The organism is Cryobacterium arcticum (assembly GCF_003185895.1).
In the GTDB taxonomy this organism is placed as follows: domain Bacteria; phylum Actinomycetota; class Actinomycetes; order Actinomycetales; family Microbacteriaceae; genus Cryobacterium; species Cryobacterium arcticum.
The window spans coordinates 1,470,913-1,526,727 of the sequence record NZ_QHLY01000012.1 but is presented as its reverse complement, the minus strand read 5'-3'; the positions used below and the strand labels follow the sequence as shown (position 1 = coordinate 1,526,727).

56 protein-coding genes (2 of these 56 cut by a window edge) are annotated in these 55,815 nt (G+C 68.6%); 26 read left to right on the top strand and 30 right to left on the bottom strand.

Translation table 11 applies throughout. The features are described 5' to 3' along the window. A protein-coding gene (tkt, locus tag CTB96_RS16870) for a transketolase (protein ID WP_110127956.1) crosses the window boundary here: on the bottom strand, positions 1-1,911 show its 5' portion. 171 nt of this gene lie to the left of the window's left edge; only the first 1,911 of its 2,082 coding nucleotides appear in the window; the start codon lies at positions 1,909-1,911; its stop codon lies beyond the left edge, outside the window. A 94-nt stretch (positions 1,912-2,005) separates the two neighbouring features. Between tkt and CTB96_RS16865 the strand changes: the two genes are divergently transcribed. From CTB96_RS16865 to CTB96_RS16840, 6 genes are all read left to right on the top strand, one after another. After that, a complete protein-coding gene (locus CTB96_RS16865; protein WP_110127955.1) occupies positions 2,006-3,190 on the top strand; it encodes an ROK family transcriptional regulator in 1,185 nt (394 codons plus the stop codon). Between the two features lie 251 nt (positions 3,191-3,441). Then, the gene (locus CTB96_RS20860; protein WP_110127954.1) at positions 3,442-3,903 is read left to right on the top strand and encodes a PTS sugar transporter subunit IIA; all 462 of its coding nucleotides are present in this window, start codon (positions 3,442-3,444) and stop codon (positions 3,901-3,903) included. Between the two features lie 57 nt (positions 3,904-3,960). Beyond that, complete coding sequence (locus CTB96_RS20855) at positions 3,961-4,233, top strand: PTS sugar transporter subunit IIB (RefSeq protein ID WP_066597021.1); 273 nt, start codon at positions 3,961-3,963, stop codon at positions 4,231-4,233. A gap of 44 nt (positions 4,234-4,277) precedes the next feature. Next, positions 4,278-5,804 (top strand): PTS ascorbate transporter subunit IIC, encoded by a 1,527-nt coding sequence (gene ulaA / locus CTB96_RS16850; protein WP_110127953.1) that lies wholly within the window; start codon positions 4,278-4,280, stop codon positions 5,802-5,804. 279 nt (positions 5,805-6,083) lie between these two features. After that, the gene (locus CTB96_RS16845; protein ID WP_110127952.1) at positions 6,084-6,650 is read left to right on the top strand and encodes an SOUL family heme-binding protein; all 567 of its coding nucleotides are present in this window, start codon (positions 6,084-6,086) and stop codon (positions 6,648-6,650) included. Between the two features lie 202 nt (positions 6,651-6,852). After that, entirely contained in the window at positions 6,853-7,920 is a 1,068-nt protein-coding gene (locus CTB96_RS16840) for a PDDEXK nuclease domain-containing protein (protein WP_110127951.1), read from the top strand. Between the two features lie 57 nt (positions 7,921-7,977). Here the strand turns inward: CTB96_RS16840 and CTB96_RS16835 are convergent, their stop codons facing one another. The 7 genes from CTB96_RS16835 to CTB96_RS16805 all read right to left on the bottom strand — a co-directional run bounded on the left by CTB96_RS16835 (position 7,978) and on the right by CTB96_RS16805 (position 13,209). Beyond that, a complete protein-coding gene (locus CTB96_RS16835; RefSeq protein WP_181397315.1) occupies positions 7,978-8,409 on the bottom strand; it encodes an OST-HTH/LOTUS domain-containing protein in 432 nt (143 codons plus the stop codon). Between the two features lie 100 nt (positions 8,410-8,509). Further along, positions 8,510-9,418, bottom strand: a complete 909-nt coding sequence (locus tag CTB96_RS16830; RefSeq protein ID WP_248283421.1) for a nuclease-related domain-containing protein — start codon at positions 9,416-9,418, stop codon at positions 8,510-8,512. After that, entirely contained in the window at positions 9,415-9,723 is a 309-nt protein-coding gene (locus CTB96_RS16825; protein WP_181397314.1) for a 3'-5' exonuclease, read from the bottom strand. Before CTB96_RS16825 ends, CTB96_RS16830 begins: the two co-directional genes overlap by 4 nt. A 278-nt stretch (positions 9,724-10,001) precedes the next feature. Continuing rightward, the gene (locus tag CTB96_RS16820; protein WP_110127947.1) at positions 10,002-10,565 is read right to left on the bottom strand and encodes a TetR/AcrR family transcriptional regulator; all 564 of its coding nucleotides are present in this window, start codon (positions 10,563-10,565) and stop codon (positions 10,002-10,004) included. 136 nt (positions 10,566-10,701) lie between these two features. Beyond that, complete coding sequence (locus CTB96_RS16815) at positions 10,702-11,517, bottom strand: alpha/beta hydrolase (RefSeq protein WP_219993277.1); 816 nt, start codon at positions 11,515-11,517, stop codon at positions 10,702-10,704. A 122-nt stretch (positions 11,518-11,639) separates the two neighbouring features. Then, entirely contained in the window at positions 11,640-12,443 is an 804-nt protein-coding gene (locus tag CTB96_RS16810; protein WP_110127946.1) for an SDR family oxidoreductase, read from the bottom strand. Between the two features lie 163 nt (positions 12,444-12,606). Further along, entirely contained in the window at positions 12,607-13,209 is a 603-nt protein-coding gene (locus CTB96_RS16805) for a hypothetical protein (RefSeq protein ID WP_146215841.1), read from the bottom strand. Between the two features lie 238 nt (positions 13,210-13,447). Between CTB96_RS16805 and CTB96_RS16800 the strand changes: the two genes are divergently transcribed. The 7 genes from CTB96_RS16800 (at position 13,448) to CTB96_RS16770 (ending at position 21,962) form a co-directional block, all read left to right on the top strand. Next, positions 13,448-16,195 (top strand): helix-turn-helix transcriptional regulator, encoded by a 2,748-nt coding sequence (locus CTB96_RS16800; protein WP_110127944.1) that lies wholly within the window; start codon positions 13,448-13,450, stop codon positions 16,193-16,195. Positions 16,196-16,305: 110 nt separating this feature from the next. Further along, positions 16,306-17,130 carry an alpha/beta fold hydrolase gene (locus CTB96_RS16795; protein ID WP_110127943.1) on the top strand — a complete coding sequence of 275 codons (825 nt, stop codon included), beginning with the start codon at positions 16,306-16,308 and terminating at the stop codon, positions 17,128-17,130. Positions 17,131-17,173: 43 nt separating this feature from the next. Then, positions 17,174-18,019 carry an alpha/beta hydrolase gene (locus CTB96_RS16790; RefSeq protein WP_110127942.1) on the top strand — a complete coding sequence of 282 codons (846 nt, stop codon included), beginning with the start codon at positions 17,174-17,176 and terminating at the stop codon, positions 18,017-18,019. Between the two features lie 460 nt (positions 18,020-18,479). Beyond that, positions 18,480-18,926, top strand: coding sequence for a DUF3253 domain-containing protein (locus CTB96_RS16785; protein WP_427846495.1), 447 nt, complete (start codon positions 18,480-18,482; stop codon positions 18,924-18,926). Between the two features lie 62 nt (positions 18,927-18,988). Beyond that, positions 18,989-19,555, top strand: coding sequence for a hypothetical protein (locus tag CTB96_RS16780; protein WP_248283420.1), 567 nt, complete (start codon positions 18,989-18,991; stop codon positions 19,553-19,555). A 102-nt stretch (positions 19,556-19,657) separates the two neighbouring features. Beyond that, positions 19,658-21,118, top strand: a complete 1,461-nt coding sequence (locus CTB96_RS20850; RefSeq protein WP_110127940.1) for an ADP-ribosylglycohydrolase family protein — start codon at positions 19,658-19,660, stop codon at positions 21,116-21,118. 88 nt (positions 21,119-21,206) lie between these two features. Then, positions 21,207-21,962, top strand: a complete 756-nt coding sequence (locus CTB96_RS16770; protein WP_248283419.1) for an alpha/beta fold hydrolase — start codon at positions 21,207-21,209, stop codon at positions 21,960-21,962. A gap of 27 nt (positions 21,963-21,989) precedes the next feature. Here the strand turns inward: CTB96_RS16770 and CTB96_RS16765 are convergent, their stop codons facing one another. Next, the gene (locus CTB96_RS16765) at positions 21,990-22,256 is read right to left on the bottom strand and encodes a type II toxin-antitoxin system RelE family toxin (RefSeq protein WP_110127939.1); all 267 of its coding nucleotides are present in this window, start codon (positions 22,254-22,256) and stop codon (positions 21,990-21,992) included. Continuing rightward, positions 22,253-22,501, bottom strand: a complete 249-nt coding sequence (locus CTB96_RS16760) for a type II toxin-antitoxin system Phd/YefM family antitoxin (protein WP_110127938.1) — start codon at positions 22,499-22,501, stop codon at positions 22,253-22,255. Before CTB96_RS16760 ends, CTB96_RS16765 begins: the two co-directional genes overlap by 4 nt. Before the next feature lie 341 nt (positions 22,502-22,842). Between CTB96_RS16760 and CTB96_RS16755 the strand changes: the two genes are divergently transcribed. Further along, positions 22,843-23,091 carry a hypothetical protein gene (locus CTB96_RS16755; protein ID WP_110127937.1) on the top strand — a complete coding sequence of 83 codons (249 nt, stop codon included), beginning with the start codon at positions 22,843-22,845 and terminating at the stop codon, positions 23,089-23,091. Positions 23,092-23,128: 37 nt separating this feature from the next. Here CTB96_RS16755 and CTB96_RS16750 read toward each other — a convergent pair whose 3' ends face one another. Next, the gene (locus CTB96_RS16750) at positions 23,129-23,590 is read right to left on the bottom strand and encodes a DUF1294 domain-containing protein (protein ID WP_248283418.1); all 462 of its coding nucleotides are present in this window, start codon (positions 23,588-23,590) and stop codon (positions 23,129-23,131) included. 184 nt (positions 23,591-23,774) lie between these two features. Here CTB96_RS16750 and CTB96_RS16745 point away from each other — a divergent pair, with 184 nt between their 5' ends. Together CTB96_RS16745 and CTB96_RS16740 are read left to right on the top strand one after the other, a co-directional pair. Continuing rightward, a complete protein-coding gene (locus CTB96_RS16745) occupies positions 23,775-24,860 on the top strand; it encodes a TM2 domain-containing protein (RefSeq protein WP_219993276.1) in 1,086 nt (361 codons plus the stop codon). A gap of 164 nt (positions 24,861-25,024) precedes the next feature. Beyond that, a complete protein-coding gene (locus tag CTB96_RS16740) occupies positions 25,025-25,627 on the top strand; it encodes a hypothetical protein (RefSeq protein WP_110127934.1) in 603 nt (200 codons plus the stop codon). 177 nt (positions 25,628-25,804) lie between these two features. Here CTB96_RS16740 and CTB96_RS16735 read toward each other — a convergent pair whose 3' ends face one another. The 3 genes from CTB96_RS16735 to CTB96_RS16725 form a co-directional block, all read right to left on the bottom strand. Then, the gene (locus CTB96_RS16735) at positions 25,805-25,993 is read right to left on the bottom strand and encodes a hypothetical protein (protein ID WP_110127933.1); all 189 of its coding nucleotides are present in this window, start codon (positions 25,991-25,993) and stop codon (positions 25,805-25,807) included. Positions 25,994-26,044: 51 nt separating this feature from the next. Beyond that, the gene (locus tag CTB96_RS16730) at positions 26,045-26,329 is read right to left on the bottom strand and encodes a hypothetical protein (RefSeq protein ID WP_110127932.1); all 285 of its coding nucleotides are present in this window, start codon (positions 26,327-26,329) and stop codon (positions 26,045-26,047) included. A gap of 210 nt (positions 26,330-26,539) precedes the next feature. Continuing rightward, positions 26,540-28,654, bottom strand: coding sequence for a glycoside hydrolase family 36 protein (locus CTB96_RS16725; protein ID WP_110127931.1), 2,115 nt, complete (start codon positions 28,652-28,654; stop codon positions 26,540-26,542). Positions 28,655-29,019: 365 nt separating this feature from the next. Here CTB96_RS16725 and CTB96_RS16720 point away from each other — a divergent pair, with 365 nt between their 5' ends. The 4 genes from CTB96_RS16720 (at position 29,020) to CTB96_RS16705 (ending at position 33,179) form a co-directional block, all read left to right on the top strand. Then, positions 29,020-30,288 carry an ABC transporter substrate-binding protein gene (locus tag CTB96_RS16720; RefSeq protein WP_110127930.1) on the top strand — a complete coding sequence of 423 codons (1,269 nt, stop codon included), beginning with the start codon at positions 29,020-29,022 and terminating at the stop codon, positions 30,286-30,288. A gap of 91 nt (positions 30,289-30,379) precedes the next feature. Beyond that, a complete protein-coding gene (locus CTB96_RS16715) occupies positions 30,380-31,243 on the top strand; it encodes a carbohydrate ABC transporter permease (protein WP_219993275.1) in 864 nt (287 codons plus the stop codon). An 8-nt stretch (positions 31,244-31,251) separates the two neighbouring features. Next, a complete protein-coding gene (locus tag CTB96_RS16710; protein WP_110127928.1) occupies positions 31,252-32,094 on the top strand; it encodes a carbohydrate ABC transporter permease in 843 nt (280 codons plus the stop codon). A gap of 56 nt (positions 32,095-32,150) precedes the next feature. Next, complete coding sequence (locus CTB96_RS16705) at positions 32,151-33,179, top strand: LacI family DNA-binding transcriptional regulator (RefSeq protein ID WP_110127927.1); 1,029 nt, start codon at positions 32,151-32,153, stop codon at positions 33,177-33,179. Positions 33,180-33,281: 102 nt separating this feature from the next. Here the strand turns inward: CTB96_RS16705 and CTB96_RS16700 are convergent, their stop codons facing one another. The 7 genes from CTB96_RS16700 to CTB96_RS16670 form a co-directional block, all read right to left on the bottom strand. Next, complete coding sequence (locus CTB96_RS16700; protein WP_110127926.1) at positions 33,282-33,509, bottom strand: hypothetical protein; 228 nt, start codon at positions 33,507-33,509, stop codon at positions 33,282-33,284. 124 nt (positions 33,510-33,633) lie between these two features. Beyond that, on the bottom strand, positions 33,634-35,040 hold the full coding sequence (locus CTB96_RS16695) for an MFS transporter (protein WP_110127925.1): 1,407 nt from the start codon (positions 35,038-35,040) through the stop codon (positions 33,634-33,636). 322 nt (positions 35,041-35,362) lie between these two features. Beyond that, positions 35,363-35,806, bottom strand: a complete 444-nt coding sequence (locus tag CTB96_RS16690) for a VOC family protein (protein WP_110127924.1) — start codon at positions 35,804-35,806, stop codon at positions 35,363-35,365. A gap of 119 nt (positions 35,807-35,925) precedes the next feature. Beyond that, positions 35,926-37,998: a glycogen debranching N-terminal domain-containing protein gene (locus CTB96_RS16685; protein WP_110127923.1), complete on the bottom strand. Its 2,073-nt coding sequence runs from the start codon at positions 37,996-37,998 to the stop codon at positions 35,926-35,928. Positions 37,999-38,074: 76 nt separating this feature from the next. Beyond that, entirely contained in the window at positions 38,075-38,983 is a 909-nt protein-coding gene (locus tag CTB96_RS16680; protein ID WP_110127922.1) for a carbohydrate ABC transporter permease, read from the bottom strand. Continuing rightward, positions 38,980-40,074, bottom strand: coding sequence for a carbohydrate ABC transporter permease (locus tag CTB96_RS16675; protein WP_110127921.1), 1,095 nt, complete (start codon positions 40,072-40,074; stop codon positions 38,980-38,982). The genes CTB96_RS16680 and CTB96_RS16675 overlap by 4 nt, the downstream gene beginning before the upstream one ends. A gap of 5 nt (positions 40,075-40,079) precedes the next feature. Next, positions 40,080-41,339: a sugar ABC transporter substrate-binding protein gene (locus CTB96_RS16670; protein WP_110127920.1), complete on the bottom strand. Its 1,260-nt coding sequence runs from the start codon at positions 41,337-41,339 to the stop codon at positions 40,080-40,082. A 192-nt stretch (positions 41,340-41,531) separates the two neighbouring features. Here CTB96_RS16670 and CTB96_RS16665 point away from each other — a divergent pair, with 192 nt between their 5' ends. Continuing rightward, positions 41,532-42,581, top strand: coding sequence for a LacI family DNA-binding transcriptional regulator (locus CTB96_RS16665; protein WP_110127919.1), 1,050 nt, complete (start codon positions 41,532-41,534; stop codon positions 42,579-42,581). Between the two features lie 127 nt (positions 42,582-42,708). Here CTB96_RS16665 and CTB96_RS20845 read toward each other — a convergent pair whose 3' ends face one another. Further along, positions 42,709-43,587 carry an OsmC family protein gene (locus CTB96_RS20845; protein WP_248283417.1) on the bottom strand — a complete coding sequence of 293 codons (879 nt, stop codon included), beginning with the start codon at positions 43,585-43,587 and terminating at the stop codon, positions 42,709-42,711. A 63-nt stretch (positions 43,588-43,650) separates the two neighbouring features. Here CTB96_RS20845 and CTB96_RS16650 point away from each other — a divergent pair, with 63 nt between their 5' ends. Next, positions 43,651-44,337, top strand: a complete 687-nt coding sequence (locus CTB96_RS16650) for an ArsR/SmtB family transcription factor (RefSeq protein ID WP_219993274.1) — start codon at positions 43,651-43,653, stop codon at positions 44,335-44,337. Between the two features lie 57 nt (positions 44,338-44,394). Here CTB96_RS16650 and CTB96_RS16645 read toward each other — a convergent pair whose 3' ends face one another. The 7 genes from CTB96_RS16645 to CTB96_RS16615 all read right to left on the bottom strand — a co-directional run bounded on the left by CTB96_RS16645 (position 44,395) and on the right by CTB96_RS16615 (position 52,809). After that, a complete protein-coding gene (locus CTB96_RS16645) occupies positions 44,395-44,796 on the bottom strand; it encodes a hypothetical protein (protein WP_110127916.1) in 402 nt (133 codons plus the stop codon). Between the two features lie 452 nt (positions 44,797-45,248). Then, on the bottom strand, positions 45,249-47,138 hold the full coding sequence (locus CTB96_RS16640) for an ABC transporter ATP-binding protein (protein ID WP_110127915.1): 1,890 nt from the start codon (positions 47,136-47,138) through the stop codon (positions 45,249-45,251). Further along, complete coding sequence (locus CTB96_RS20840; protein WP_110127914.1) at positions 47,135-48,772, bottom strand: ABC transporter transmembrane domain-containing protein; 1,638 nt, start codon at positions 48,770-48,772, stop codon at positions 47,135-47,137. Before CTB96_RS20840 ends, CTB96_RS16640 begins: the two co-directional genes overlap by 4 nt. Further along, entirely contained in the window at positions 48,769-49,578 is an 810-nt protein-coding gene (locus CTB96_RS16630) for an ABC transporter ATP-binding protein (protein WP_110127913.1), read from the bottom strand. Before CTB96_RS16630 ends, CTB96_RS20840 begins: the two co-directional genes overlap by 4 nt. Next, positions 49,575-50,633, bottom strand: coding sequence for a FecCD family ABC transporter permease (locus CTB96_RS16625; RefSeq protein WP_248283416.1), 1,059 nt, complete (start codon positions 50,631-50,633; stop codon positions 49,575-49,577). The genes CTB96_RS16630 and CTB96_RS16625 overlap by 4 nt, the downstream gene beginning before the upstream one ends. Continuing rightward, entirely contained in the window at positions 50,630-51,727 is a 1,098-nt protein-coding gene (locus CTB96_RS16620; protein ID WP_427846509.1) for an iron chelate uptake ABC transporter family permease subunit, read from the bottom strand. Before CTB96_RS16620 ends, CTB96_RS16625 begins: the two co-directional genes overlap by 4 nt. Positions 51,728-51,741: 14 nt before the next feature. Further along, the gene (locus CTB96_RS16615; RefSeq protein ID WP_110127912.1) at positions 51,742-52,809 is read right to left on the bottom strand and encodes an ABC transporter substrate-binding protein; all 1,068 of its coding nucleotides are present in this window, start codon (positions 52,807-52,809) and stop codon (positions 51,742-51,744) included. A 113-nt stretch (positions 52,810-52,922) separates the two neighbouring features. On the opposite strand from CTB96_RS16615, the gene CTB96_RS16610 reads away from it, so the two are divergent. After that, entirely contained in the window at positions 52,923-53,741 is an 819-nt protein-coding gene (locus CTB96_RS16610) for an AraC family transcriptional regulator (RefSeq protein ID WP_110127911.1), read from the top strand. Between the two features lie 134 nt (positions 53,742-53,875). On the opposite strand, the gene CTB96_RS16605 is transcribed toward CTB96_RS16610, so the two are convergent. Next, positions 53,876-54,088, bottom strand: a complete 213-nt coding sequence (locus tag CTB96_RS16605; protein WP_110127910.1) for a hypothetical protein — start codon at positions 54,086-54,088, stop codon at positions 53,876-53,878. A gap of 229 nt (positions 54,089-54,317) precedes the next feature. Here CTB96_RS16605 and CTB96_RS16600 point away from each other — a divergent pair, with 229 nt between their 5' ends. The 3 genes in view from CTB96_RS16600 to CTB96_RS16590 are tightly spaced (at most 33 nt apart) and all read left to right on the top strand, a layout consistent with a single transcriptional unit that may run on beyond the window. Further along, positions 54,318-54,707, top strand: a complete 390-nt coding sequence (locus CTB96_RS16600; protein ID WP_110127909.1) for a VOC family protein — start codon at positions 54,318-54,320, stop codon at positions 54,705-54,707. A 30-nt stretch (positions 54,708-54,737) separates the two neighbouring features. Continuing rightward, positions 54,738-55,028, top strand: coding sequence for a DUF1905 domain-containing protein (locus CTB96_RS16595; RefSeq protein ID WP_110127908.1), 291 nt, complete (start codon positions 54,738-54,740; stop codon positions 55,026-55,028). Between the two features lie 33 nt (positions 55,029-55,061). Continuing rightward, positions 55,062-55,815: the 5' portion of an SDR family NAD(P)-dependent oxidoreductase gene (locus tag CTB96_RS16590; RefSeq protein WP_110127907.1), read on the top strand. It continues 86 nt past the right edge of the window; the window shows 754 of its 840 coding nt (coding positions 1-754); the start codon lies at positions 55,062-55,064; the stop codon falls past the right edge of the window.

Sequence of the window (55,815 nt, the reverse complement as noted above, 5' to 3'; positions counted from 1 at the left end):
GTCCAGGCCCACCCAGTGGTACCAGGCGTCACCGCGACCGGCCTCGACGGCCACCCGGGCGCGGAGGGCGGCGGGCAGCACGGACTCGCGGTAGTCGGCGGTTTGCTCGGCGAACCACTCGACGCAGGGCATCGAGACCACGCGGGCGTTGATGCCCTGCCCTGCGAGCCGGGTGGCGGCGTCGATGGCGAGGTGCACCTCGCTGCCGGTGGCGAGGATTGCCAGGTCGCTGCCGTCGCCGTGCTGCCAGCGCACGTAGCCGCCGGCGGTCACCCCGGCGACCGTGGTGTCGGTGCTTTCCAGCACGGGCAGGTCCTGCCGGCTGAGGATGAGCGCGACCGGGCGGTCGGGGGAGGCGAGGATGCGGCGCCAGGCGGCGACGACTTCCACGGAGTCGGCGGGGCGCACGACGTCCAGGCCGGGGACGGTGCGGAGCGATGCGATCTGCTCGACCGGCTGGTGGGTGGGGCCGTCTTCGCCGACGGCGACGGAGTCGTGGGTGTACACGTAGACCGCGCCGAGGCCCATCAGCGCGCCGAGGCGGATGCTCGGGCGCATGTAGTCGCTGAACACCAGGTAGGTGGAGGCGAACGGGCGCCACGGGCCCTGCAGGGCGATGCCGTTGAGGATGGCGGCCATGGCGTGTTCGCGGATGCCGAAGCGGATGAACTCGCCGGCCGGGTTGGCGGCGGAGAAGCGGGCGCCGTCGACCTCCACGGTGGTGGAGCCGGCCAGGTCGGCCGAGCCGCCCCAGAGGGGAGCCGAGCCCTGCAGAGCGCGGAGCACGGCGCCGTTGGTCTTGCGGGTGGCGATGAGGTCGCCGGGACCGCCGAGCTTCACGGTGTCGAGGGCGGCGGTGTCGACCTCGCCGCCGCGGAAGGCCCGCCAGCGGGTGGCGGCCCCGGGCTCCCGGGTGGCCCAGGCGGCGAGGTCGGCCTCCCAGTCGGTGTGCATCCGTTCGCCGTGGGCCAGGGCGCCGCGGGTGTGCTCGAGGGTCTCGGGGGAGACGAGGTCGGGCAGGGGTGCGTCGGGGGCGAAGCCCAGCGTGGTCTTCACCAGGGCGAGCTCGTCGGCGCCGAAGCCGCCGGAGTGTGCGGCGGAGGTGCCACCGAACTTGGCCGAGGGGGCGCCGATCACAGTGCGGAGGGCCACCAGGGTGGGCCGGCCGGTGCGTTCGGCGGCCTCGCGCAGGGTGGCCTCGAGGGCGTCGAGGTCGGTGGGGGTGTCGATCTCGAGCACCCGCCATCCGTAAGCCCGGTACCGGGCGCGCACGTCTTCGCTGAAGGTCTCGTCGGTGCCGGAGTCGATGGTGATGCCGTTGTCGTCCCAGATCAGCACGAGGTTGTCGAGGCCGAGGGTGCCGGCCAGGCTGCTCGCCTCACCGGAGACACCTTCCTGCAGGCAGCCGTCGCCGGCGAGCACCCAGGTGGTGTGGTCGAGCAGGGCGGAGCCGGGGGTGAACACGGCGCTCTCGTGCCGGGCGGCCATGGCCATGCCCACCGCGGAGGCGACGCCCTGGCCGAGTGGGCCGGTGCTCATCTCCACGCCCACGGTGTGGTGCACCTCGGGGTGCCCGGGCGTCTTGGAGCCCAGGGTGCGGCTCTTGGCGAGGTCGTCGAGCGTGAGGCCGTAGCCGGTGAGGAATAGCTGGGTGTAGAGCAAAAGGCTAGCGTGACCGGCCGAAAGAACGAAGCGGTCGCGGGCGGGCCAGTCGGGGTGGGCGGGGGAGTGCCGCAGCACTCGGGAGAACAACACGTGGGACACTGGTGCCAATGCCATGGCGGTGCCGCCGTGCCCATGTCCCTTGGCCTGCACCACGTGTGCGGCGAGGGCCTGGGCGCTTGCGACGGCGCGGGCGTCGAGTGCGGCGGACGTCGTCTGTGACGGGAACTTCTTCGTTTCGGTAGCCATGCGAGATACTTTGGTATACAAATGTACTTAAGTCAAACAGTTGGTTCGGCACCACCCGCAGGCCGGGCGGATGCGTTCGAAGGATGGGAATCCCATGGCACACGCTCTGTCCACCGGCTCGGGTGTGGTGCTTGACCTCATCCGCTCCGGCCGTGCCACCACCCGCACCGACCTCATCGAGCAGCTCGGCTGGTCGCGCATCACCCTGGCCCGCCGGCTCGACGAACTGCTCCACGCCTCCATCGTGATGAGCGTGGGGCAGCTCGACTCCCGCGGCGGCCGCCCGCCCGAAGAATTCGCCGTGAATCCGGATGCCGGCCTTCTGCTGGCCGTGGACATCGGCGGTTCGCACACCCGTCTGGCCATCACCGACCTGGTCTCCACCATCCTCAGCGAAGACGAGGCCGACATCGGCCTGAGCGAGGGGCCCGCCGAGATCTTCGAGTGGGCCGGCCAGGTGTTCGACCACATGCTCGACCGGCTCGGCAAGACCCGCGCAGACGTGGTGGGCATCGGCGTGGGTGTGCCCGGCCCGGTCGACTTCGTCACCGGGCGGCTGGCCAGCCCGCAGGTGGACACCCAGTGGAACGACGTGCTCGTGAAGGACTACTTCGCCGGCCGCTACGACCACGCCGTCTTCGCCGTGGACCGGGACGTGAACATCATGGCGCTCGCCGAGGCCCGCCGCGGCTGGACCGAGTACCGCGACGTCGTGGTGCTCAAGGCCGGCATCGGCGTGGGCCTGGCGTTCGTGCTCGACGGCTCGATCTACCACGGCTCCCGTGGCGGCGCTGGCGAGCTCAGTGCCGTGCGCGCCGGCGGGGAGCGCACCGTGCGGCTGGAGTCGATCGCCAGCGGCGCGGTCATCCGCAGCGAACTACTCACGCTGGGCCGCCGGGTGCGCACCAGCAGCGACATCGTGGGCCTGGCCAACGACGGCGACGCCGCCGTGCTGCGCCTGCTCGCCGAGACCGGCACCGAGATCGGCCAGAGCCTGGCCCACGTGGTGGGGCTGCTCAACCCGCAGGCCGTCGTGGTCGGCGGCAACTTGGCCCAGGCCGGCGAACCGTTCCTCGGCGCCATCCGCGAGGCGATCTTCGCCGGCGCCCGCGACTTCGCCCTGCAGGGCCTCGTGGTGGAGAAGTCCCGGCTCGGCCACATCGCCGGCGTCACCGGAGCCTCGCTCATCGCGCAGGACGCCCTCTTCGAGGCCGACCGCATCAGCCGGCTCACCCGCGGCGGCGGCCTCGGCGTCTCGCTGCACACGCAGCCGGCCTGAGCCGAATCGGCGCGGTCTGCCACGACCGACACGGCCTTGCCTGATCCTGCGCGGCTGGCTACCGGCTCAGCTCGGCTTTGCCCAACGGCGGCACTCCCGGCCGACCGGTTTGGTGCGCCCGCGGTCGGCGACCCGGCGACCCCTCCGAATTTACTTTGGTGCACTTGTAGACAAAAGGTCGCTTAGGCTTATACAGTCAAGCCAGTCGCCCTCGCGGGCCGACTGCACCGAAACAACAAAGGAGTTCATTCGTGGCACTGAACCTGGCCGAAGCCCTCTCGTCGATCGAGACCCGAGCGGAGGCCGCCGACTGGCGGGCCGCCATCCGTCTCGCGGGCGCGGGACTCGTGGCCGGTGGAGCCACCACGGATGCCTACACCGACGAGATGATCGACGCCGTCGAGAAGCACGGCCCCTACATCGTCATCGCCCCGGGCGTCGCCCTCGCGCACTCTCGCCCGTCGCCCGCGGTTCTCACCGGTGGACTCAGCTGGGTTAGCCTGGCCACCCCGGTGGAGTTCGGCAACAAGGCCAACGACCCCGTCACCCTCGTGATCGGCCTGGCCGCCAAGGACCACGACGCACACCTGCAGGTGATGCGGGCCCTGGCCGGCGTGCTCTCCGACGGCCCCGCGATGAAGCGCCTGGCCGTGGCCGACACCGCCGACGAGGTGCGCGCCGTGCTCGGCGACCTCGCTGCCGCTGCCGCGTAACGCGGCCCCTACACATCCGTTTTCTCACACTCGTCTCACCCAATCGAAAGGCACCCCATGAAGATCGTCGCCGTCTGTGGAATGGGCATTGGAACCTCAGTGCTGCTCAAAATGAACGCCGAGAAGGTTCTCGCCAAGCTCGGCATCGACGCGGATGTTGAAGCCGCCGACATGGGCGTGGCCCGCGGCGCCGCGCAGACCGCCGAGATCGTGCTCACCAGCGAGGAGCTCGCCGAAGAACTCGGCGACGTGCCCGCCGAAGTCATCATCATCAACAACTTCTTCGATCTCGAGGAGATCACCGAGAAGCTCACCGCCGCAGTCGAGTAACCCCGTCATCTCTCTTTCAACCACAGAATAAGGAGCACCACACAATGGAGTGGCTCGTCGTCATCCTGAATTTCATTGGGCAACAGATTCTCAATGTGCCCGCGTATCTGATCGGCATCATCACCGCTATCGGGCTGATGGCGCTCAAGCGCAACTCCGGGCAGGTGATCGGTGGTGCCCTCAAGGCGGCCCTCGGCTTCCTGATTCTCGGTGCCGGTGCCAACGTGGTGGTGGGCTCGCTCGACCCGCTGGGCCGGTTGATTCTCGCGGTGACCGGCGCCCAGGGCGTCATCCCCACCAACGAGGTCATCACCGCCATCGCGCAGGAGCAGTTCGGCGCGCAGAGCGCCTACGTGCTCACCCTGGGCTTCCTGGTGATGCTGGCGCTGGCGCGGTTCACTCCTCTTAAGTACGTGTTCCTCACTGGGCACCACATGGTCTTCATGGCCACCATGCTCACCGTGGTGCTCTCCGTCGGCTTCGGCGACGGCGCCAGCTGGCTCGTGGTCGTGATCGGCGCGCTGCTGCTCGGCGTGATCATGGTCGTGATGCCCGCATTCGTGCACCCGTGGACCAAGAAGATCACCGGCAACGACACCATCGCCATCGGTCACTTCGGCACCCTCGGCTACATCGCCGCCGGTGCGGCCGGCCAGGTCGTGGGCCGTAACAGCAAGTCCACCGAAGACATCAAGTTTCCGCAGGGGCTCAAGTTCCTGCGCGACTCGATGGTCGCCACCTCGCTGTCGATGGTGCTCATCTACATGGTCTTCGCCGTGTGGGGCCTCATCGCCCTGCCGCTGCAGGATGCGCTCGACATCTTCGGCTCCGCCGACGCCGGCGCGTTCATCATGGCCGCGTTCGCGCAGGCACTGCAGTTCGGTGTGGGCGTCGCGGTCATCCTCTACGGCGTGCGCACCGTGCTCGGCGAGCTCGTTCCCGCATTCCAGGGCATCGCCGAGAAGGTCGTCCCCGGAGCCCGCCCGGCGCTCGACATCCCCATCGTGTTCCCGTTCGGCGCCAACGCCGTGCTGATCGGGTTCCTGAGCTCCTTCGCCGGCGGCCTCATCGCCCTCGGTGTGCTCGCGGTGTGGCTGAACCCGGTGTTCGGCCTCGCACTGATCCTGCCCGGCATGGTGCCGCACTTCTTCACCGGTGGTGGAGCCGGTGTCTACGGCAACGCGACCGGCGGACGCCTGGGCGCGATGATCGGTGGTTTCGTCAACGGCGTGATCATCACCATCCTGCCGGCCGTGCTGCTGCTGGTGCTCGGCGACTTCGGCTTCGCCAACAGCACCTTCGGTGACGCGGACTTCGGCTGGTTCGGCACCCTCGTGGGTGTCAGCGTCGGCGTGGGCGGCGGACTCGCGGTCATCCTCGCGATCCTCATCGCCGTGGTGCTCGTTAGCGTCGCGATCGTCTACCAGATTCGCGTCGTGGACAAGGGCTGGGTGCCCGGAGCCAAGCGTGACGTCTGGATCGCCGCGGAGAAGGCGGCCGAGAAGGCCGTGCTCGATGCCGAGAAGGCAGAGCGTAAGGCCGCGAAGGAAGCGGCGGCTGAGGGCGTCTAGTTCGATCGGTTGTTCGTCTCGCCAGAAGGCGGCTCCGCGGTGCGGGGTCGCCCTCTGGCGTTGTGCGGGGCGCGCCCTTGCGCGGGCGGGGTGTTTCGGGTGCGAACCTGCTTCGGTCTACGCGTTACGCGGGCAAGGCGCCGTTTCGCGGGTGGCGCGCCACCCGCGAAACGGCGCGGCGCCCGCGGATCGGCCTGGTGTGTCCGGCGCGAAGCGGCGTCTTGATTCTCGCTGCGCTAGAACCCGACCTGGTCCAACGGGGCGGAGTACCGTTGGGGGATGACCGAGCAGCAGCCCTACGAGGTGGTGTCGAGCTACGACGACTTTGAGGTGCGCCGGTACCCGGAGCATGTGCTGGCGGAGGTTGTCGTCGACGGGGAGTTCGAGGACGCCGGTAACCGTGCCTTCCGATCCCTGTTCGCCTACATCAGCGGTGACAACGTATCCCGAACCAAGGTATCGATGACGGCGCCGGTGGTTCAGGATGGCCCGTCGACGAAGATCGAGATGACGGCCCCTGTCGTGCAGCAAACCGGCTCCGCCGCCGAGAACACGCATCGGGTAGGGTTCGTGCTGCCGGCGGGGCTCACCGAAGACACCGCGCCGCGGCCGACCAACTCCGAGGTTCACCTGCGCACGGTTGCCGAAAGCACAGTGGCGGCCATCCGCTATCGAGGGCGCTGGACCGAGGAGAGCTACACCAAGCACCTCGAGGAGCTACGCGCGGCAATGGCGGCGGAGGGGCTGACGGAGACGGGCGGCCCCCGGTTCGCCCGGTACGACCCGCCGCTCAAGCCCCCGTTCCTGCGGCATAACGAGGTGCTGCTCGACGTTCGGGCCGTCTAGATTCGAGCGCTCGTCGGCCAGATCTGGCACAGGCGCTAATCGGAATCGAAGCCCGGCCCGTTCCAGAGACGTTGGGCTTACATTCACGCAGACGACATCTGTGCGGCGACGCAGCCGACCCAGATTTTTACCCGCCATCAATGTCGGTGGTCCCGGCATCCTGAAGCCCTCGTGCCTGTCGAATCGACGAAAGGCTCCTCACATGCGTGAAGATAAATCCGCTCACTTTCCGGCTGCGCCCGCCCGGTCTGCACTGCCGCGGTGGTATCCGGACTTGCTCGCATCCGTCACTCAGCGGGTCGTTGACGGCAGAGCTCGGGCGATTACTGCTGCTAATCAGCATCTTGTGGCCACCTACTGGGCCATTGGTCGTGACATTCTTGAGCGCCAGGAGCAGGAAGGCTGGGGGTCGCGCGTCATCGACCGGCTTTCCGTGGACCTGCGAGAGGAGTTCCCAGGGGCGACGGGGTTCTCGCCGCGCAATCTGAAATACATGCGAGCTTTCGCTGAGGCCTGGCCGAGGAATGCAATTGTGCAAGCGCCGCTTGCACAATTGCCGTGGTACCACCACGTCGCCCTACTTGAGAAGCTTGGCGCTGCTGAATCGCGGCTCTGGTATGCCGCAGTGGCCGTCGACGCAGGGTGGTCCCGCAATGTTCTTGTGCACCAAATCGCCACTCGGCTATTTGAACGCTCTGGTGCTGCAGTGACAAACTTCGCGGCGACACTACCACCGGCGGAGTCTGACCTTGCACAGCAGATGACCAAGGATCCCTACATCTTTGACTTCGTAGCGATGACCGGCCGCAGAGACGAGAGGGAATTGGAGACGCAGCTGATTGCCCATGTGCAGAAGTTCCTGCTCGAGCTCGGTCAGGGGTTTGCCTTCGTGGGGCAGCAAGTGCGGTTGGAAGTCGGTGGCGACGAGTTCTTTGCCGATCTGTTGTTCTACCACCTGAAGCTGCGCTGTTACGTTGTGATTGAGTTGAAGGCCGCGCCGTTCGATCCGGGTTTCGTCGGTCAGTTGGGAATGTACATGGCTGCGGTGGACGAGCTCCTAGCGCAGCCGGACGACCAGCCGGCCATCGGGCTGCTGCTGTGCAAGACGAAGAACAACGTGGTTGCAGAGTATGCACTGCGGAGCTCCTCGGCGCCGATCGGGGTGGCGGAGTGGACGAGTACCATCTCCGACTCGCTTCCGAAGGAGTTCGCCTCCAGCCTGCCCTCGATCGAGGTGTTGGAAGCGGAGCTTGGCGGAGACGCCGGGTAGCGCGACCAAGACTCAGAGCCGTGGGTGTACAGAAGGCGTGCAGTCGCTCCGGAGCGTTCAGTTCCGTAGGCGCAACAGGATCGGGCTGGACGGGCTCTTCTGGTCAATCTCGATCGCCGCGTGGCGGGACTTGAGGAAATCCGAGAACTGACGGAATCCCAAGGTGCGTTCCTGGAAGGACGGGTCCATCCGCTTCATCTGCTGCTTGAGGGTGGAGGCATGCTGCCAGTCCTGGTCATTCTTGGCTAGCAGGTCCATCGCCCTCACGAGCAGCGCGGTCGCGGCCTTGCGAGCGGCCGGGCTGGACGCGTCTTGCGCTGGGGTTGCGACGTGTGGCGTCGCGACGGCGTGCACTGACGGCGTCGGCACCGGCGCGTCCGTTGACTCGGTCGGCGACTCGGCGAGTTGTGCCGCGCTCACCACACCCGGCAGGGAGTCATAGTCGGCGAACTCGTGGCAGGCCGCGGCCAGCGCGGACTGCTCGGCCATCCGGTGCTCCTCTTTACTGGGGGTATCGCGTCCATCCCGTCGGAACGTGGACAGGAGATTGAATCGTGAAGGGCCGCTTTCGCTAGAGCTCTGCACCCGACTAAGCGGGTGGGAACGAAGCCGCAAGCAGGCCATGAACGAGTCGCGCGGTCTGTTCGGTCAGCGTTCCGGGCTTCAGGAGGTTCTCGACGGCCTTCTTCGGCCACACGACGCGCACACCGTCGATGACGAAGGCACCACCGATGAGGGGCCAGTCGGCGCCAACGAAACACAGCATTCCGTGTACGGGAATCTCTTCCCAGCCCGCATCTCTGAGCGCGGACCTCAGGAGGCTGACCTGGTTCTGCACTCCGGCGACCTGCTTGGTGCGGTCCCGCGATCCGACCACAAGTTTCTCTGTTCGGGGACTGAAGAGTCCACCTTCAACTCTCCGGTTCGGACGACCTTGATACTTCTTGGCGTCAATAACGAAGACCCCCGCTGCAGTCACGGCGATGTGATCGATGTTCGCTTTGGAACCCGGGATGCGACGGTCGTGCAGAACGTGGACTCCACGTTCGCTGAGTGTGTCGAGGCGTTGGCCGAGGACTTCCTCTCCGCGCGCTCCGATGGCCCAGGCTTGAGTGCTTTGTGGATCATCGGACAGTGCGAGTATCAGGTTCCCCAGGTGCGGGTGTTTGTCACGGATGCCCGCGGCGCGCTTCTCTTTGCGCCGTTGGTGTTCTCGCCTGGCGGAGGCGCCGGCGGTTCCCGTGAAGACCTCGAGGTGTTCTGTTTCTTGTTCCAGCTCCACGACGGTGAGCGTCTCGGGAGACGCAACTGCCACCGGGCTGGCGGCCACCGAGGCGGTCGGGGTCGAGTGGGGCGGGCATTCCACGCAGGTAACGGTCTTCGACTCTCGCTGGTACACCGCCACGGTTCCGGCGGGTATTGCGGACCCACAGGCTCGGCATCGCCCTGCGTAGCGCAGCCGCATTCTGTTCGGCGGCGGCATCGCTTCGTCGCTCACGCCGTTGCCCCTTGCGCCGCGAACCACCCGACCAACACCCCGTCGCGGGCCCGGGTCACACCCACGAACAATTCGCGCCGGTCGCGCTCGTCGCGTTCGATCTGGGAATCGGTCCACGCCGCTCCGGTGATGGCCGGGGACATCAGGCGCTCCGAGATCCAGGGGAGCAATACCTGCTTGAACTCCAGCCCCTTGGCCCGTTTGATGGTGCCGACCTTCACGGCATCCGTGGAGGAGCCGTCGTAATCGGTGAGTTCTCTCACCGGGATGCCCGCGGTGCACGGCACCATCGCTGCGTCACGCACTTGCCACGTGGCCTCGGTCCAGGCTGATCCCCCTGCAGACATGCGCCCCCGATATTCTGCAGTGCCACCCCGTGGCCTGCACCCAGTGCCGGCAAATCGCAGGCCCGGCTGGCTTTCCACTATGCCGCAACGTCCGAAGCTGGAGGCCGATTGGGGCTGGTTGGGCCGTTTTGGGGGTACGGAGCGGCTGCGCGCGATTTGCGACGTCGCTCTTGGCGAGAGCGGTTCGACCTCGTGGACGGGTGGGCGACCCGCGCGTTCCAACAAAAGACTTTGGGCTATGGCTCGCAAAGGTCCCGGAGCGCGCGCTCGCGGAGCATCTCGATGAGGCTCGGTTCCGGTGTGGCCAGGTAGTCCGACACGTGTAGTGCCGCCGTGACGTGGAGCATCGCTGCCGAGTTGACGGAGGCCCAAGCCAGTTGAACCGCCTCTGCAGGAGGGAGCCGGAGCCTGCCGGCGGTCTCGAGTGCGGCGATCTGTTCCGCCACGATGGCGAAGGCCTGTCGGGCGGCGAGGATCTCGACACCTTGAAACAGGCGGGCCATCATCGCGGCGTAGATCAGCGGACGGTCGGCGGCAAAGCGCACATAGTCATCCCATCCATCGCGAAGCGCCGCCTCCGGATCCGTGGCGACGGGGGCGGCCAGCTTGGCGTGGAGGAATTGCCGGAAGGCCTCTTCCACGGCCGCGCTGAGCAGGCCGTCCGCATTGCCGAAGTGGTGGTACAGGGTGGGGGCCGTCACGTTCGCGATGGCGCAGACGGCCCGGGTGGAGAACTGCGCCGCGCCTTCTCGTTCGAGAACTGTGAGAGCCGCCTTGATCAGGGTCTCACGCGTCGACATGACCCGACCTTATCTCAGGGGCGCCGTGACGGCGCACCTGTGGCACGGCGCCCCTGAGATCGGAGATCAACCGAGTGTCCGTTGGGCGGCGACGATTATGACCCGAGCCCGGCGCAAACCGCGCGTCATGGATGCCTCACCGGCTTCGCTTCGACGAGCGCGTGTGCGAGGGCATCGCGCTGCGCCTCCCAGAAGCGGCGTGACACCGGCTTCTTCTTGAACAGCACGTCGAACCGTGGAAGGCGCCCTCGACGACGACCAGGTCGACGGATGTGCCGGCTTGGCGAAGACGCTCGGCATAGTCGACGTCTTCGGCGTGGAACAGGTCGAGGGTGCCCACGCCGATCCAGGCCGGAGGAAGTCCCGACAGGTCGGTGCGGCGAGCTGGCGCCGCGTAGTCGGAGACAGCGACTGCACCAGGCTCCTCGCCGAGGTAGGCGCTCCAGGCGTATCGATTGCTCTTCGGGCGCCAGAAGCGGGCGTGGGTTGTGTCCAGATCCGTGCGCAGAACGGTGCGGTCGTCGAGCATGGGGTAGACCAGGAGCTGGAACGCGGGGTGGATGCGCCCGCGGTCATGAGCTAGGAGCGCGGTGGCGGCGGCCAGCCCGCCACCCGCGCTCGCCCCACCGAGGGCAATCCGTTGCGGATCGACGGCCAGGTCGGGGGCGTTGGCGACGAGCCACTCCACCACGGCATAGCAATCCTCCACCGCGGCCGGCGCCGGCGACTGTGGTGCCAGACGGTACTTGACCGAGACGACGGCGATTCCGAGTTCCCGCGCGAAGGCCACATTCGAGTCCTCCTCCGACAGATGGTTTCCCAGAATCATGCCCCCGCCATGCATCCACACCAGCACGGGGATCTCTCCCGTCGCCGACGCCGGCCGGTACATCCGAACGTCTACGGCGGGTGCGCCCTCAGGCCCGGGAACCGTCAGGTCGGAAATGATCATGTTGGGTGGCGGTGCGGGAGAGCGCACCGGCATGCGGTTCGCGAGTCGCGCCATCCGCGGCCCGATGTCGAGGGGCGGAAGGAAGCGGGCCATTTTCAGGTCGCTGTGAAAAACGGCCACGATCAACCGAACATCACTGTCGACGCGAATGCCTGCGTGGTCTCTTCGCCGAAGCCGACCATCATCGCCACGTATTCCTTCGCAGTGGCGTCGGTGAGGTAGCGCACACGCGTGGTTCCGTCGGTGGCGGCGCCGAAGACTACGGCAGCGGTCCCTTCGGCTGTGGAGAACAGCTCGGCGGTGGCCGGGTCGCCGAAGGCAGCGAAGACCTGTCCCAGGTGCGCCGCGTAGGCGTCGCTCTGCACAACGGTGCCGGCACCCATGAGGTTGGTGGCGACGATGCCGGGCACGATCGTCTTGACGCGGATGTTGAACTCGTTGAGTTCGAGGTTCACCCCGAAGCTCCAGCGCTCGAGTCCGGCCTTGGCCGCGGAGTAGACGGACATGAACGGTGCCGGAAGCATTGCCGTGAGCGACGTGGTGTTGATGATCGTGCCGCCGCGTCGCTCCCGGAAGTGCGGCAGGAACGCCTGGCTGACGCGGATCGGGCCGAGGAGATTCGTGGCGAGTTGGCCGTCGAGCTGTTCGTCGGTGTATTCCTCCACCGGCCCGAAGAGCACGGCGCCGGCGTTGTTGAAGAGCACGTCGACGTCGAAGCGAGACAGCACGTCGGCCACCACCGTGCGGATCTGCCGAGGGTCGGTCACGTCGAGCGTCACCGTCTCGACGTTGTGCAATGCGGCAAGTTCGCTGTCGGTGCCGATGCTGCGCGAGGCGGCAACGACCTGCCAGCCCTTCTCCGCGAAGAGTAGTGCGGTTGCCCTGCCCATGCCGGAGGAGGCGCCGGTAATGAAGATCGTGCTCATCGAGTTCCCTTTTCTGTCGGTGGATCACGGCCGAAGCCTTCTATAGCGGTGCTATACGGATTACTATAGCAGCGCTATACCAGGAGGGAAGAGAAGATTTGATTTTGGGGCGCACGAATGACGCCGGCTTGCGGTGTCGGCGAGGCCGGGGAGCCTGATCAGCTCAGGGAGTGGACGGGGAGGTCGGTGCGTTGTCGGGTGCCGGGACTGGGTGAACCTCTGTGCGCTGCAGCGTTGTGCTGTCCAGTACCGGAAGCGCGACGAGAGCGTCGCGCACGCCGGGCTTGGTCTTCCCGCACACATCCACCGGATAGCGCGCGTTGATCGCTTGGCCGGCCTCGTCGACGAGCCAGAGCGGGGGCACAATTTCCAGGTCGGCCGTGCACGCGGCGATCGCGTCGTCATCGTCGTCGGGCTCGGCCAGGGCGGAGAGCAGGTCGGTGAGATCACCGCCGAACGTCACGGCGGTGATACTGAACCCCTGGGCGTCGCGGCTGTCGACGATCACATCGCAGCGCACGGCCGTGGTGGGGGTGAAGCCCTCCGGCACCCAGCCTGCTTTCGGCGCGTACGGATGCTCGGGGTCGGGCGTGCTTGTCGAGTCGGGCGGGAACGCCCAAAAGGTCAGGTTCGGCGCCAGGCAGTCGTAGCCGTCGACGATCTTCGCGATATCCCTCGCGAGCATGCCGCTGCCGGGGCCGCCGCATCCGCTGAGCAGAAGGCCCGCTGCTGCCGCGCCGATCAGCACCCGAGAAGCACTTCTCACTCTCGGTGGGGATCCCAGGGGCCGCATGGGTCCACCCTGCCCGGCATCGCCGTTCGTGTCGACAGTGGGGCGGATTCGTTACCCGAACGGAAGACTCGCCGGGGTGGGCGTTTCGCAGGACTCACGGCCAACGGCGGCGCCGCCGGCGAACCAGGGGTCGGAGACCCTCGACAAGGTGCGGCGCGTCGGGCACACTTGAGCTTTCCCGCGACTTCCAGGGCTCTAGCGGAAGGACCTCATGGAGCATCGCGACTACCGGCCAGCGGTGTCTCTGCTGGGCCGATCTGCTGAGCTCGAGCTCCTGCAGAAGTTGATCCTGGGCGCGCGGAACGGTGAAAGCTCCGCCCTGGTCATTCGAGGCGAACCAGGGGTCGGTAAGACCGCTCTCCTTCGCTGTGCGACCGAATCGCTCAGAGGAACGACGCTGGTGCGGGTGGATGGCTTCGAAGCCGAAGCGGAACTCGCCTACGCGGGGCTGCAACGGCTGTGCGCGCCGCTGACACCATTTCTGGATGCCGTGCCCAGCCGGCAACGTGACGCCGTGCAGGTGGCGATTGGCGTTGCCGACGGGCTCGCTCCCGAGCGATATCTCGTGGGCCTGGGCGTGCTGTCCCTCCTCGCCGCCGCCGGCCAGACGCAACCACTCCTGTGTGTGATCGACGACGCTCATCAACTCGACCGGGAGTCGTTGGAGGTGCTGGCGTTCGTCGCTCGCAGGCTGCAGGCGGAATCCGTGGTGCTCCTCTTCGCAGCGCGGGATGGCGACGAACTCGAGATGATCACTGCCGGCGTGCCGACCCTTCGGCTCGGCGGGCTCGACTCCCTCTCGGCGGCGCAGCTGATGAAGGACTCAGCTGCCGGCGCCTTCGATCCATATCTCGCCGCCCGCATCGCCGAGCAGACGGGCGGAAACCCGCTGGCGATGATCGACCTGGCCCAAGATTTCACGCTTCAACAGCTGACGGATGCGTCGGTGTCGGACGAACCGTTCCCCATCGGCCGCCGGCTCGAGTTGCACTACCGCCAGCAACTGCGCACGCACCCTGACGACGTTCAGGCATGGCTGTTGCTTGCCGCGGCTGAACGCACGGGGTCGACCGAGCTGATCGACCAAGCGGCGGAGCGACTCGGCCTGGGTGGCCAGAGTTCCGCTCTCGCTGAGCGGAGCGGTCTGGTGTCGTTCGCTCGCGACACCGTGTCGTTTCGGCACCCGCTAGTGCGGTCTGCCGTCTACAACGCCTTCCCGCTCGCTGAACGCCGCCGGATGCACGGGGCGTTGGCCGCGGCATCCGCTGAGCGAGGCCTGCTCGACGATGAGGCCCGCCACGCCGCGGCGGCCGCCTCAGACACCGACGACGATGTGGCCGACCTGCTCGAGGCTGCCGCCGACCGAGCAGGTCTGCGCGGCGCCCTGTCATCACGCGCCAGGTCCCTCGCTCGCGCCGCGGACTTGACCTCTGACACCGGCAGGAGAAGCCGTCGTCTTCTTGCTGCCGCGGAATCGGCAGCGGGAGCCGGTGCCGCGCAATTCGCACTCTCCCTGCTCGACAAGCTGCACGCCGACGGGATGGACGCGGTCGCGCGCGGGCGCTCGATCACCCTGCGGGCCATGCTTGCCGTGTTCTTGGCCGATCCGGCCGGCGTTATTCGTGGCCCCAGGGACCTGCTTGCTGCCGCCGATGCCTTTCACGGTGTGGCCCCGGAGCTCGAACAGCGCACGCTCATCCGCGCTTTCGAGTTGGCGCTCACCACCGAATGGATGATGCACGACGTCACCTTGGACCAGCTCGGTGTGAGGCTGCGAGAGGGGGCCACGGTGCAGGATGGCCCGCTGGCCGTTGCGTTGCGTGCGCTGAGCGCCCACGTGCTGCTCCCGTATCACGAGGCGGTACCGCTCATGCGTGAGGCTCTGATGCTGCTCCAGCAGGCAGACGACTCAGAACTGCTCGACCTGGGGGTTTTCGGTGTGGCACTGGCGACGGGGTTGTGGGACGAACGGGCCTGCGTGGAATTACTGGAGCGCAGTGCTCGCGCTGCTCGTGACGCCGGTTCCCTCCGGGGCCTGGATACCACCCTGTGGGTGCTCAGCATCAGCGAACTCGTGCGGGGCGACCCGATCGCATCCGGTCTGTATATCGAACAGGTGCGAGAACTGCGCCGCGCGATCGGCTACGCCGCGGAGCAGGTGGTCAATGCTTCCTATCTCGCGTGGAGCGGGGCCCCGCGTGCCGAGGTCGAGGCGGCAGCACAGACGACCCTCGGTACCGGGTTCGGCGGTGCGCACACGATCGCCCAAACCGGGCTGAGTGTGCGCGACATCGCCGAGGGACACTACGTCGCTGCCTTCGACCGGCTGGGGCCCATGGTAAACCGGCCGTTCCTGCAGGTGACCTATCAGCAGCTGCCCGACTACGTGGAAGCCGCGGCACGCAGCGGGCACCTGGATATCGCGTCGGCCGCCGCCCGACAACTGCGCGGCCATGCCGACATCAGCGGCACGCCGTGGATCCGTGGTCTGGCGGACCGCTGCGCGGCCCTGCTGGCCCCGGATGCCGACGCCGAGCCGCTCTACGTCGCGGCAATCGGGTGGCTCGAACAGAGCACTGCGATCGGCGACCTGGCCCGCGCGCACCTGCTGTACGGCGAGTGGCTCCGACGGATGAAGCGACGACGGGATGCGCGGGAACAGCTGCGCGCGGCGGTGGCGATCTTCGAGCGCGTCGGCGCGCCACCGTTCGCCGCGCGGGCCCGATCGGAACTCGCCGCGACCGGAGAACACTCGCAGCGCACCGAGGTCGTCGGAGTCGCCTCGTTGACCCCGCGCGAATCCACCATCGCCAGCATGGCGGCCGCTGGGCGCACCAATCAGGAGATCAGCTCCACCCTGTTCATCAGCACCAACACGGTCGACTACCACCTGCGGAAGGTGTTCAGAAAGCTCGGCGCCAGTTCGCGGCGCCAGCTCGCGGAGATTCTCACCCCGTAAGGTCCTCACCCCGTAAAAAAGAAGGCGACTACGTGCACCACGTGGTTCGCGTCGGGGCCCAACGCGATTCGATTGGTGAATCACTCACCACTCGAGCGGGGAGGCGTCAGATGCCATTCATCACTGCCGAAGACGGCGCGCAGATCTTCTATAAGGACTGGGGAACCGACGCCGCGCCGGTGATCCTGAGTCACGGTTGGCCGCTGAATGCTGACGCGTGGGACGCCACCGCCCGATTCCTCGCGGAGCATGGCCATCGGGTCATCGCTCATGACCGCCGCGGGCACGGACGATCCAGCCAAACCTGGCACGGAAACACGATGGACAGTTATGCCGACGACCTCGCGTGCCTGATCGAATTCCTCGATCTGACCGGGATCACCCTCGTCGGACACTCCACCGGGGGCGGCGAGATCGTGCGCTACATCGGACGCCACGGCACCCAGCGCGTGGCCAAGCTCGTGCTCGTTTCCGCCGTGCCGCCACTGATGCTGCACACCGCGGACAATCCGGAGGGTCTGCCCAAAGGCGTGTTCGACGCGATCCGCGCCGGCGAGGCATCCGACCGTTCGCAGCTGTACCGAGACCTCGCTGACGGGCCGTTTTTCGGCAACAACCGCACCGGCGACGTCTCCACGGGCATCCGTGACGCGTTCTGGCTCCAGTCCATGGCCTGCGGGCACCGCGCGGCTTACGAGTGCGTCGCCGCGTTCTCGGCCACCGACTTCCGCGCCGACCTGGCCCGCGTGGATGTGCCGACCCTCATCATCCACGGCGACGACGACCAGATCGTGCCCTTCGACGTCGGCGGGAAGCGCTCCGCCGACCTGATCACGGGCGCCAGATTGACGGTCTACCCGGGGGGAGCCCACGGTCTGCCCGACACCGACCGCGAGCGCCTGCATGCCGATCTTCTCGCCTTCATCGATTCCTGACCGATTCCGCCACGCACAACCACCACTGAGAAGGAGAACCATCATGGACCAGTCCAACACCGATGCCCCCGACACCATCGTGCTCATTCACGGCCTCTGGGTCACGCCCCGCAGCTGGGCGGACTGGAAGGCTCGTTATGAAGCGAAGGGCTTCACCGTTCTCACCCCGGCCTACCCCGGGTTCGAGATCGAAGTCGAGGCACTGCGCGAGAACCCCGACATCATCGCGAACCTCACCGTTCCCGAGACGGCCGACTACCTCGCCTCGGTCATCGAGGCGCTCCCGAAGCCGCCGATCATCATGGGCCACTCCTTCGGCGGCTGCCTCACCCAGATGATGCTCGCTCGCGGACTCGGCGCCGCAGGAGCCGCCATCAATTCCGCGCCCACCGAGGGGGTGCGCGTCACCCCGCTCTCGCAGGCGCGCTCGCTGTTCCCCGCGCTCAAGAACCCCGCGAACTACCACAAGGCCGTCGGCTTCACCCGAGACGAGTTCCACTACGCCTTCACCAACACGCTCACTCGCGAGGAATCCGATGCGGCCTGGGAGCGGTACGCGATCGCGGCGCCGGGCAACTGGGTGTGGGCCTACGGCCTCCTCGCCAACTTCACCCCCGGCCACCAGGAGACCTGGGTGGATTACACGGCCGATCGGGCGCCGCTGCTGTTCATCGGCGGCGCCGAAGACCACATCATGCCGCCGGCCGTGAACAAGTCGAATGCGAAGCACTGGAGCAAGTCTCCCGCGCTGGTGGAATATCACGAGTTTGCCGGCCGCGGCCACTGGACCTGCGCCGAACCCGGCTGGGAGGCCGTCGCCGACTACGCCCTCGAGTGGGCTCTCGCCCACGCTTCCACGGACCATATCCGCACGGGTCAGACGGCGTAGCTCACTCGTCTTCTGCTTCTGCTTCTGCTTCCGCCTTCGCGAGTGCATCACGGGCGATCGTCGGCAGCAGAAGTTCGAACGGGGTGTCTGCCCTCGACCAGTCCGGCGAGCCCGAGGTGGGAGACCACGCCGGCGAGCCCGGCAGCTGTCGCCCGAGAGCTGGTTTCTGGGCCTGCCAACAACGAGACTGGTGGCATGGATCCATACACGGTAGTCGCGTTCCTCATCGGGTTCGGCCTGATCGTTGCGCTTTCGGTTACGGTCATCGTGCTCCTGCGAGTGCGGGCACGCCGTCGCGCTGACTCGCACGACGATCTCAGGCGAGCCGGTGCGTCGGAGGATACTAGCCCGGAAGCCGCAGCTCGGCGGGCGCAGGGCTCAACGTCGTGGATGCGCCCGGGCGGCGGCGTTTAGCCTCACCTGGCGATGACTTCTTCAAGCATCCGTTTTGGCTCGGCGGATGCCCCACCCGAAGTCCGGTATATCCCGCAAGATAGAAGGCATGGCCCACCGTCAACGCGCCCCCTCTGACGCCCCCGGCGACCGGGCGGACAAGACCTGTGCCTCGTGTGGCCGGCGCATCGAGTGGCGAGCCAAATGGGCCAACACCTGGGATGCGGTGAAGTACTGCTCTGCCGCCTGCCGCGCGCACGGAGTCAACGAGACAGACCGTCGGCTGGAAGAGACCATCGTGACGCTGCTCGAGGCTCGGGCGCAGGATGCCACGATCTGCCCGTCCGACGCGGCGCGGGCGATCGGCGGCGAGGAGTGGCGCGACCTCATGGAGCCGGCGCGGCGGGCGGCTCGGCGCATGGTCGCCCGCGGCGAGCTGCAGATCACGCAGGGCGGGTCGGTGGTGGATCCCTCGACCGCCAAGGGTCCGATCCGGTTACGGCGGCCGCGGTAGCCCTGAGGTTCGGGTGGCATGCGCCCTATCGGAGTCGACCGGGCCCCGGCTAGCTTGCAGGTGTGCGCGAGACCCCGGATGCGGCGGTGGCGGATGACCGTCGGCGACGCGACGTGCCCGCCGGGGTGATCATGGTGGGCATGGCCGCTATCGCCTGGTGGCCGGCGTTCACGCTCGGCGCCTGGGGCGAGATCTTCTTCGATGACATCCTCGCGTTGTGGGCCGCATCCGCTGCCGCCCTGGTCTTCGTGCTGGTTGAGCATCGCCCCCTGCGCGGGAGGCTCGGCCGGGCGGTGCTGTTGCTGCTGCCCTCGGTCTGGCTTCTGCTCAGTTTCGTCGCCCATGACAGCGTGACCGACCTCGGGATCGCCTTGCTGGACCTGGCGGCGTTTGCGGCCGTGCTTCTCGGCATCCCGTTCACCCTGTGGGTGCTGGTGCGCATCGTGTGGCCTCACTTTGCCGGGGGCACGCCGCGCCGGTCGAAGTGGCTCATTGCCGTGGTTGTGCTGGCCATTGTGATCGCGTCGTGGGTGTTGGGCGCGAACCAGGCGAGGTTTCTCACCTGCGAGGACTTCTCGATCAGCGGGAACTCGCCACCTCCCGGATGTACGCCGGCGAGCACCCCATGAGGATCATCGCTCGCCCCGACCCGAACAGGCGACCGGGTGGTGGCCGGAGGCCGTGCCGCGATACGGTCGAAGTGATCGGCGTTTGATCACGAGGGGGCTGCCATGACACTCACCACCGCACAGACCGACCGGGCCGCCGGTGTGCTTCTGGGCCTGGCTTGCGGCGACGCGCTCGGTGCCGGCTACGAGTTCGGGCCGCCACTGCCGGATGGCGCCGCGGTCACGATGAAGGGCGGCGGCCAGTTCGATTGGGCGCCCGGGGAGTGGACCGACGACACCTCGATGGCCGTACCGATCGCCCGCGCAGTTGCCGCCGGACGGGACCTGGCCGATGAGCGGGTGCTCGACGACATCGTGGCGGAATGGGTGGGCTGGGCGCGCACCGCTAAAGATGTGGGTATTCAGCTGCGGGCGGTGCTCGGCAGCGCGGTGCCCACCGCGGCCGGCGTGCGCATCTCGGCGCAGAAGCACCACGATCTCAACGGTCGGAGCGCCGGCAACGGGTCGCTGATGCGCACCGCCCCGGTGGCGCTGGCCTATCTCGATGACCCGGATGGATTGGCCGTGGCGGCCCGGGCGATCAGCGATCTCACCCATGTGGAAGCGGATGCCGGCGACGCCTGCGTGCTCTGGTGCCTGGCGGTTCGGCATGCCGTGCTGGCGGGGGAGCTGGACGTGCGGGTGGCCCTCGGCGCGCTGCCGGTGGAGCGGCGGGAACGGTGGTCCGGGTTGATCGACGAGGCGGAGGCGCATCCGCCGGCGTACTTCGACCGGAACGGCTGGGTGGTGCAGGCGTTGCAGGCGGCCTGGTCGGCGATTCGGTCGGCGCCCGAGACGGATGCGAGTCAGCTGCAGTTGGCGTTGGAGAGTGCGGTGCGCGGTGGCCGGGACACGGATACCGTGGCGGCGATTGCCGGCGGGTTGGTCGGGGCTCGGTGGGGGGAGTCGGCGGTGCCGGGGGAGTGGGTTCGGATTGTGCATGGGTGGCCGGGGTTGAGCGGGGTTGAGTTGGGGGAGTTGGGGAGGCAGGCGGTGAGCGTTGGACAGGATGTCGCGGGGTCTCGACAAGCTCGACCAGCGGACGGGGACGGGTCTCGACAGGCTCGACCATCGGGTGGGGCGGGGAGCCTGGAGGCGGCGATTGAGTTGGCTACGGCGGCTCATGCGGGGCAGGTGGACAAGCTGGGGGTGGAGTACATTCAGCATCCGCTGGGGGTGTTGGCGCGCGTCGACGGCGTGGACGAGAAGATCGTGGCGGTGCTGCACGACGTGGTTGAAGACACGTCGGTGACGCTCGACGACCTGCGCGCGCAGGGATTCGCGGAGCACATCGTCTTGGCCGTGGACGCGGTGACCAAACGGGCCGGGGAACCGCTCGCGGAATCGATGGCCCGGGTGGCTGCCGACCCGCTGGCGATGACGGTGAAGTTTGCCGACCTGGCACACAACGCGAACCCGGCCCGGCAGGCCGCACTGCCGGCCGAAACCCGGGTGCGGCTGACGGCCAAGTATGAGGAGTCGGCCCGGCTGCTCGGCACGTCGCTGGCGGCCATTCTCGACTGAGACGGGTTGCCGCCTCGCGCTGTGAGTTCGGGCACGTGGCGCGGTGCACGGCCAATGTTTGCAGAATGACCAACCGAGAGAGGACGCCGTGGAGCCGTCGCCGAAGAATGTCGACCTGGAGTTCATCGAGCTGGGCACCGGCCCGCTGTTCACCATGCTGCATCCCGGCGGCACCGACGCGCGGGCCCTCACCCCGATCATCCAGCGCTTCGCCGAGCAGTACCGGGTGCTCGCGCCGGACCGGCGCGGCCACGGGCGCACGCCCGACACCGACGGCCCGATGACCTTCGAGTCGATGGCGCTCGACACCATCCGTTTTCTCGAGCAGCACACCAGCGGGCCAGCACCACTGCTGGGCTACAGTGACGGCGCCGTCGTGGCACTCCTCGTGGCCCTGCGCCGCCCCGACCTGGTCTCGCACCTCGTGTTCGTCTCCGGCGTCTACTCGCTAGCCGGCTGGCCCGCCGAGACGCTCGACGCCGACGTGCCGGAGTTCATGGTCGACGCCTACGCCGAGGTCTCCCCGCATGGCCGGGCGCACTACGCCGTGGTGGTCGAGAAGCTCCGGCGGATGCATGCCCAGGGTCCGACGCTGACACCGGCCGATCTCGCCACCATCCGGATGCCCGTCCTCGTGCTCGTGGGCGACGACGACGACATGGCACTCGAACACATCGTGGAGCTCTATCGCGCCCTGCCCGCCGGTGAGCTCGCGGTTGTGCCGCACGCGTCGCACGGTGTACTGGTGGAGAAGCCCGACCTGTGCCGCGATCTCATCGTCGAGTTCCTGCGGCCCGACAAGCCGGAGACCTTCGCACCGGTGCGCCGGGCGCCGTCGGTCTGAGCTCGCGATCTATGCGGCCTCGTGCGGTCAGCGGTTGTAAACGTCGCGGCGATGTCCGAGCGCGACGATCGCGACGATCGCGACGATGAGAACGTCATCGTCGACTGTATAGATGATGCGGTAATTCCCGACCCGAACACGGAGTCCCGGGCGGCCCTGGAGGGCCTTGGCCCCTGGCGGGCGAGGGTCCTCACCAAGCAGAGCGATAGCGCCACGAATGCGGTCGCGATCCTGATGGTCGATTCGCTTCAACGCGCGAACTGCAGAAGGACGCAGCTCAATGCGGTAGCTCACGTCCAGCCCAGATCGGCCTTCACCTGCGCCCAGGGAATGTTGGGACCCTCTTCGGCCATGGCCTCGTCGAATGCGGCGACATCTTCGGCATCTTCGAGCGCCTCGAGCATTCGCTCGTACTGTTCGGGGCTGACCACGACGGCGGCGCGCTGGCCGCGACGTTCGACAAACACCGCTTCACTTTGGGAGCGAGCGATGATGTCGGAGAAGTTGTTGCGTGCGTCCGCGACGCTGACAGTGGACATGAGCGCAATTGTACATCTCGATCATTGAGATGTACACGGAGTGCTGCGCTGCTAGGTCAGGCGTCCCGGCGAGTAGTGCACGTGCGACAGCTGGGGGAAGCCATCCGGGACCGAGCCGTCGCCGAGGCGGTGCCGCTGTGAGCGACGTGTGTGCCGCCTTGGTACGGTTGCTGCATGTTCAGCGCCCTGGGGATCCTCATCTACCTAATTGTCGTGGCTCTTGCCGCCTTCGCCCTGTTCTGGGTGATCAGGCTGGGGGTGCGGTACGGGTTGCGAGATCACGCCACGTGGGTGCAGACCATAACCCGGCCCGCGCCGGAGTAGATCGAAGGAGCCACAGGATGAGCCAGTACCGTGCGGTGTTCGACGCCGAGATCACCTTCTCTAACGAGGGCGGGCTGCAGGCGCAGGGATTCCGGGTCGACGTGCCGGATGCAGTGGTGAGCGCCGACGAGATCGGCCGGCTGTTCGTCACCTCGCTGGACCTGCTGATGACGGAGTCGGTGACGGTGCGCAATGTGCGCATCATCGAAGAGGCGCACAAAGGCACACGCGGCGGACCGAGCGATCCGCGGGTGACGCCAGAGTGACCACAGGAGTTTAGGCGCTCGGACCGGGCTGGCTCGCTCAGAACAGCGTGTGCTCGGCCCAGTCGACGATGAGGGCGAACGCGGGCGTGGCAAACACCGCGAAGACGATCACGTTGATGACCACGGTGCCCCAGAACGCCCTCAGAAAGCTCGCCTTCTGGGTCTTGTGCCGCAGGGTCTGCTGGGCGACGATGGCGCCCGGCCAGCCGCCGACGACCCCCAGGAATAGCAGCGTCGACTCCGACACCCGCTGACGCTGAGCCTTGGCCGCGGACTTGTCGACCGCGTAGACGACGAAACACACGACGCTGGCAACGAGGTACAGGCCGGCGACCCACATCTGGATCGGCCAGAGCGCGGTGACCACGAGGTAGCCGAGCACGAAGAGCAGGACCGGCAGGTATCGGGCGGCGCTGGAGCGCCCGCGGGGGCGACGCTGGCGGGCCGGCACCGGCATCCGCTGACCCGCCGGGTGCACTCGCGGGGGTCGGGAAGCCATGGCTCGATCGTAACGGCCGGCTCCGGTGAGCGGATGCGCGCTGCCGGATTCCACCCGGCGGTGTCGGTGGGCGCGGTCAGCCGCTAGCCTTCGGGTACACGTGTTCTGGGGGGAATCACCACGATGGCCGGCTACTGCCGCCCGTCGGCTCCCAGGGTCTGCGATGCCCACCGAGGAGAGCTCCATGTCCCAGCCCATCGCCCCTTACGGCCCGCCGCCCGTGCCGAGCACGCAGGTGCCGCCCGCCGCATCCGTTCAGCCGCCGCTGGCGGCACAGCCGGCCAAGAGTTTCGTGGTCACCTGGTTGCTCGCCCTGTTCCTCGGCACGGTCGGTGCCGACCGGTTCTACCTGGGCAAGATCGGCACCGCCGTGGCCAAGCTCGTCACCCTGGGTGGCCTGGGTATCTGGTCGCTCGTGGACCTGATCATCGTGCTCACCGGCAGCACCACCGACAAGCGCGGCCAGCGCCTCGCCGGCTACGACGCCGCCAAGAAGTCGGCCTGGCTCGTCACCGCCGGATTCGTGGTGGTCGGCGGGATCGGCAGTGTCGCGATCGGGATCAGCACCGCGGCCACGGTGGCGGCGATTCCGGAGGCGTTCGTCGAGCAGGTGGACGAGGCAGCCGGAGTGCCCGCCGACGACGCACCCGCGGTCGAAGCGCCCGCGGACGGCGCGGAGGAACCGGCTGACGCCGGAGACAGTTCAGACGTCGTGGCCTGGGCGGAAGAGAAGTACGGCGTGTTCGACGTGGTCAGCGAGACCGGTTCCACCGACACCATCATCGACCTGCCCGCCAGTGCGGCTGCCGGCCTGGTGCGGGCCACCTTCGAGGGAACGGCGAACTTCAGCGTGCAGGGCCTGGACGCGGACAACCAGCCGACCGCAGACCTGCTGGTGAACAGCATCGGTGCCTACACCGGCACCAGCGCGTACGGCCTGTTCGGCGACCTGGGTGAGACCGTTGTGGCGCTCAAGGTGACCGCGAATGTCCCCTGGACGATTGACGTGGGACCGATCTCGTACGCGGCCGACCCGGCAGCTGTTGGATTCGGCGACGACGTCTTCCTTTACGGCGGGGAGGCGTCGAAGTTGACGCTCACGCATGACGGGAGTGCGAACTTCACCGTGATGGAGTTCACCGACAACGCGATGGGCATGGCCCTGCTGGTGAATGAGATCGGCGCGTATGAGGGCACGGTGCCGCTCAGCGGTGGTCCGTCGGTGATTCGGTTCACTGCGGACGGGAACTGGACGGCTGAGCAGGGGTAGCGTGGCGGGTTTCGAGGTTGGGTTGCGGGGGTCTCGACGGGCTCGACCAGCGGAAGGGCGGCTCGACCAGCGGAAGAGCGGCTCGACCATCGAGAGGGCGGCTCGACGAGCGGGATGGGACGCGGGTGCACGCCGGGTGACCGCGCGGCCCCTAGGGTGAGGTCATGATCAGTGACAGCGTGTTCCCTGCCGCCGCCAGCCTGGGACTCGACGTGGCGTCACTGCCCATCGCCGTGGGCGCCTTCCTCGGTGCCGCGCTATCGGTGCTCGTGGCCGAGCTGATCAAGTTCGTACTGGCGGGCCGGGTGAAGCGCGACGCGATGCGGCTGGACAACCTGCGGGATGCCACCGTCGAGGTCACCTCGCAGGCGCGACGGATGCTGCATCTGGTGGGCAACAAGGGCGCACCCGTCGACCTGGCCAAGCTGGAGAACGCCCACGAGGCTGTGCGGATCGGCGTGGATCAGCTGCAGCTCGTGGGCAACAGCCGGGTGCAGATGGCCGCGATGCTCGTGCGGCATCACGCCTATTCCGTGCGGGAGCAGGGCGAGGGCAAGCCCGACAAACACGAGTACTACGGGCTGGAGCGCTACGACCGTCTCGAGCAGGCGGTGGAGAACCTGCTCGCCGAGACCCGGCGGTCACTGGCGGTGGGCGGAGCTGTGGCTGCGAAGCCGGACTACCGGGAGATGACGGCCGGCATCGCCGCGCGCCGGTCGGCCGGGAAGCGTGCCGGTGCGGAGGACCCCGCGGCCGTGGACGCGTAGCGGGCGACGCATCCGCCTGGCTGTGGTGTGCCGAGGCCGACGGACGGCCGCTAAAAAGGCAATAGTTCGCTAAAAAGGACGTTCTGCCGCATTTCGTCCTTTTTTGGTGACTATTGCCTTTTTAGGTGACTAGGTTCTGGGAGCGCGGGCCGCCTCCGAGAGCGAACCTGGAGCGCCTCAGCGGAAGTCGGCGGCGGCGGGCCGGGCCCAGACGACCACCAGCGCCGTGGCCAGTGGGCCGAGCAACAGGCCCAGCACAAACCAGATCCAGCGGCGGCGACCCTTCATCTCGGCCAGGCCGGCGGTGACGATCGCGAGCCCGAGCCACCAGCCACTGTTTTCGTAGACAACGGTTGCATCAGTCATCCCGACAGACTAGCGGCGGCCCTTACGCGAGCCGGACGCCCGCTCCGCCGGTCAGCGGGGAACCGGCGCGGAGTTGTGCGGGCTGTCGTACTCGCCGAGGGCGTAGCGCAGTTGTTGGTTGAGGTCGTTGAGGGCCTGGCGGAGGTTGTAACGCACCTCGGTCGAGTCACCTGGGGGAGCGGCGATGCCGTCACTCTCGAGGCGGGTCAGGAGTTTCTGCACCGCGTGGTCGTCGACGCCGGTCGTCCAGACCAGGCCCTCGAGATTGGCGAGCACGCCGATGAGCGCGGAGGCATCGCGTTTGCTGAGCGGGTGAGGGCAGTTGGTGTCGGGCACAGGGGCAGCTTCATCCGCGAACGCGTTGAGCGCAATGGCCGGGGAATGGGTGGGGCGCTAATGCACGTCGGGTCGCGGGGTCTCGACAAGCTCGACCGGCGGATGGGTCGCGGGGCCTCGACGGGCTCGACCAGCGTTGGGTCGTGCCCATTTCGCTGATCGAGCTTGTCGAGATCCGGTGAGGTGGTCTCTGGACGAGACCCGGGATGGTTAGGCGCGGCGGATGCGCAGCACGCGGGCAGACTCGCCGGCGCCGGTGAGATCGACCGCGAGCGAGCCGGATGCCGCGTCCCATTCCGTGGGCCAGGCCGTTAGCGCGGTGGGGAAGATGGTGTCGACCACGATGTCGGCCCCCTGGTGCGCGGGCAGCGAGAGAGCGGCCGAGGTGGCCTCGACGTCGCGGTTCCAGACGAAGACTAGGGTCTCGGCATCCGTGGCGCTGGCCAGCGCCACCTGCGGGTCGTCCCACACCGGCAGGCCGAGCGGCCAGGCCGGCAGGGCCTGGGCGTGGTGGGCGATGACGGCCGGGTACGCGCCGGTGGCCTCGCGCACGATCGCGAGCTGGTGCTCGTTCAGCCGGTCGATGTTGCCGGAGAGGTAAAGCCTGCCCGACAGCCCGGTCACCAGGGTGAAGGCGATCTGCTCGTCGGTCCACTCCGACTGCGGGTAGGCCCAGTTGCCGGCCATCTCCAGCGGCATCGACATCGGGGCGCCTGCGGCGATCGTGGGGTAGAGCCGGTAATCCTGCTGGTCGGTGGTGGACTGCAGGTCGTAGCGGGCGAGGATGGTGGCATCCATCCGCTGGGCGCCCGACGAGCAGGCCTCGAGAATGATCTCGGGGTAGCGCGCCCGCAGCGCTTCCACCCAGGTGAGGTGCGCCCGGGTGTGCCCGAGCAGACCCTCGCCGGGGCTGAGTGCGTCGGTGTCGGGGCCGGAACCCGGGGTGACGTTGTAGTCCCACTTGAAATAGCGCGCGCCGTACTGCTCGATCAAGCGGGCGAACACGCCGTCGAGGTAGTCGCGGGCGGCCGCGCTGCGGAAGTCGAGGAAGTACCGGTCGTGCTCCACGATGCGCACGCCGGCGCGGTACATGAAGGCCTCGTCGGGCAGCTCGGTCGCCACGGAGGAGAGCACGCCCACGACCTCGGGCTCCACCCACAGGCCCGGCGTCATGCCGGCCTCGCGGATGTACTGCAGCACCCCGGTGAGGCCGCGCTCGCCGAAGCGCACGGTGGAGGGTTCCCAGGCGCCCACGCTGGGCCACCAGTCGCCTCCGTCGTCGTACCAGCCGGCGTCGATGCAAAAGTAGCTGGCGCCGGATGCCGCGGCCGCGTCGATCAGCGGCAGCAGTTTCTCAGTGGTGGGGTCGCCCATCAGCGCGTTCATGTAGTCGTTGAAGATCAGCGGTCGGGCCAGGTCGGCGTGCACTGCGAGGTGCGAGCGCCGGCGGTGGCCGGTGAGGGCGCCAATGCCGCCGGTGATGCCGCCGGTGGCCACCGCGAACGAGGCCGGAACGGTGGTGAAGCTATCGCCGGGGGAGAGCCGGGTGGTCCAGGCGTGGTCGACGTCGGTGGGGCCGAGGAGGGCGAGCGCGAGCGCCTCGGCCGGGTCGAAGAGGGTGTCGAGCTCCCAGCGCCACGGCCCATTGTTCTCCACTTCCCAGACCAGGGAGTGCCCGGTGACCCGGTTCTCCACGCCGGCGACGGGAAGGTACTCGCCGCTCGACCAGGTGGAGTGACCGGCGAAGGAGATGGTGCCGCGGGCAAAGTGGCCGTGGACGGCGGTGTTGATGTCGGCGAAGCCGGCCGCGCCGCCGAGCGCGGTGGAGTACCACCGGCTCTCGGCGCACCACTCACTGCGCGCGGTCCAGAGGTCGAGGTCGGCGGCCTCGCCGAGGTGCCCGGTGAGCCCGATCAGGGTGGCGGAGGTGACCTGCTGCAGCACGAGGGGCTTGTCACCCTGGTTGGTCACCTCGGTGTGCACCCGGTAAGCCTCGACACCGTCGAACTGGGCGATGGTCGTGGTGGCGATGAGGCCGGTCTCGGTGTCGCGCTGGCGGATCACCAGGCTGGTCACGCCGTCGCCGTCGATCTCGGTGTGGTCCTGATAGCGCAGCCGGTCGCCGATAGTGGTGCGGATCGCGCGCATGTTGTTCAGGCCACGGCCCTCACCCACGGCGAGCACCTCCACCAGGGCGGGGCGGGCGCGGTGCTTGGCCGGCTCGATCGCATCCGTGCCCGGATTGATGGAGAGCAGCACGGGGCCGGAATCGGTCGCGATCACGCGCAATGGAAAGGCGCCGGCGCCCCAGGTGAAGTCAGTCATGGTGGTGTCCCCATCGAGTGTCGGTCGTCACACCGAGCCGACATCGGCAGCGGTGCGCGATCATGATTGACCCCTATCATTACGAGCCGCGGGAGTCGGCGTCAAGCGACCCGTGGGTATGTCCTTTTCTTCATCTTATAAAGATCCTGATCAGCAGCGATTAAATTCGCCAGAATGTCTCATCGAGTGGAAATTGTTACCGACGACTTTCCGATTATTACTTGACCCGGAGCCGAGTCGCCTTCCACAATGACAAAGGTTAATCATCCGCTGGCCCTCGTTCGAGGGCATCGCTGCTGCGAAAGCAAACGATTGGTCCCGGCTCTCGCCGGAAATTCAACGAAGAATCTAGGAGGCACTTTTCAATGAAGAAGAAACTCGCTTTCGTGGCGTCGGTCGGCGTCGTGGCGTTAGCGCTCACCGGCTGCTCGGGCTCCTCGAGCGCAGACCCGAAGACCATCGAACTCTGGACATCCTGGAGCGAGGGGGAGGCCACCGCCGAGACTCTCGACCCGCTGATCCAGGCCTGGGCCGACGACAAGGGCTACACCGTCAACCAAACCAACTTCACCTACGACCAGATCCACGAGAAGCTGATCGCCTCCGCAGCAGGCGGCAACCTTCCCGACGTGGTCTGGGGCCTGCCCGAGTACGTGGGCGAATTCTCCAAGCTGGGCATCCTCGCCGATGTGTCGGATGCCTGGGACTCATGGGGCGACGCCGACCAGGTCAGTGACGCGGTCAAGAGCTCCATGACCGTGGACGGTCAGGTCGTGGGCTTCCCGTACGAGACCACCGCCCGCGCCTACCTGGTGCACGACGACCTGCTGGCCGCGGCCAACGTGCAGGTGCCCACCACCTGGGACGACGTGCTCGCCGTCGGCTCGAAGGTGCAAGACGCCACCGACAGTTCGTTCTACGGTCTCACCGGTGCCGGCGTGCGCGAGCCGCAGGAACTGCTGGTCTACCTGGCTCAGCAGGGCCTGAGCATCGCCGAGGAACAGGACGGCGGCGGCTTCGCCAACACTTGGAACGACAACCCCGACGAACTCGCCAAGGCGACGGAGGTGTTCGAGTTCTACCAGGACCTCCTCGCCAGCGGATCTGTCAATGAGAACTCGGCCACCTACGGCTGGGAAGACACCGACGAGAACTTCGCCACCGGCCTCACCGCCTCCTTCGTCACCGGCAACTGGATGGCCGAGCGCGAGACCACCAACGCCGACACCATGGGTGACGTGAGCGTGCACCCCATCCCGTACCCGACGGATGGCGAGCCGGCCACCTACATCGAGTCGAAGCCGATCTTCACCATGGCCAATTCCGACAGCCTGGAAGCATCCACCGAACTCGCGCAGCAGTTCGCGAGCGAGGAATGGCAGACCGCGGCCTTCGCCGACCGGTCGTCGCTGAGCTCCGTCTCCACCGACAGCAAGTGGAGCAAGGACTTTGCCGCCCTGCTCGACACCGGTGTCACCTACCCGCCGATCTCGTTGGGCGAGGTCACGCAGGACATGATCGACGCCCTCGCCATGGTGCTGCAAGACGACCAGAGCCCTGAGGATGCCGCGATCTGGCTGGGCGACGCGATCAACGAAGCACTCGAGACGTCGGGTGACGCTGCGGGCAGCTGATGCCCCCAGCCAACCTGACGCCCTCGTCAACAGATAGGTGACAAAAATGCGAGTCGGAGCTGACTCACGCAAGACCACAAACAGGCGCTTCGTGATACTGGCCCTGAGTCCGGCGCTGTTGTTTCTCGCCGTACTCATCGGGTACCCCCTGGTCACGGTGCTGACCGATGCCTTCCAAGATGCGCATCTGGTCAACCCGGGTGTCGGCGGTTTCGTCGGCCTCGACAACTTCCACAAGGTGGTCTCCGACCCGCATTTCTTCCCCGCTGTGAGCAACACGTTGGTCTGGACGATCGGATCTGTTATCGGCGAGTTCGTGGTCGGTCTCAGCGCCGCGCTTCTGCTCAACCGCAAGATGCGCGGCCAGGGCCTGTTCCGGGTCGCCACCTTCATTCCGTGGCTGGTACCGATCGTGGTGGCGGGCATGACCTGGGAGTGGATGCTCAACCCGGACTTCGGCATCATCAACAGCCTGCTCACGTCGACGGGGTTGGTCGACTCACCGATCAACTTCCTCGGCGACAAGGAGTGGGCGATGTCCACGGTGATCTTCGTCAATGTCTGGCGGAGCTTCCCGTACTACACGATCTCGTTCCTCGCGGCGATGCAGGCCATCCCCGACGAACTGTTCGAGGCCGCAGCGCTCGACGGCGCGAACGCCTGGCGCCGCTTCTGGAGCGTCACCATGCCGCAGCTGCGCAGCGTCTCGCTGATCATTGTGTTCATCCACCTGATCTGGACGGCGGTGAACTTCGACTTCATCTGGGTGATGACCCAGGGCGGCCCGAACTACGCCACCATGACGCTGCCGATTCTCATCTATCGCTACTCCCTGCAGCAATTCGACGTCGGGGCGGCATCCGCCCTCTCGACGATCATGTTCCTCGGCACGTCGCTCATCTTCGTCGTGTATTACCGCTACCGTCGCCGTCTCAGCGACGAGATCGTCGGATAGGACGCATCATGTCGATCACCTCCCAACGCCGCACCGGCAATGCCGTCAGCTACGTGCTGCTCGCCATCCTCTCCGTCTATACGCTGTTCCCCTTTATCTGGATGGTCATCTCCTCGCTCAAGCCGCGCGAGGAGATCCGGGCCCGCACGCCCTCGTTCTTCATCCAGTCGCCCACCCTCGACAACTTCGTGCGGGTGTTCGTGGAGCATAACTTTCTCGAGTACTTGCGCAACAGCCTGATCGTCTCGCTGGCGGCTTGTGCGCTGTCGCTGGTGATCTCGCTGCTGGCGGGTTACGTGTTCAGCCGCAACTACCGCATGAGGCTGGTGCAGGGCACCAACTTCGGCATGCTGGTGTCGCAGATGATCCCCGGTGTGCTGCTGCTCGTGCCGCTCTACATCACGATGCGCAACCTGGGGCTGCTCGACAGCTACGCTTCGCTGATCCTGGCGTATACGACGTTCGTCATTCCGTTGTCGACGTTCATGCTGTCCAGCGCATACGACAGCATTCCGATGTCGCTTGAGGAAGCCGCGGAGATCGACGGTGCCTCCCGGCTGAAGACGCTCACGCACGTGGTGCTTCCGGTGATGTTGCCGTCGATCGTGTCGGTGGGTCTGTACTCGTTCATCACCGCGTGGAACGAGTTCATGTTCGGGTACATCTTCATCTCCACCGACTCGTTGCGCACGATCACACCAGCGCTGATGCTCTTCAAGGGCGCCAACTCGGTGGACTGGGGCGGACTCATGGCCGGCTCTGTAATCGCGGTGCTTCCGGTGGCGATCATCTTCCTGTTCCTGCAGCGCTACTTCATCTCCGGCTTGATGAGCGGGGCGGTCAAGGGATGATGCGCCGGGCCTGTGCGGCCGCCGCCAAAACACCTGCTCGCGCATAGGATTCAACCGTGAACAGGTTTCCGCAACGACCCACCCTCACTGATGTCGCCACTGCGGCCGGGGTGTCAACCGTGACGGTGTCGCGGGTGATCGAGGGGTCCGTCAAGGTCACCGCGAAAACCCGCGAACGAGTGCACGAGGCCATGGACCGAATCGGTTACTTCGGTAACGCCGCCGCGAGCCAGCTGGTCTCGGGGCGGGTGACGACGATCGGCATCGTGACCTCGAACACCGCCGACTACGGCTACGCAGCCACGATCCACGGCATCGAGAAGCGGGCCCGCGAGCGGGATATGTCGGTGCTGATCAGCGTGATCGAGGGTGCGGATGAGGCGAGCGTGCGCAAGACCGTGAGCACCGTGGCCTCGCACGCGCTCGGCGGAGTCGTGGTGGTGGACTTCGACGACGGCGCCCATGCCACGATTCCGGCGTTGCCGGGGTACCTGCCGGTGGTTTCCGCCACCGGTCAGGCCGAGGGCGGTGTGGCGGACCGGCCGTTCGTCTCCTTTGACGAGTACCGCGGCGGCGCGATCGCCGCGCAGCACCTCATCGATCTCGGGCACCGGTCGATCTTCATCCTGGCGCCCTACGACACCCGGCCCACGGAACGGCGCTCGCTCGGCATCCTCGACACCCTCACCCAGGCCCGGCTGCCGCACTACCCGGTGATCCGCTGCGCGGACTGGCGGCCGTTGTCGGGCTACAACGCCGCCCGGGAGATGCTCGACAACTACGGCGACCAGGTCACCGCGATCGCCTGCGCGAACGATGAGGTGGCGCTGGGTGCCATCCGTGCGTTGCTGGACCGGGGCCTGCGGGTGCCAGAGGACGTCTCGGTGGTCGGCTTCGACGACCACCCGCTGGCCGCGTTCGCGTCGCCGCCGCTCACCACGATCCGGCAGGACTTCGAGAAGGTGGGAGTGCTCTCCTTCGCGTTGCTCGATGCCCTGATGGAGGGGCGTGAGTTGCCTGAGGAGTTCCGGGTGCAGCCCGAGCTGGTGGTGCGCGGGTCGACAGCGCCGCCGCCGGTGCGCTGAGCGCGTCGACGCAGCCCCGAAAAAGGAAATAGTGCGCTAAAAAGGACGAAATTGCGCGCAGCATCCTTATTAGCGAACTATTTCCTTATTAGCGTGCGACGTTCAGTGGTGCACGGCCTTGTCGATCTTCTTGGCGTTGCGTTTAGCCAGTTTCTGGATGCGAGTGCGGTCCTTCTTGGGCTCCGGGGTCCAGGCATTGCGGGCGGCTTTGTGGGCGCTGGCGCGAATCTTCCTGGACTGGTCTTGGCCGGCCCTGGTGCCCAGGAGGTAGCCGACGAACGCGATGCCGGCAGCCAGGCCGACGGTGAGGAGTAGGCGGGGAACGGTCATTGCGGCCTGCTTTCCGGGGTGAGGATTCCGGGTGGGGAGAAGGCGGTGCCGAGCGAGTGTAGCTCCGTCTGCGCGGGTGCGGGCCAGCGGGAGCGGCGAGCGGCTCCAGTCTGCGCCGGCCGGGTCAGCGGGAGCGGCGGGCGGCGACTTCCGCGCCGGCCTCGCGCGACATCCGCCAGGCCTCGATCGCCGGCAGGAGCAGCAGCACGGCCAGCACCGCGAACGCCCAGCGGTAGCCGAGCTCGGTGGCGTCGGGGTCGACGAGCGCGGCGCCGGCGGTGGTGCCGCGCACGATGAGCGCGGCGGCGGCGATGCCGAGGCCCACCGCCACCTGCTGCAGTGTGGACGCGAGCGTGTTGGCGCCCGAGGTGAGCGCCGCGGGCACGTCGGCGAACTGCACCGAGTTATAGCCGCTGAAGCCAATCGACCGGAACACGCCGCTCAGGAAGAGGAGCACGGCGATGACGGCGAGCGGCGTGCCCGGTTCGATGAACGCGCAGGCGGCGAAAACGGCGGCGCCGCAGAGGTTGCTGCCCACGATCACCGTGCGAAAACCGAATCGGCGGATCAGCGGGCTGGTCGCCGGTTTTATGGCGATATTGCCCAGGAACACCGCCATCACCAGCAGTCCGGCCTGGGAGGCGGTCCAACCGAACCCAGTTTGGAACAGCAGCACGAACAGGAACGGGGCGGCGCCGATCAGCAGCCGGTAGATGAGACCGCCGACGTTGCCCACCCGGAAGGTGGGGATGACCAGCGCCGACAGGTCGAGCAGCGGATGCGCCGCCCGCCGCATCCGCAGCACCGCACCGGTGCCCACCACGGCGGCCACGCCGAGCAGCCCGACGGCTTGCCACCAGTTCGTCGAGCTGCCGCCGATGAGTTCCATGCCGAGCACCAGCGCGGCCAGGGCCACGCCCACCAGGGCGAAGCCGGCCCAGTCCAGCCGGCGGGCGCTGATCGGGTCGACCGCCGGGACCACTCGAAGGGCCACGAGGAACGCGACGACTCCGATCGGGATGTTGACGAGGAAGATCCACTGCCAGCCGACGGTGTCGCTGAGCACCCCGCCGATCACGGGGGCGAGCACCGGCGCCAGCAGCGCGGGCCAGGTGAGGTAGGCCATGGCGTCGAGCAGGTCGCGCTTCTGCACCGAGCGGAGCACCGCCAACCGGCCGACCGGCACCATCATGGCGCCGCCCACACCCTGCAGCACCCGCATGGCCACGAGCATCGGCAGGGAGGTGCTCAGCGCGCAGAGGGCGGACGCCACGGTGAAGATCACGATCGCCAGCGCGAAGATGCGCCGGGTGCCGAACCGGTCGGCCAGCCATCCGCTGACCGGAACGCCGATGGCGAGGGTGAGCAGGTAGGCGGTCATGGCGATGTTGATGTCGACGGCGTTCACGCCGAGGTCGCGGGCCATGGCCGGGGCGGCGGTCTGGATGATGGTGCCGTCGAGGTTCTCCATGAAGAACGTGCCGGCGACGAGAAGGGCGAGGGGCCGGTTGAGGGTCGCCGATCGGTTCATTGTTTCATTCTGCCGTGGCGGGAGGGGGCGCTGCGCCACGGGGTGGTCGCTGGGGTGGTCGCGGGGTGGCTCTCGCGAAGCGCGGGTCGGGCGCCGGTTCGCGGGTGGCGCGCCACGGGCGAATCGGCGTTTTGCCCGCGCAGCTCCGGCAGGTGGCTCGGCAGGTGGGTCGGCTGTGGTGAGCGGCGGATGCGTGGCTGGGCCGGGTGGTCGTCGCGGGGCATCCGGTGGCATGGGGGTGACTTCCGCGAAGCGCGGGTCGGGCGCCGGTTCGCGGGTGGCGCGCCACGGGCGAATCGGCGTTTTGCCCGCGCAGCTCCGGTCAGGCTTCTGGTTGCGGCGGCGGGGCATCCAGCTCCTGGAACAGGGTGACCTGCAGCCCGGCCGGGGCCTCCAGCCGCGCGTTGATCGAGCGCCACGGGGTCTCGCGGGGCGTGGCGGTGAGCTGCGCGCCGGCGTCGACGAGCCGGTCGGTGGTGGCGGCGGTGTCGTCGACCTCGAACGCGACCCGGAGGCGGGCGCTGGTGCCGCCATCCGTTTCGACCCGGTCGATCAGGCGCACCTGAGCGGGGTTGGAGAGTTCGAGGGTGGCGATGCCGGCGCTCAGGATGACGACCCGGGCGTCGCCCTCGCCCTCGAACGCGGCTTGTTCGGGCAGGCCGAGCACGTCGCGGTAGAAGCTGACGGCGGCGTCGAAGTCCTCCGTCTCCACGACGAGGCGGAGCTGTTTGACCGGGGTGGGTTGGGGGTTGGGGTGGGTGCTCATGGAGCGGATGCTAGGCGCAGAGTGCCCGGCCGGCGAGGCCCGCGCGGCGCACCAGCCACCTCCGCGCGGCGCACCCCGATCAGCTGACCCGCAGCCCACCCTGCGCAGCGCAACCCCGATCAGCCGACCCGCAGTGTCCTGGCGAGCCCGTGCACCGTGACCTCTCCCACGACCGGGGGCTCGATCGGCGTACTGCCCACCTGGCCGGTGTCCGAGTCGGGTGCCAGCCCGAGCACGGTGCCCAGCACCGAGATGGCGGCGGCGGCGGACCACGCCTGCGGACGGCAGGCGGCCGGGTAGGCGCCGGCGGCGGTGACGGCGGATGCGGCGTCGCCGGAGTGCAGCTCGGGCATGCGGTAGTCGAACGATTCGGCCGCCGCCAGCAGGCCGGTGACCAGCTCGCCCGCCTCGGCACCGAAGCCGGCGCGGCCGAGCCCGGCGATGGCGATGGCGGTGTCGTGGGTCCAGACCGAGCCGCCGTGGTAGCTCACCGGCCAGTAGCCGGCCGAGTCGGTCGACATGGTGCGCAGGCCGTAGCCGGAGTTGAGCTCGGGGGAGACCAAGCGGGCGGCGACGAGGGCGGATTCCTCGGCGGAGAGTAGACCGGTGCCGAGGAGGTGACCGATGTTGCTGGTCACGGTGTCGACCGGGCGTTTGAACGCGTCCAGCGCCACGGCCGGGTAGCGGCCGGCGGGGGAGTCGATCCAGAACGAGGCGCGGAACCGGGTCTTGAGCTCCTCGGCCCAGGCCCGCCAGGCGTCGCCGCCGGGCCGGCCGAACGCATCGAGCAGGTCGGCGCCGCCGATCGCAGCCTGGTAGGCGTAGGCCTGCACCTCGCAGAGGGCGATCGGCCCGTCGGCGAGGCTGCCATCGCGCCACTGGATCGAGTCGCCGGAGTCCTTCCAGCCTTGGTTGGCGAGCCCGTGGCCGGTGCTGTCGACGTACTCGAGAAACCCGTCGCCATCGCTGTCGCCGAAGTCACGCATCCAGGCCAGGGCCGCCTCAAGGTGCGGCAGCAGCGCCTCGACCTCGGCGTCGGCCATGCCCCAACTGTGGGCGTCGGCGAGCAGGCAGATCCACAGCGGGGTGGCGTCGACGGTGCCGTAGTACAGCGGCGGCAGCGAGACGTCTTCGCCGGGGATGGTGAACGCGGCGGGCCGCAGTTCGTGCATGATCTTGCCGGGCTGCTCGGCGGTGTCGGCGACGGTGGTGGTGCCCTGCAGCTCGGCGAGGATCCGCAGGGTGGAGGCGGCGAGCTCGGTGCCCAGCGGCAGCAGGAACCGGGCGGCCCAGATCGAGTCCCGGCCGAACAGGGTGAAGAACCACGGGGCGCCGGCGGCGAGGAACGGCTCCTCCGGCCGCGCGGTGGTCGCCATCCGCAGGCCGGAGAGGTCCTTCAATGCCTTTTGCACCCAGCGGGCCAGGCGGGCGTCGCCGGACTGCACCGACACGCCCGCCCACTCGGGCAGCCCGGGGGCTGCCTGCACGACGGTGGCGGCATGGTCGATGTCGACGGTCCACGTGACGGTGACGCTGCCGCGGGCCGGCACGGTGACCGCCCACGTGGCACCGAGTTCGGTGGACCCGGGGGTGCCGACCGGGTCGGCCAAGCCGAGCGCCGCGGCATCCGTGCCCGACACGCCGTTGCCGCTCACCTGCACGAGCGCCGCCACGGTGGGCGTGGCCAGGCGGATGCCCGCTGCCGTGGTCTGCACGTCGATCACCGGGCTCTCGGGCAGCTCGGCCGCCGGGAACGCGGCCCGGTCGGCGGCGCTGCCCAGGCCCGCCTTGACGGTCTGCATGTCGGCGAAGTCGGCCGACAGACGCACCGCCACGGTGGTGTCGATCGGATGCGCCAGCCCGGATTCGATGGTGATGCGCTCGGTGAGCCGGCCGGCCGTGACCGTGCGGGTGACCTGCAGCCGCAGCCGGGGGTCGGCGGTGCGGTCGTCGAGGTGTCGCAGCAGGGAGCTGAACGTCATCTCCCCGGCGCCGCGCGCGGCCGAGCCGATCGGCTCCCCGGTGGCGCCGCCCACCAGCAGGCTCCAGCCGGAGAGGATGCGGGTGTCCGCGTGATACAGGCCGTGGATGGGCATGCTGGTGCGTCCGTCGGCGCCGGACCAGGCCTGGGTGGGCGCGGCCAGAACGATGGCGGAATCGTGGAGCAGGGGCTGGACGGGGTGGGAGAGCATGAGAGCGGTACGACTCCAGGTGTTGTGGTGCGGAACTGTGGAAGAAGAGTGGCGGGGAGGGGCTGGGGAGGACCGGCTACTCCTTCACCGCCCCGTCGGTGGTGTTCATGATGCGTTTCTGGAAGATGAAGAACATCACCGCCACCGGGATGGTCATGATGGCTGCGGCGGCGAGCTTGAGCGGGTACTGGGTGCCCTGGCTCAGCTGCCCGGACGCCAGCGACGCGACACCCTTGGTGAGGGTGGTGAGCTCGGCCGATTGGGTGGCCACGATGAAGTGCGACAGCTCGTTCCAGGAGCCCTGGAACGACAGGATGATGATCGTCACCAACGCGGGCCGGGCCATCGGCAGCACGATCGACCAGAACACCCGGAAGGTGCCGGCGCCGTCGATGCGGGCCTGCTCCTCGACGCTGGCGGGGATCGATTCGAAGAAGTTCTTCATGATGAACACGCCCGCGGCGTCGGTGAGCAGCGGCACGATCATGGCCACGTAGGTGTCGTAGATGCCCAGCTGGTTGATCACCAGGAACTTGGGGATCAGCAGCACGACACCGGGCACGCTCATCACCGCGATGAGCAGCGCGAAGATCAGGTTGCGGCCGCGGAAGTGCAGCCGGGCCAGGGCGTAGCCGGCCAGGGAATTGAAGAACACCCGGCCGAGGGTGACGAACACCGTGACGATGGCGGAGTTCTTGAACCAGACCGGGAAGTCCGAGTTGAGGAACAACCGCTCGTACGCGGCCGACGACCAGGTGGCCGGGATCAACGACATCGGATTGCTCGCGGCCTCGGCATCCGTTTTGAAGGAGGTGGCGACCTGCACCAGGAACGGGGCGATGTAGATGATGGCGAGCACGATCAGCACCGCGTAGAGCAGCGACCGGCCGGCAATCGCGCTGGTGGGCAGCTGCGGCCGGCTCAGCCGGCGCAACCGCTGCGACGGCGTGCGGGGGTGCACGCGGGCTCTCACGGTGGTGCTCATTTGGAACCTCCGGGAGTGGGAGTCTGCACGTACAGGCGCATCCGCCGGGCGGAGACGGCGCGTTCGGCCAACAGCCAGCGCTGGAACAGGGTGAAGACCACGATGATCACGAACAGGATGAACGCGATCGCGGCGCCCTGGCCCCAGGCCTGGTTGGTGAACGCCGTTTGATAGGAGAGATACGCCGGGGTGAGGGTGGTCTTGCCCGGTCCGCCCTGGGTGCCGGTGTAGATCTGGTCGAAGACCTGCCAGGCGCCGATCAGGCCGAGGGTGAGCACGGTGAACAGCGTCGGCCGCAGCTGGGGGAGGGTGACCCGCCAGAACCGTTGCCAGCCGTTGGCACCGTCCATCATGGCGGCCTCGACCACGTCGCCCCCGAGGTTCTGCAGCGCGGCGATGAACAACAGCATGAACGTGCCGCTGGTGGTGAACACGGCCATCAGGATGAACGCGCTCATGGCCACGGACGGTCCGGCGAGCCACTCCCAGAAGGAGATGCCGAGGAAGGTGTTGCCGGTGAGCGCGGCCGGGCCGTTCTGCACGCCGAAGACACCGAGGATGTTGTGCAGCACGCCGCTGGGGTCGTTGAACCAGTTCGGGCCGTTCACGCCGATGAACCCGAGCAGCTTGTTGACGGCGCCGGTGGAGCTGAAGAGGAACAGCCACAGCACCGTGATCGCCACCGAGCTGGTGACCGACGGGAAGTAGAACGCGGTGCGGAAGAAGCCGCGGCCGCGCAGGATTTGCCGGTTCACCAGCACCGCCAGGAACAGCGACAGCATGGTCTGGATCGGCACGACCAGGAGCACGTACCAGGCGTTGTTGCGCAGCGCCGTGCCGAAGTCCTGTTCGGCCAGGCCGCCGCCGCCGACCAGGGCGGAGTAGTTGTCGAAGCCCACGAACGACACCGAACCGGAGAAGGGGCTACCCCGGCCGTTCCAGTCGGAGAAGCTGACCCAGAGGGCCATCAGCACCGGAATGACGAGGAACATGCCGAGCAGGATGATCATCGGGGCGGTGAAGAGCCACCCCGAGGCGGCCTCGCCGCCCCGGATTCCGGAGCGGCGAGCCATACGCGTGGACGTCGACATGGTGGCTACTTCAGCAGGGCTTCGAGGTTCTTCTGGGTGGAGTCGAGGATGGCCTGCGCGTCGCCGGTCTTCAGCGACTCGAGCTGCGCGTTCAGGTCGCTCACGACATCCGCTGCGCCCTGCACGTTGGGCACTCCCTTGGCGTAGTCCGCTCCGGCGAGGAACGGCGCCAGGGTGGGGTTGGCGCTCTTCCACTCCTCGGCCGCCGACTGGATCGAGGGCATCGGGCCGAAATCGGCGGAGAAGCTGAGCTGGGCGTCCTTGCTGGTGAGGTGTTCGACCAGGTCGAGCGCGGCGGCCTGGTTGGGGCTGTCGGCGGCGATACCCCAGCAGTTGGTGAACTGCAGGGTGCCCTTGCCGGCCGGGCCCTCCGGCAGTTCGGCGACGGTGTAGTTGACGTCGGGGAAGTCGTTCGTCATGGCGCCGGTGATCCAGTTGCCTTCGATGGTCATGGCGCTCAGCTGCTTGCCGAACGCCTCGCCGCCCCAGCCTGCGCCGAGTTCGGTGGCGTACTTCATCGAACCGTCGTTCAGCAGGGTCTGCGCATACTCGAGCCCCTCGACGTTCTCGGCACTGTTGGCGGTGGCCTCGGTGCTGTCCTCGTTCATCAGGCTGCCGCCGGCCTCAGCCATGAACGCGCCCAGTCGGGCGTATTCACCGCCGATGCCCAGGCCCACCTGGGTGCCGGTGGTGAGGGTCTTGGCCACGGTGGCGAGTTCGTCCCAGGTGGTGGGGATGTCGGCATCCGTGAGCCCGGCCGCCGCCCAGAGGTCGGTGTTGATGATCAGCTGCAGGGTAGAGAAGTCCTTCGGGGCGCAGTAGAAGTCGCCGTCGTAAGTGAACGAGCTGACCAGGCTCGGGTAGAAGTCGTCCTTGTTGGCCAGCTCGTCGCCGTAAGCGAGGAGGGAGCCGTTCGAGGCGTAGCCGGCGAGGGCATCCGTGGAGAGGTAGAAGACGTCGGCGGGCTTCTGGGCGGCGAAACCCTGGGCGAGCTGCTGGTTGAGGTCGCTGGCCACGCTGACTTCGGCGTCGGTGCCGGATTCCTCGGACCAGGCGGCGACGGCGGCGTTGACGGAAGCGGTCTCGGCGTCGCCGCTGGAGCCGATCAGAATGGAGAGGCCCTGGGAGGAGTCACTGGTGAGTTCGCCGCCGGAGTCTGCAGTGTCGCTGCCGAAGCCGGATCCGGAACCACATGCACTGAGGGTGAGGGCGCCGGCGACGGTGAGGCCTGCGCCGATCAGCCAGCGGGAGTTGCGTCGTTGCATCTTGATGCTCCTTCTGTCGCGCTGCGGTGCGCGTTGCTTGTGTAGTGGTCACAGTAGCTGAATTTATTTGATCGATCAAATCTTTTTTTGATCGATCTAATTCGGACCGGTGTGGGCGGGGTCAAACGCGGTACTCTGTGGGGGATCGGTGTTTGGATCGATCCATTCCGGACTTGTGTGGGGAGGGGAGCCATGGCCGCAATGCCCACGGTGACGGATGTCGCCCTGGCGGCCGGTGTCTCCCGCCAGACCGTCTCGAACGTGATGAACTCGCCCGGCATCGTGCGCGCCGACACCCGCGAGCGGGTCGAGGCCGCCATCGCCAAGCTGGGCTACCGGCCACACGCGTCGGCCCGGCGGCTGCGCACCCGGCGCAGCTCCACCATCGGCATCCGGTTGGACCCGATGATCGACGGCATCTCGGGGTCGGTGCTCGACCGGTTTCTGCATGCCCTGACCGAGCAGGCCGACCGGCTGGGCCTGCGAGTGCTGCTGTTCACCGCCACCAGCCCCGAAGACGAGATCACCCAGCTGCAGCGTCTGAACGACGGTGCCGACGTGGACGGCTTCGTGCTCACCTCCACCTTCGCGGGCGACCCGCGCACGGAGTGGTTGATCGAGAACGGCATCTCCTTCGTGACCTTCGGCCGGCCGTGGGGTACCAATGACATGAACGACCCGCAGCACCTCTGGGTGGATGTGGACGGCTGGGCTGGCCTGCACCAGGCCACCCGGGCGGCGCAGGAGACCGGCGCGCGGCGGATCGGCTACATCGGCTGGCCCAGCCCCTCGGGCACGGGCGAGGACCGTCGGCGCGGCTGGCGGGATGCGATGCTCGAGCGCGGCGACGTGACCGAGAACGACCTGGCCGCGCTCGAGGTCGTCACCGTGGACGGCGTGGCCGAGGGCACCGCGGCCATGCAGGAACTGCGGCGGAGCGCGGGCGTGCTGGACGCAGTGCTCTGCGCCAGCGACTCCTTGGCGTTGGGCGCCATGATCGCCAACCCCGATCGGGTGCCGGTCACCGGCTACGACAACACCCCCATCGCCGCCGCAATCGGGCTGTCGAGCGTCGACCAGTCGGTGGAGGAGGTCGCCGCCGGGGTGCTGGAGCTGTTGACCGGCGAGTTCGGCGGGCACGTGAGCGGGGCACCGGAGTCAGACGAGCCCCGGCACCGGATGGTGACGCCCCGGCTGGTGGTACGCGAGTTCGCCGCGATCCCCATGGACGAGTCGGCCTGAGCGCAGCCCGTTGCGGGCGCGGGGCGGTCACGCCCGCCCTGGGGGAGTTTCGCGTGCGAGGCGCCGCTTCGCGGGTGGCGCGCCACGCGCGTACCGGCGCCTGACCCGCGAAGCCGGCGAATGGGCGCTAGGCGTGCCGCGCCTCCCGGGCGGCGTCCCACTCGGCCGCGATTCGCAGGCACTCGGCCTGCCGGTCGGGGTCGACCACGAGCACCAGGCGGTGGTCGTGGTCGCTGTACTGCACCCGGATGCTGATGCCGGCATCCGCCACCGTCTGGCTGAAGGCACCTAGCTGGCCGGGCAGATCCTGGTCGAGCCGCAGCGTGACCACGTCGCTGATCGTGACCGGTCCGATGCCGTGCGCCTCGAGGGCGGCGCGGCCGCGCTCGGCGTGGTCGACGAGGAAGTGCGCGATCGCGACGCCCTCGTGGGTGAAGACGCCGCCGCCCTCGAGACTGACGCCTGCGCCGCCGAGGATGCGGCCGAACTCCGCGAGCGAGCCGGGGCGGTCGGCTAGGAGGACGCTGAGGTCGCGGAACGCGCCGCTCATGCGGAGACCACCGTCACGTCGAGTTGCACGTCGCTGGAGATCGAGTTTGCGATGTAACAACCCCTCGTGGGCGAGTTGAGCGAGCCGCACCACCTCGAGCGGGTCGGTGCCGGCGGCGACGGTCACCACCGGGCGCAGCACAATGCGGGAGATGCGGGCGGGCTCGGCAGTGTCGTCCATCACGCCCTTGGCGCTGTCGGTGTAGCCGAGCACGTCGACCTTGTGCTGCGCGGCGACGGCGAGGAAGGAGAGCAGCTGGCAGGAGCTGGCGGCGACCACGAGCAGCTGCTCCGGGTTGAGCCGGGTGGCGTCTCCGCGAAACGCGGCGTCGGCGCTGAGCGCGAGGGTCGCGTGGGCGGGAATGGCGGTGGCGGCGTGAGCGCGCGAATACCCCCGGTAGCCGAGACCGGTCGAGCCCTCCCACTGCACTGCGGTGGCGTAGGTGTGTGTTGTCATGGCGATACCGTACGTCGAGAAAGCTTCGGGATGCGCCGAAGCATCCGCGCGTATTCTGGGGGGATGAGCCGCGACTTCTCCGGCATCGGGCACGCCCTGGCCGCTCCGGTGCGTTCCACCTTCCTCAACCTGCTGATGGATGGCTCCACCCGGCCCGCCAGCGAACTGGCCGCGTCCGCCGGGGTGAGTGCCTCGACCGCGAGCGAGCACCTCGCCGTGCTGCTGGATGCCGGCCTGGTGAGTTGCCTGCCGCGCGGACGGCAGCGGTTCTACGCGCTGGCCGACGCCGGGGTGGCATCAGCGCTGGAACAGCTCGGCCACCTGTGCCCGCCGAGCCCGGTAGTGGGTTACAGGCAGAGCGTGGCGGCTCGCGATCTGGCGCACGCCCGGTTCTGTTACGACCACCTCGCCGGGCGACTCGGTATCGCCCTGTCGACGGCTCTGACCGGTAACGGCTGGATCGACCCGGAGCTGACCGCGCTCACGCCCGTCGGCATCCGTCAGTTGACCGAGCGCGGCATCGATGTCGACGCTCTCGGGCGGACCCGCCGCCCACTGGTGCGACCGTGCCCGGACTGGACCGAACGCCGACCGCACCTGGGCGGGGCGGTCGGCGCCGCGATCGCCCGGCGTCTCACCGAGCAGCAGTGGATCGTGCGTCGGCCCGGCGGGCGGGGCGTGGACGTCACGAGTGCCGGCAGTGCCGCCCTCGGCTCGGTGTGGAATATCGGCATCCCGACCCACTCCTAGCGGCCGACCGGCGCCCGTTCTGAGCTGCCGGGCACGGGTCTGCGCCGAGGGAGGGAGCTACTTGCGCTTGGTGAGTGCGGTGAGGATCGCAGCTACAACGGCAAGGCCGACCGTGGCGATCGCGACGACCCGGATGGGGTCGCGCTTGTAAGCCGAGGAGACCTTGTCGAGGGTCTCGGTCGCATACTGCTGCGCGGCCGCGGCGGCGGATTCGGTGTTGTCGTCGAGGTTGCGAAGAGCCGCCTTGGCATTCGAGACGGTGTCCTCGGCGATATCGCGAGCCTTCTCAGCGAGGTCGCGGGCTTTGGCTGCCGCGTCTTCGGCGATGTCCTGCGCCTTGTCGGCGGTGTCGCCTGCGAGGTTGCGGGCCTTGTCGGCGGTGTCTTCCGCGACGTTCTGCGCCTTGTCGGCAGCGTCTTCGGCGAAGTCGTGGGCCTGCTCGGAAATCTTGTCGTTCATGGGGTTCCTTTCACCAGGGGCGAGGTCGAAGACTCGCCTCACTTATGAGATGTTCCCGGGGGACGATTCGTCACGAAGTCCGCCGGGTTTCCCAGCTTCAGTACGAAGGACAGGACCGGGAGGTCGGCCCACGTGGCTGAAAATGGACCGTCGCGGATGCATCCGTGCCCCCAGATCTGGGTGACCGCCGGCGGCCCATCGGCCCGAGCAGTGGGTTGCCACACGCCTGCCCGCACGGAGGCGCGGATATCGCGACGCAGGCCGCCGGGGGGGGGCGTCCGCTAAAAAGGATTTAGTGAGCTAAAAAGGACGAAATCGCCTGAGGAGTCCTTTTTAGCTCACTATTTCCTTTTTAGCGGCCGTCTCGAGCGCGCGAGCGGCGGATGCGCGGCCAGCGGGGTCTCGACAGGCTCGACCAGCGGAAGCGCGGCGGGGTCGGCCAGCGCGGCCGGTCAGCGGTTCTCGGCCCAGACTGACCAGAGCCTGGCGTAGGCGCTGCCGGCCTCGAGCAGCTCGGCGTGGGTGCCCTGCTCGGTGATGCGGCCGCGCTCCATCACGATCACCCGGTCGGCCTGGGCCGCCTGGGTGAGCCGGTGGGCGATGAGCAGCACGGCTCGGCCTTCGCCCACGGCCCGGGCTGTCCGCTCGAGCTGGTCGGCGTCGGCGGAGCCGGCCTCGGCGGTGGACTCGTCGAGGATCACCACCGCGGGGTCGGCGAGCAGCACCCGGGCCAGCGCCAGCTGCTGGGCGGCCGCGGGGGTGAGCGACTCTCCACCGGCGCCCAGGGCAGTGTCGAGCGCGTGCGGCAGCTGTGCCACGAGACGGTCGGCGCCCACTCGGCCGAGCGCATCCAACACCTCGGCGTCGGTGGCGTTCGCCCGGGCGAAGGTGAGGTTGGCGCGCAGGGTGGTGTCGAAGACGTGCACCTCCTGGGTGACCAGCACCACCTGGCCGGGCCGGTGCACGGTGCCGGCGGTCTGAGTGTGCACGCCAGCGGCGATGGCGGCGAGAGTGCTCTTGCCGGCCCCGGACGCGCCCACGATCGCGACGGTCTCGCCCGGGCGCACGGTGAGGTCGATGTTCTCCAGCACCCGGTGGCCCGAGGTGTAGGAGTGGGTGACGCCCTCGATGCGAAGAGCGGTGTCTGCGGCGGCAGCGGCAGCGGCGGTGTCGGTGGCGGTACTGGTGCCGGGCGGCACCGTGATGTCGGCGGTGTCGGCGACGGCGGCGTCGTCGGTGGCGGTGCTGATGCCGGGCGGCGGTGCCGAGATCGCAGCGGGAGCGCCGGCCGAGCGCGGCGCCGACGCGGACGCATCCGCCCCCGGCTCGTCGGCGCTCGCCGTGATCACACCCACGATGCGGGCCAGCGAGGCCAGTGCGGACTGCAGCTCGTCGACCACGAACAGAAGCTGGTTGATCGGGTTGAACAGCCGCAGGAACAAGAGCATCGCGGCGGTGGTGCCGCCGATCGTGCCGGCATCCGCCCCGACGAGCAGGAAGCCGACGATGAGCAGGCCGGCCATGCCGAGGAACTCGGCGAAGTTGAGTCGGGCGAAGAACGCGTTCTGCACCGCGCGCGCGTGCATGGTGAACCGCACCACCGCCCAGGAGACCCGGGCGATGCCGGTGACGTGGTTGTCGCCGAGGCCGTAGGCGCGCACCGAGTCGATGCCGCGCAGCGAGTCCAGCAGGTGCTGGGTGCGCTCGGCCATCGCGGCGCGTTCGCCGGCGTAGATCTGCGGGGCGGTGCGCAGGTACCAGCGCACCGCGAAGACGTGCACGGGCACGATCACGACGAGGGCGAGGGCGTACCAGCCGTCGATCACGGCCATGCCCACCACTGTGACGGCGATGGTGACGAACGCGCCGGTGACGGCGGGCACCACGCTGGGGATCGCCTGGGCGACCTCGGCCACGTCGTCGCCGGCGCGGGAGATGACGTCGCTGGTGCCGGCCCGTTCCACCTGCGCCTGCGGCAGCGCAAACGCGGCGGCGACCATGCGCTCGCGCAGCTCCGCGAGCATGGTTTCGAACAAGTTCGACGCGGCGACCACGCCGAGCGCGGTGAGCAGCGCGCCCACGATCACGGCGCCGGCCATGAGCGCGCCGAGCCCCCAGACCAGGGACGCATCGCCGGAGTCCAGCCCGGCGCTGACCGCGTCGACGATGGCGCCGAGCGCGAACGGCGACACGATACCCGCCACCGCGCCGGCCACGAGCACCAGCACGAGCCACACCAGATGCCACCAGCGCCGGCCGAGAATGCCCCACGCTTCGCGCAGCACGGTGCGGCCGTCGGCGATGGGCAGCTTGTCGCTGTGCACAGCGGATGCGGCGGTCATCGGATCGCCTCCGCGAGGGTGCGCGCTTCGTCGCCGGGGGTGTGCACCCGGTCGGCGATGGCAAGCAGGGCGGGGGAGCGGGTGATCAGCAGGGTGCGCAGCTGGCCGCGGATTCCGCGCAACCGGCCGGCGATGGCGGCTTCGGTGACGGCGTCGACCGCGGTGGTGGGGTCGTGCAGTACCAGCACCGGGGCGTCCTGGGCGAGGGCGCGGGCCAGCGCCACCCGTTGGCGTTGGCCGCCCGAAAGCGCGGTGCCGTTCTCGCCCACGGGCGTGTCATACCCGTGCGGAAGAACCTCGGCGAGTTCGTCACAGCCGGCGGCGAGCAGGGCGGCCCGCACCCGGTGCGCGGGAACGAGCGGAAGGGCCACGTTGTCGAGCACGGTGCCGGCGAACAGGTGCGCGGCGTGCGGCACGATCAGGGCACCGGGCTGCTCACGGCGGAGCGCGGCGAGCAAGGCCTCCGCGGTGACGCCGTCGGCGGCGACGGCCACGATCTCGCCGGCGTCGATGCCCTCGAGCAGGCCGGCCGAGCGGATGCCGGTGGGCGGCGACTCGAGCGGATCCAGCGAGGCGGGCGACTCGGCCCCGGCCGGCGCATCCGCCCGTAGCAGGGTGAGCAGCCGCTCGGCCGACGCGGTGCCGCTGGCCCAGAGGGTGCCGGCGGTCTTGGCCACGTTCTGCAGGGGCGCGATGAGGAACTGGGTGAGGCCGATCACGGTGATCAGTTCGCCCAGGCCGAGCTGACCGGCGAGGGCGACCAGGGCGGCGGCGACCGCGATGGCGGTGAGGAACAGGCCGGTGACGAGGTCCATCGCGCCGGTGAATGTGCCCTCGGCGCGGCGGGCGTGCAGGGTGCTGGCCAGGGCGGTGCGGCTGGCGCGGCGGTAGCGCACCGACGCTTCGGCTTCGGCGCCGATGCCGCGGATGACCCGGTAGCCGGCCATCAGGTCGGCGGCCTGGCCGGCGGCGGTCGCGGCGGACTCCTGCTCGGCGCCGCTGCGGCGCCGCAGTGACCCGCCGGCCCGGTCGGTCACCCAGAGCAGCAGCGGGGCGCCGAGCAGCATGGCCAGGCCGAGCGGCCACGACAGGCTGAGCAGGATGGCGCCGCCGAACAGCACCGCGGCGAACTGGCCCACCGGGTAGATGCCGATCATCACGGCGTAGGAGAGCCGGTTCACGTCGGAGGTGGCCAGAGAGAGCGCCACCCCGGGAGGCACCGCGGGCGCGGCGCCGGGGGTGGCGCGGAGGAGGTGCTCGGTGATGGTGCTGCGCAGCCGGTGCTGCACGGCGAGCATGCCGAGCTCGCCGATGCGGGAACCGTACCGCCAGGAGAACGACAGCATCGCGAAGTCGGCGGCGAGCAGGGTGAGCCAGAGCAGCAGCTGGCGGAGGTCCCCGGTGCTCACGGCGCGTTCGATGGAGAGCCCCATCAGCACCGGCACGAGCGCCTCGCCGAGCTGATGCACCACGCTGAGCAGCGCCGACGGCACGGTGAACCGGCGGGCGCCGAAAATCACCCGCAGCGTGAAGCGGGCCGGCGTGGTGCGGGCATCGAGCCGGAGCGGCCGGGTGCGGATCGGTTCGGCGGGCGCCTGCAGCAACAGGGGAAGACGGAAACGGCGACGGCTCATCGGGTGCGCACCCGGGCGCGCCCGATCGGCGCCACCGACGGGGTGCCGGTGACCGGGTCGGGCACCACCAGGCAGCGCAGACCGAACACTTCTTCCACCAGCTCCGCGGTCACGATCTCGGCGGGCGCGCCCTCGGCCACGATCCGGCCCTCCTTCATCGCGATGAGGTGGGTGCCGTACCGGGCGGCCTGATTGAGGTCGTGCAGCACCGCGACGAGGGTGCTGCCCTGTTCGTTGAGGTCGGTGAACAGCTCCATCAGGTCGATCTGGTGGGCGATGTCGAGAAAGGTGGTGGGCTCATCCAGCAGCAGCAGAGGGGTCTGCTGGGCCAGCACCATCGCCACCCACACGCGTTGCCGCTGCCCGCCGGAGAGCTCGTCGACCAGTCGGCCGGAGAGATCGGTGATGCCGGTGGCGGTCATGGCGGCGAGCACGGCATCCTCGTCTTCCACCGACCAGCGGCGGAGAAACCCCTGGTGCGGATGCCGGCCCCGGGCTACGAGGTCGGCCACGGTGATGCCGTCGGGCGCGAGCGCGGTCTGCGGCAGCAGGCCGAGCACGGTGGCGACCTCTTTCGCCTTGTACGACGCGATCGACCGGCCGTCGAGCACCACCTGGCCGGCGGTGGGGGTGATCAGGCGGGAGAGCGAGCGCAGCAGGGTGGATTTGCCGCAGGCGTTCGGGCCCACGATCACGGTGAACGAGCCGTCGGGAATCTGCACCGAGAGGTCGGTGGAGATGATGCGGCGGTCGTAGCCGACGGTCACGGCATCCGAGCCCAGGCGGAACGGGTGGGCGGGGGTCATAGTCGTCTCCGTGCTTCGTGGATGAGGAGCCAGATGAGGTAGCCGCCGCCGACGACGACGGTGACCACCCCCACCGGTAACGGCACGGCCAAAACATGCTGGGCAACAATATCGGATGCGGCCAGCACGAACGCGCCGAGGAACGCCGCCGGCGCCAGCGCCACGCCGGCCGAGCGGGTGAGCCGCCGGGCGATCTGCGGGGCGGCGAGGGCCACGAACGCGATCGGGCCGGCCGCCGCGGTGACCACGGCGGTGAGCGCCACGGCACCGACGACCAGGCCGAGCCGGGCCGGTTCCAGCCGGGTGCCGAGCGAGCTGGCGGCGTCGTCGCCGAGTTCGAGTTGGCGCAGCGGCGTGATCAGAAACGCCAACGCGACGAAGACCAGGCCGATGACCACCAGCGGCGGCAGCAGTTGCGGCCAGCCGACCTTGTTCAGCGAACCGGCACCCCAGATGGCGGCGGTCATGGCCACCTCGAGCCGGGCACGCAGCACCAGGTAGGTGCTCAGGGCGCCGAGCATGGCGGAGACGCCGATGCCCACGATGATCAGCCGGAAACCCTGCACGCCCTGCCGGTAGGCGAGCAGGTAGACCAGCGCGGCGGCGACGAACCCGCCGATCAGCGCGCCGATGGTGGTGGGCAGGGTGCCGCCGCCGATCAGGATGATCACGATCAGCCCGCCCGCGTAGGCGCCGGCAGAGAGGCCGATCACGTCGGGGCTGGCCAACGGGTTACGGGTCATCGACTGGAAGATCGCGCCGGAAACACCGAGGGCGGCACCGAACACCGCCGCGCCCAGCACCCGGGGCAGCCGCCACTGCAGCACGACGGTTTCGACGATGCCGCTCTGCTGGCCGGCGAACGCCGAGATCACCTCGGGCACGGTCAGCGGCAGATCGCCCAGGCACAGGGCGACAAGCGACACCGTGACGGTGGCCAGGGCGAGGGCGAGGCAGACCAGGGCGGTGCGCATCCGGAATCGCAGCGCGACCGGGCCGCGGCGCACGACCACGACGCGGGCACCGAAGTCGATGCGGCCGCCGACGCTGCTCACAGGGTGCTCGACTTCGCCCGGCGCACCAGGTAGATCAGCACGGGGGCGCCCACGAACGCGGTGACGATGCCCACCGGCACCTCGCTCGGCCAGAGGATCAGCCGGCCGATCACGTCGGAGACCAGCAGCACGGTGGGGGCGAGCACGATCGAGTACGGGATGATCCAGCGCTGGTCCGGCCCCACGATCCAGCGGGCGATGTGCGGCACCATCAGGCCGACGAAGCCGATCGGCCCGGCGATGGCGGTGGCCGATCCGGCCAGCAGGGTGATGCTGATCACCGACACCACCCGGGTGCGGATGATGTGGGTGCCGAGGGAGAGCGCCAGGTCGTCGCCGAGACCCATGGCGTTGAGCGCCGGGGCGGAGAGCAGCGCGAGCGCCACGCCGAGCACTGCGAACGGCAGCACCGGCAGCACCACGTCGAAGCCGCGCTCCACGAAGGAGCCGGCGCTCCAGCCGCGCAGCTTGTTGAAGGTGAGCGGGTCGAGCAGGGTCATGCCGGTGGTGAGGCCGGTGAACACCGCGGCCAGGGCAACTCCGGCGAGGGTGAGCCGCACCGGGTCGGCGCCGCCGCGGCCGGCCGAGCCGATCAGGTAGACCAGCACGGTGGCCACCAGCGCGCCGGCGAAGGCGAACCAGAGGTAGTCGGCGGGCACGCTGGCGCCGAACAGGGCCACGCCGAGCGCCACGAACAGGGCCGCGCCGGCGTTGACGCCGAGGACGCCGGGGTCGCCGATCGGGTTGCGGGTGAGGGCCTGCACCACGGCGCCGGAGACACCGAGGCCCACGCCCACCACGAGGCCGGCGATGGTGCGCGGCACCCTCAGGTCGAGCACCACCTGGTCGGCGGAGGTGCCGGTGGCGGCGGTGAGGGCGTGCCAGAGTTCGTCGGCGCTGAGCTGCCTCGAGCCGAACAGGATGCTCAGGATCACGGCAACGACCAGCGCGGCGATCGCGGCCAGGAGGCCGAGCAGGCGGCGCCGGTTGGCGTGCCGGGGCGTGTGTGCCGGGGCCTGCGGGGCCCGGGTGGGCGGGTGCGCGGGCACACCGAAACCGCGCAGCGGTGGGTGCTGCGCGGTCTCGGTGTCGATGCTCACGGGCGGGTTTAGCCTTCCGAAGCCTGCGGCGCGGTGCCGGCCACGGCCTTTTCCAGGCGCGGCACGAAGTTGTCGAGCACGTACTTCTGGCTCAGCGGCGTGAGGAAGTAGATCGCGCCGGCGAGCTCGGCATCCGTGAAGATGGCGCGCTGGCCGGTGACGGCGTCGAGGCTGGCGATGGTGCCGAAGTCGAGCACTTCACCGATGCCGTCGTCGGATTCGGTGGCGAACACGATCACGTCGGCGTCGAGCAGGCCCACGTTCTCGGCCGAGATCTGCGCCTGCGAGCCCTCCTGCGGGGCGAATTCCTCCAGGCCCGGGGTGATGACGAAGCCCAGGTCGGTGAGGAAGTCGGTGTTCAGGCCGTCGGGGTACACCCAGAGGTTGCCCTCCCAGGGGGCGCCCTGCGAGAACGTGGCGGTGAGGCCGGCGAACTCCGGATGCGCGGCGGCCGCCTCGGCGTAGGCGGTCTCGACACCCGCGATGAGCGCGTCGCCCTCGGCGGAACGGCCGACCGCCTTGGCCACCTGGGTGGTCTGGTCCTGCCAGCTGGAGAAGTACTGGGTGGAGCCCTCGACGCTGGTGACCGTGGGGGCGATCTCGGTGAGCTTGTCGTAGGTCTCCTCGGTGAGGCCGGCGTTGGTGCCCACGATGAGGTCGGGCTTCAGCGCGGCGATCTTCTCGTACTCCAGGCCGTCGGCCTGGGAGAGCACGGTGGGCTCGGCGTCGCCGAGCAGCTCGGTGGCCCACGGCCACACCGCGTAGGGCTGTTCGCCGTACCACTCGGTGGTGGCGATGGGGGTGACGCCGAGTTCGAGCAGGATGTCTTGCTCGGTCAGGCCCACGACCACGACGCGCTGCGGTTCGGCGTCGATGGTGGTTTCGCCGAACTTATGCTCCACGGTGACCGGGAAGGTGTCGGAGGCGGTGGTGGTGTAGTTCGGGTTGGCGTCGGCCTCGGCGGAGGCGGTGCTGCAGCCGGCCAACAGGGTGCCGGTGAGGGCGACGGAAATGCTGAGGGCGATAAGTCTGGCGGCGACGGGGGCTGTGCGTCGGCCGGAAGAGATGACGTTCATGGGTCCTTCGATGGGGGAGGAGGTGGCAGTGCAGGACCCAGTCAGGTTAGCCTTGCCTAAGAATAGCCGCCATCGTCCCGAGCGGACACCGATGCTGACAGAAAGACACACGCATGTCTCGTAGCAAACATCCTGCGGCGGTTCTGACCCCGGTTCGGCCCGAGGACGTTGCCGGAACGACATTCGACAATTTCACCGCATCCCGGTCGAAGGTAGGCCGGGCGACGCACTTCGACGCCCATCTGCACCAGGAGGACCAGCTGGCGTGGATGAGTTCGGGCTCGATGGGGCTCACCGTGCACGGCGACCACTGGCGGGTGCGGCAGGACCACCTGGTCTGGATTCCTGCCGGCATGCTGCACGAGATGAGCTTCGAGGGCCCCGGTGAGCTGGTGAGCGTCTACAGCGACCCGGCGGCGCGCCCGGCCGGCGACCACTGGCATTGGCCCCGCGCGGTGCAGGCCGACGAGCTCAGCCGGGCGCTGATCTCGCACGTGACGGATGCGTTGCATCCGGCCCGGCGCAGCAAGTGCCACGCCCTGCTGGTGGACCTGCTCGAGCACGCCCCGGTGCAGCACGACGTGGTGGCCCTGCCGCAGGACCCGCGCGCCCGGCTGATCGCGTCGACCCTGCTCGACAACCCGGCGGATGCGCGCGAGCTCAGCCAGTGGGCGGCCGGGCTCGGGGTGAGCGCCAAGACCATCGCCCGGGCGTTCGTGGCCGACACCGGCAGTTCGTTCCGGGCCTGGCGCATCCAGGCCCGGTTGCACTCCGCGGCGGGGATGCTCACCCGCGGCCAGCCGGTGCAGTCCGTGGCCGGGGAGGTGGGGTACGAGTCGGCCAGCAGTTTCATCGTGGCGTTCAAGCAGCGATTCGGCATGACCCCCGCCCGCTACGCCCTGCAGGCCACCCGCTCCTCCCACGCCGGCTGACTCGTCTCTCGCCTTTTCGCTGGTCGAGCGTGTTGCCTTTCCGCTGGTCGAGCTTGTTGCCTTTTCGCTGGTCGAGCTTGTCGAGACCCCGTGAGCCGATCTCTAGACGCACCACGAATCAAGCGCGGGTCGCCTCAGTGCTGCCCGGATCTGGCCGCCAGGGTGGAGGTGGCCAGGATGGTCAGCACCAGGCCGACCCCGAGCAGCACCCAGGTCGCGGCGGTCCAGATGTCGGGCGCGGTGCTCAGCGGCTGCCAGATCGCCACCCCGGCAAACAGTGCGACCACCCCGACGATCAGGATGCCGGCGCCCACGGCGCTCCAGATTCGCAGAGCGTGCTCCGACATGGTGGCGCTTCCTTTCGTTGCCCCGGCCGTCATGGGCGGCCGATTCTTGGACTGTGCAGTGATGATTTTTCACCCTGGTTTCGATAATCATCCGTCCCCATAACGCGAACAACGGGGTGCGTAACGGTAGCACTGGCCCGTTTTCGACCTCGGAACAGCCATTTGAGGGGGCCGGCCTGGAGGCGGCCCGGCCGGGGGAATGTCTCCCGTGCCTGATAGCGTCGCGACCATGACGACTCACCAGATCACCCTCGGCGCATTCAATCTCGAGGCCAGGAACCCGGCCGAACTGGCCGCATTCTGGGCAGCCGCGACCGGAGCGACACCCTCGCCCGGCGGCGAGAGCGTGTACCTGCCGCCGGCTGCTCCCGGCGGTTTCGCGATGTTCTTCCAGCCCGAGACCGCGCCGCGGCCCGAGCACCAGTCTTCGCACCTCGACCTGACGGTGCCGTGGGGCTCCCGGCAGTCGGAGGTCGACCGGCTCATCGCTCTCGGCGCCACCTATAAGTGGGACGTGCTCGACGAATACCCGCACGTGCAGTGGACCACCCTGGCCGATCCAGAGGGCAATCTCTTCTGTGTGGCCGAACACCCGCCGGTAGCCTTGCAGAACGGCTAGAACCCGGCCGCCGAGACTGGAGACCCGATCATGACCGAACTTCCGCAGACCCTCGACCACACCTTCACCGCGTTGATCGGCGTGGACGTGAAGGGCCAGATCTGGGACTGCGTGGAGGTGCCCGACTCGGCCGAACTCTTCGGCACGAAACGGTCGGTGCGGGTGGACGTGGCGGTCGATGAGGTCGAGATCGAGAACCTGGGCCTGCTCGTCACCGGTCGAGGCGGCCACATGATCTCGCTGAACGCCAAAGTTCGGGCTCGCCTGCAGAAGGGCATCGGCGACGAGGTGACCGTGCGGCTGCACCGCCGCCTGACCTAGCTCCCGGTCGGGGCCACGTTCTAGGCTCGATGTATGGATGCCTCCCAGACCTGGTTCATCACCGGCGCGAGTCGCGGGCTCGGCCTCGCCCTCACCGAAGCGGCCCTCGCCGCCGGTCATTCGGTCTTCGCCACGGTGCGGGGCGAGCACTCCCTGCCCGAGCACGAGCGACTGCGGGTACACCGTCTCGACGTGTGCGACCGTGCGGCCGCCCGGCAGGCTGTCGCCCGCGCCGTCGAGGTGTTCGGTCGCCTCGACGTGCTCGTCAATAACGCCGGCTACGGCCTCATCGGCGCCCTCGAAGAGGTCACCGAAGCGGAGGCCAGGGCGATCGTGGATACCGACCTGTTCGGGCCGATGTGGCTGAGCCAGGCGGCCGTTCCGGTGATGCGTGAGCAGGGTGCCGGGCAGATCGTGCAGATCTCCACCGTAGGCGCGGTCGGCACCATGCCCACCCTGGGCCTGTACAACGCCGCCAAGTGGGGCCTCGAAGGGTTCAGCGAGGCGCTCGCCGCGGAGGTGGCCGGGTTCGGCATCCGGGTGACGATCGTGGAACCGGGCGAGATCAACACCGACTGGGCCGCCGCCAGCATGCGGTTCAGCACACCCCACCCGGCCTACGATCCGCTGCGCACCGGGTTGTTCGGCACCGCCGAGGTGCCCTGGCCCGAGTCCGACGAGCCCGGAACCGGCACACCGGCGCGGGCTGCGGCGGCCGCGATCCTCCGGCACGTTGCCGACCCGGCCGACACCCGGCTTCGCCTCCTGGTGGGCGAGGATGCGCCCG

Excerpts from the sequence above, each read along its gene's own strand:
- CTB96_RS16720 (WP_110127930.1), top strand. The coding sequence starts at position 29,020 with ATGAAGAAGAAACTCGCTTTCGTGGCGTCGGTCGGCGTCGTGGCGTTA.
- CTB96_RS20840 (WP_110127914.1), bottom strand. The coding sequence starts at position 48,772 with ATGAGCCGTCGCCGTTTCCGTCTTCCCCTGTTGCTGCAGGCGCCCGCC.
- CTB96_RS16725 (WP_110127931.1), bottom strand. The coding sequence starts at position 28,654 with ATGACTGACTTCACCTGGGGCGCCGGCGCCTTTCCATTGCGCGTGATC.
- CTB96_RS20845 (WP_248283417.1), bottom strand. The coding sequence starts at position 43,587 with ATGACAACACACACCTACGCCACCGCAGTGCAGTGGGAGGGCTCGACC.
- CTB96_RS16700 (WP_110127926.1), bottom strand. The coding sequence starts at position 33,509 with ATGACCGTTCCCCGCCTACTCCTCACCGTCGGCCTGGCTGCCGGCATC.
- CTB96_RS16840 (WP_110127951.1), top strand. The coding sequence starts at position 6,853 with ATGCGTGAAGATAAATCCGCTCACTTTCCGGCTGCGCCCGCCCGGTCT.
- CTB96_RS16845 (WP_110127952.1), top strand. The coding sequence starts at position 6,084 with ATGACCGAGCAGCAGCCCTACGAGGTGGTGTCGAGCTACGACGACTTT.
- CTB96_RS16745 (WP_219993276.1), top strand. The coding sequence starts at position 23,775 with ATGTCCCAGCCCATCGCCCCTTACGGCCCGCCGCCCGTGCCGAGCACG.
- CTB96_RS16710 (WP_110127928.1), top strand. The coding sequence starts at position 31,252 with ATGTCGATCACCTCCCAACGCCGCACCGGCAATGCCGTCAGCTACGTG.
- CTB96_RS16600 (WP_110127909.1), top strand. The coding sequence starts at position 54,318 with ATGACGACTCACCAGATCACCCTCGGCGCATTCAATCTCGAGGCCAGG.
- CTB96_RS16670 (WP_110127920.1), bottom strand. The coding sequence starts at position 41,339 with ATGCAACGACGCAACTCCCGCTGGCTGATCGGCGCAGGCCTCACCGTC.
- CTB96_RS16815 (WP_219993277.1), bottom strand. The coding sequence starts at position 11,517 with ATGATCATTTCCGACCTGACGGTTCCCGGGCCTGAGGGCGCACCCGCC.
- CTB96_RS16735 (WP_110127933.1), bottom strand. The coding sequence starts at position 25,993 with ATGACTGATGCAACCGTTGTCTACGAAAACAGTGGCTGGTGGCTCGGG.
- CTB96_RS16645 (WP_110127916.1), bottom strand. The coding sequence starts at position 44,796 with ATGAACGACAAGATTTCCGAGCAGGCCCACGACTTCGCCGAAGACGCT.
- CTB96_RS16665 (WP_110127919.1), top strand. The coding sequence starts at position 41,532 with ATGGCCGCAATGCCCACGGTGACGGATGTCGCCCTGGCGGCCGGTGTC.
- CTB96_RS16740 (WP_110127934.1), top strand. The coding sequence starts at position 25,025 with ATGATCAGTGACAGCGTGTTCCCTGCCGCCGCCAGCCTGGGACTCGAC.
- CTB96_RS16865 (WP_110127955.1), top strand. The coding sequence starts at position 2,006 with ATGGCACACGCTCTGTCCACCGGCTCGGGTGTGGTGCTTGACCTCATC.
- CTB96_RS16675 (WP_110127921.1), bottom strand. The coding sequence starts at position 40,074 with ATGTCGACGTCCACGCGTATGGCTCGCCGCTCCGGAATCCGGGGCGGC.
- CTB96_RS16640 (WP_110127915.1), bottom strand. The coding sequence starts at position 47,138 with ATGACCGCCGCATCCGCTGTGCACAGCGACAAGCTGCCCATCGCCGAC.
- CTB96_RS16615 (WP_110127912.1), bottom strand. The coding sequence starts at position 52,809 with ATGAACGTCATCTCTTCCGGCCGACGCACAGCCCCCGTCGCCGCCAGA.
- CTB96_RS16835 (WP_181397315.1), bottom strand. The coding sequence starts at position 8,409 with ATGGCCGAGCAGTCCGCGCTGGCCGCGGCCTGCCACGAGTTCGCCGAC.
- CTB96_RS16760 (WP_110127938.1), bottom strand. The coding sequence starts at position 22,501 with ATGTCCACTGTCAGCGTCGCGGACGCACGCAACAACTTCTCCGACATC.
- CTB96_RS16630 (WP_110127913.1), bottom strand. The coding sequence starts at position 49,578 with ATGACCCCCGCCCACCCGTTCCGCCTGGGCTCGGATGCCGTGACCGTC.
- CTB96_RS16785 (WP_427846495.1), top strand. The coding sequence starts at position 18,480 with ATGCCCCACCCGAAGTCCGGTATATCCCGCAAGATAGAAGGCATGGCC.
- CTB96_RS16680 (WP_110127922.1), bottom strand. The coding sequence starts at position 38,983 with ATGAGCACCACCGTGAGAGCCCGCGTGCACCCCCGCACGCCGTCGCAG.
- CTB96_RS16790 (WP_110127942.1), top strand. The coding sequence starts at position 17,174 with ATGGACCAGTCCAACACCGATGCCCCCGACACCATCGTGCTCATTCAC.
- CTB96_RS16820 (WP_110127947.1), bottom strand. The coding sequence starts at position 10,565 with ATGTCGACGCGTGAGACCCTGATCAAGGCGGCTCTCACAGTTCTCGAA.
- CTB96_RS16595 (WP_110127908.1), top strand. The coding sequence starts at position 54,738 with ATGACCGAACTTCCGCAGACCCTCGACCACACCTTCACCGCGTTGATC.
- CTB96_RS16795 (WP_110127943.1), top strand. The coding sequence starts at position 16,306 with ATGCCATTCATCACTGCCGAAGACGGCGCGCAGATCTTCTATAAGGAC.
- CTB96_RS16810 (WP_110127946.1), bottom strand. The coding sequence starts at position 12,443 with ATGAGCACGATCTTCATTACCGGCGCCTCCTCCGGCATGGGCAGGGCA.
- CTB96_RS20855 (WP_066597021.1), top strand. The coding sequence starts at position 3,961 with ATGAAGATCGTCGCCGTCTGTGGAATGGGCATTGGAACCTCAGTGCTG.
- CTB96_RS16685 (WP_110127923.1), bottom strand. The coding sequence starts at position 37,998 with ATGCTCTCCCACCCCGTCCAGCCCCTGCTCCACGATTCCGCCATCGTT.
- CTB96_RS16800 (WP_110127944.1), top strand. The coding sequence starts at position 13,448 with ATGGAGCATCGCGACTACCGGCCAGCGGTGTCTCTGCTGGGCCGATCT.
- CTB96_RS16750 (WP_248283418.1), bottom strand. The coding sequence starts at position 23,590 with ATGGCTTCCCGACCCCCGCGAGTGCACCCGGCGGGTCAGCGGATGCCG.
- CTB96_RS16690 (WP_110127924.1), bottom strand. The coding sequence starts at position 35,806 with ATGAGCACCCACCCCAACCCCCAACCCACCCCGGTCAAACAGCTCCGC.
- CTB96_RS16755 (WP_110127937.1), top strand. The coding sequence starts at position 22,843 with ATGAGCCAGTACCGTGCGGTGTTCGACGCCGAGATCACCTTCTCTAAC.
- CTB96_RS16610 (WP_110127911.1), top strand. The coding sequence starts at position 52,923 with ATGTCTCGTAGCAAACATCCTGCGGCGGTTCTGACCCCGGTTCGGCCC.
- ulaA (WP_110127953.1), top strand. The coding sequence starts at position 4,278 with ATGGAGTGGCTCGTCGTCATCCTGAATTTCATTGGGCAACAGATTCTC.
- CTB96_RS16605 (WP_110127910.1), bottom strand. The coding sequence starts at position 54,088 with ATGTCGGAGCACGCTCTGCGAATCTGGAGCGCCGTGGGCGCCGGCATC.
- CTB96_RS16650 (WP_219993274.1), top strand. The coding sequence starts at position 43,651 with ATGAGCCGCGACTTCTCCGGCATCGGGCACGCCCTGGCCGCTCCGGTG.
- CTB96_RS16695 (WP_110127925.1), bottom strand. The coding sequence starts at position 35,040 with ATGAACCGATCGGCGACCCTCAACCGGCCCCTCGCCCTTCTCGTCGCC.
- CTB96_RS20850 (WP_110127940.1), top strand. The coding sequence starts at position 19,658 with ATGACACTCACCACCGCACAGACCGACCGGGCCGCCGGTGTGCTTCTG.